This window comes from Rhodoblastus sp. 17X3 (assembly GCF_030056575.1).
Classification (GTDB): domain Bacteria; phylum Pseudomonadota; class Alphaproteobacteria; order Rhizobiales; family Beijerinckiaceae; genus Rhodoblastus.
This window is the reverse complement of sequence record NZ_JASHHX010000029.1, coordinates 1-41,435: the sequence shown is the minus strand read 5'-3', so window position 1 is coordinate 41,435 and position 41,435 is coordinate 1. Positions and strand designations below refer to the sequence as shown.

General features: G+C 64.0%; 34 protein-coding genes and 3 tRNA genes. 12 read left to right on the top strand and 25 right to left on the bottom strand.

The window, feature by feature from the left end:
- Nucleotides 1-66: 66 nt before the first annotated feature.
- The gene (locus QM467_RS18595) at nucleotides 67-1,440 is read right to left on the bottom strand and encodes an IS1182 family transposase (RefSeq protein WP_283367830.1); all 1,374 of its coding nucleotides are present in this window, start codon (nucleotides 1,438-1,440) and stop codon (nucleotides 67-69) included.
- A 281-nt stretch (nucleotides 1,441-1,721) separates the two neighbouring features.
- Nucleotides 1,722-1,793 (bottom strand) — tRNA-Arg (locus tag QM467_RS18590).
- Nucleotides 1,794-2,011: 218 nt separating this feature from the next.
- On the opposite strand from QM467_RS18590, the gene QM467_RS18585 reads away from it, so the two are divergent.
- From QM467_RS18585 to QM467_RS18575, 3 genes are read left to right on the top strand one after another with little or no spacing between them, the layout of a single operon-like run.
- Entirely contained in the window at nucleotides 2,012-2,602 is a 591-nt protein-coding gene (locus QM467_RS18585) for a DUF3489 domain-containing protein (protein ID WP_283367829.1), read from the top strand.
- A 2-nt stretch (nucleotides 2,603-2,604) separates the two neighbouring features.
- Nucleotides 2,605-3,168 (top strand): DUF2924 domain-containing protein, encoded by a 564-nt coding sequence (locus tag QM467_RS18580; protein WP_283367828.1) that lies wholly within the window; start codon nucleotides 2,605-2,607, stop codon nucleotides 3,166-3,168.
- Nucleotides 3,165-4,739 carry a recombinase family protein gene (locus QM467_RS18575; protein ID WP_283367827.1) on the top strand — a complete coding sequence of 525 codons (1,575 nt, stop codon included), beginning with the start codon at nucleotides 3,165-3,167 and terminating at the stop codon, nucleotides 4,737-4,739. The genes QM467_RS18580 and QM467_RS18575 overlap by 4 nt, the downstream gene beginning before the upstream one ends.
- A 285-nt stretch (nucleotides 4,740-5,024) precedes the next feature.
- Here the strand turns inward: QM467_RS18575 and QM467_RS18570 are convergent.
- A tRNA-Gln gene (locus tag QM467_RS18570) sits at nucleotides 5,025-5,099 on the bottom strand.
- A gap of 182 nt (nucleotides 5,100-5,281) precedes the next feature.
- Between QM467_RS18570 and QM467_RS18565 the strand changes: the two genes are divergently transcribed.
- Nucleotides 5,282-5,590, top strand: a complete 309-nt coding sequence (locus tag QM467_RS18565) for a ComEA family DNA-binding protein (RefSeq protein WP_283367826.1) — start codon at nucleotides 5,282-5,284, stop codon at nucleotides 5,588-5,590.
- 61 nt (nucleotides 5,591-5,651) lie between these two features.
- On the opposite strand, the gene serA is transcribed toward QM467_RS18565, so the two are convergent.
- The 3 genes from serA to msrB all read right to left on the bottom strand — a co-directional run bounded on the left by serA (nucleotide 5,652) and on the right by msrB (nucleotide 8,034).
- A complete protein-coding gene (gene serA, locus QM467_RS18560; protein WP_283367825.1) occupies nucleotides 5,652-6,896 on the bottom strand; it encodes a phosphoglycerate dehydrogenase in 1,245 nt (414 codons plus the stop codon).
- Between the two features lie 152 nt (nucleotides 6,897-7,048).
- Nucleotides 7,049-7,498, bottom strand: a complete 450-nt coding sequence (gene panD, locus QM467_RS18555; RefSeq protein WP_283367824.1) for an aspartate 1-decarboxylase — start codon at nucleotides 7,496-7,498, stop codon at nucleotides 7,049-7,051.
- Nucleotides 7,499-7,632: 134 nt separating this feature from the next.
- Nucleotides 7,633-8,034 carry a peptide-methionine (R)-S-oxide reductase MsrB gene (gene msrB, locus QM467_RS18550; protein WP_283367823.1) on the bottom strand — a complete coding sequence of 134 codons (402 nt, stop codon included), beginning with the start codon at nucleotides 8,032-8,034 and terminating at the stop codon, nucleotides 7,633-7,635.
- A 147-nt stretch (nucleotides 8,035-8,181) separates the two neighbouring features.
- Here msrB and QM467_RS18545 point away from each other — a divergent pair.
- From QM467_RS18545 to QM467_RS18535, 3 genes are all read left to right on the top strand, one after another.
- Nucleotides 8,182-8,257: transfer RNA gene (locus QM467_RS18545), tRNA-Ile, on the top strand.
- Between the two features lie 172 nt (nucleotides 8,258-8,429).
- On the top strand, nucleotides 8,430-8,864 hold the full coding sequence (locus tag QM467_RS18540; protein ID WP_283367822.1) for a hypothetical protein: 435 nt from the start codon (nucleotides 8,430-8,432) through the stop codon (nucleotides 8,862-8,864).
- A gap of 199 nt (nucleotides 8,865-9,063) precedes the next feature.
- Nucleotides 9,064-9,570 (top strand): hypothetical protein, encoded by a 507-nt coding sequence (locus QM467_RS18535; protein WP_283367821.1) that lies wholly within the window; start codon nucleotides 9,064-9,066, stop codon nucleotides 9,568-9,570.
- A gap of 133 nt (nucleotides 9,571-9,703) precedes the next feature.
- Here the strand turns inward: QM467_RS18535 and QM467_RS18530 are convergent, their stop codons facing one another.
- From QM467_RS18530 to QM467_RS18490, 9 genes are all read right to left on the bottom strand, one after another.
- A complete protein-coding gene (locus QM467_RS18530; protein ID WP_283367820.1) occupies nucleotides 9,704-10,237 on the bottom strand; it encodes an isochorismatase family protein in 534 nt (177 codons plus the stop codon).
- Between the two features lie 26 nt (nucleotides 10,238-10,263).
- Nucleotides 10,264-11,319, bottom strand: coding sequence for an NAD(P)-dependent alcohol dehydrogenase (locus QM467_RS18525; RefSeq protein WP_283367819.1), 1,056 nt, complete (start codon nucleotides 11,317-11,319; stop codon nucleotides 10,264-10,266).
- 136 nt (nucleotides 11,320-11,455) lie between these two features.
- Nucleotides 11,456-12,928, bottom strand: a complete 1,473-nt coding sequence (locus QM467_RS18520) for a pyruvate kinase (RefSeq protein ID WP_283367818.1) — start codon at nucleotides 12,926-12,928, stop codon at nucleotides 11,456-11,458.
- Nucleotides 12,929-12,992: 64 nt separating this feature from the next.
- Nucleotides 12,993-15,362 (bottom strand): glycosyltransferase family 2 protein, encoded by a 2,370-nt coding sequence (locus QM467_RS18515; protein ID WP_283367817.1) that lies wholly within the window; start codon nucleotides 15,360-15,362, stop codon nucleotides 12,993-12,995.
- Nucleotides 15,359-17,629, bottom strand: coding sequence for a glycosyltransferase family 2 protein (locus tag QM467_RS18510; protein WP_283367816.1), 2,271 nt, complete (start codon nucleotides 17,627-17,629; stop codon nucleotides 15,359-15,361). The genes QM467_RS18515 and QM467_RS18510 overlap by 4 nt, the downstream gene beginning before the upstream one ends.
- A gap of 62 nt (nucleotides 17,630-17,691) precedes the next feature.
- The gene (locus QM467_RS18505) at nucleotides 17,692-18,384 is read right to left on the bottom strand and encodes a class I SAM-dependent methyltransferase (RefSeq protein ID WP_283367815.1); all 693 of its coding nucleotides are present in this window, start codon (nucleotides 18,382-18,384) and stop codon (nucleotides 17,692-17,694) included.
- A gap of 74 nt (nucleotides 18,385-18,458) precedes the next feature.
- Nucleotides 18,459-19,718 carry a glycosyltransferase gene (locus QM467_RS18500; RefSeq protein ID WP_283367814.1) on the bottom strand — a complete coding sequence of 420 codons (1,260 nt, stop codon included), beginning with the start codon at nucleotides 19,716-19,718 and terminating at the stop codon, nucleotides 18,459-18,461.
- Between the two features lie 206 nt (nucleotides 19,719-19,924).
- Entirely contained in the window at nucleotides 19,925-21,589 is a 1,665-nt protein-coding gene (locus QM467_RS18495) for a beta strand repeat-containing protein (RefSeq protein ID WP_283367813.1), read from the bottom strand.
- Nucleotides 21,590-21,645: 56 nt separating this feature from the next.
- Nucleotides 21,646-22,545 (bottom strand): hypothetical protein, encoded by a 900-nt coding sequence (locus QM467_RS18490; protein ID WP_283367812.1) that lies wholly within the window; start codon nucleotides 22,543-22,545, stop codon nucleotides 21,646-21,648.
- Nucleotides 22,546-23,160: 615 nt separating this feature from the next.
- Here QM467_RS18490 and QM467_RS18485 point away from each other — a divergent pair.
- On the top strand, nucleotides 23,161-24,594 hold the full coding sequence (locus QM467_RS18485) for an MBOAT family O-acyltransferase (protein ID WP_283367811.1): 1,434 nt from the start codon (nucleotides 23,161-23,163) through the stop codon (nucleotides 24,592-24,594).
- A 1-nt stretch (nucleotide 24,595) separates the two neighbouring features.
- Nucleotides 24,596-26,152, top strand: coding sequence for an alginate O-acetyltransferase AlgX-related protein (locus QM467_RS18480; RefSeq protein ID WP_283367810.1), 1,557 nt, complete (start codon nucleotides 24,596-24,598; stop codon nucleotides 26,150-26,152).
- A 50-nt stretch (nucleotides 26,153-26,202) separates the two neighbouring features.
- On the opposite strand, the gene QM467_RS18475 is transcribed toward QM467_RS18480, so the two are convergent.
- From QM467_RS18475 to carB, 7 genes are all read right to left on the bottom strand, one after another.
- Entirely contained in the window at nucleotides 26,203-28,029 is a 1,827-nt protein-coding gene (locus QM467_RS18475) for a rhamnan synthesis F family protein (protein WP_283367809.1), read from the bottom strand.
- A gap of 134 nt (nucleotides 28,030-28,163) precedes the next feature.
- Entirely contained in the window at nucleotides 28,164-30,224 is a 2,061-nt protein-coding gene (locus QM467_RS18470; protein ID WP_283367808.1) for a methyltransferase domain-containing protein, read from the bottom strand.
- Complete coding sequence (locus QM467_RS18465; RefSeq protein ID WP_283367807.1) at nucleotides 30,221-31,186, bottom strand: glycosyltransferase family 2 protein; 966 nt, start codon at nucleotides 31,184-31,186, stop codon at nucleotides 30,221-30,223. The genes QM467_RS18470 and QM467_RS18465 overlap by 4 nt, the downstream gene beginning before the upstream one ends.
- Nucleotides 31,183-32,259 carry an NAD-dependent epimerase/dehydratase family protein gene (locus QM467_RS18460; RefSeq protein ID WP_283367806.1) on the bottom strand — a complete coding sequence of 359 codons (1,077 nt, stop codon included), beginning with the start codon at nucleotides 32,257-32,259 and terminating at the stop codon, nucleotides 31,183-31,185. Before QM467_RS18460 ends, QM467_RS18465 begins: the two co-directional genes overlap by 4 nt.
- A gap of 10 nt (nucleotides 32,260-32,269) precedes the next feature.
- The gene (locus tag QM467_RS18455) at nucleotides 32,270-33,397 is read right to left on the bottom strand and encodes an acyltransferase family protein (RefSeq protein ID WP_283367805.1); all 1,128 of its coding nucleotides are present in this window, start codon (nucleotides 33,395-33,397) and stop codon (nucleotides 32,270-32,272) included.
- Nucleotides 33,398-33,603: 206 nt separating this feature from the next.
- Nucleotides 33,604-34,077: a transcription elongation factor GreA gene (gene greA, locus QM467_RS18450; RefSeq protein WP_283367804.1), complete on the bottom strand. Its 474-nt coding sequence runs from the start codon at nucleotides 34,075-34,077 to the stop codon at nucleotides 33,604-33,606.
- Between the two features lie 232 nt (nucleotides 34,078-34,309).
- The gene (gene carB, locus QM467_RS18445) at nucleotides 34,310-37,633 is read right to left on the bottom strand and encodes a carbamoyl-phosphate synthase large subunit (RefSeq protein ID WP_283367803.1); all 3,324 of its coding nucleotides are present in this window, start codon (nucleotides 37,631-37,633) and stop codon (nucleotides 34,310-34,312) included.
- Nucleotides 37,634-38,073: 440 nt separating this feature from the next.
- Here carB and QM467_RS18440 point away from each other — a divergent pair, with 440 nt between their 5' ends.
- From QM467_RS18440 to QM467_RS18430, 3 genes are read left to right on the top strand one after another with little or no spacing between them, the layout of a single operon-like run.
- Complete coding sequence (locus tag QM467_RS18440) at nucleotides 38,074-38,406, top strand: c-type cytochrome (RefSeq protein WP_283367802.1); 333 nt, start codon at nucleotides 38,074-38,076, stop codon at nucleotides 38,404-38,406.
- Between the two features lie 15 nt (nucleotides 38,407-38,421).
- Nucleotides 38,422-38,811, top strand: coding sequence for a GtrA family protein (locus tag QM467_RS18435; RefSeq protein ID WP_283367801.1), 390 nt, complete (start codon nucleotides 38,422-38,424; stop codon nucleotides 38,809-38,811).
- 3 nt (nucleotides 38,812-38,814) lie between these two features.
- Nucleotides 38,815-39,378 carry a TspO/MBR family protein gene (locus QM467_RS18430; protein WP_283367800.1) on the top strand — a complete coding sequence of 188 codons (564 nt, stop codon included), beginning with the start codon at nucleotides 38,815-38,817 and terminating at the stop codon, nucleotides 39,376-39,378.
- A gap of 19 nt (nucleotides 39,379-39,397) precedes the next feature.
- Here the strand turns inward: QM467_RS18430 and QM467_RS18425 are convergent, their stop codons facing one another.
- From QM467_RS18425 to QM467_RS18415, 3 genes are all read right to left on the bottom strand, one after another.
- Nucleotides 39,398-40,066, bottom strand: a complete 669-nt coding sequence (locus QM467_RS18425) for an O-methyltransferase (protein WP_283367799.1) — start codon at nucleotides 40,064-40,066, stop codon at nucleotides 39,398-39,400.
- A gap of 101 nt (nucleotides 40,067-40,167) precedes the next feature.
- On the bottom strand, nucleotides 40,168-40,887 hold the full coding sequence (locus QM467_RS18420) for a cytochrome c biogenesis protein CcdA (RefSeq protein ID WP_283367798.1): 720 nt from the start codon (nucleotides 40,885-40,887) through the stop codon (nucleotides 40,168-40,170).
- The gene (locus QM467_RS18415; RefSeq protein ID WP_283367797.1) at nucleotides 40,887-41,276 is read right to left on the bottom strand and encodes a thioredoxin family protein; all 390 of its coding nucleotides are present in this window, start codon (nucleotides 41,274-41,276) and stop codon (nucleotides 40,887-40,889) included. The genes QM467_RS18420 and QM467_RS18415 overlap by 1 nt, the downstream gene beginning before the upstream one ends.
- Nucleotides 41,277-41,435: the final 159 nt, after the last annotated feature.

Sequence of the window (41,435 nt, the reverse complement as noted above, 5' to 3'; positions counted from 1 at the left end):
ACCTCTGTCTGGCGTTGGGAGCGATCAATGGCGATTGCTGCGAAGGTTGATGAGGCTCCTGGCGCCTCATGCGGCCATGATTGGCGCCTGTGCGGGGATCAGCTTGGCCATTTTCCGCAAATTCTGGGCGCTCGCTGCGAGTAGGAACTCATCGCGTGCGCGCCAGGGGCCGCGAAGCCGCAGTCGATCAAGGCGGAGGATGCGTTTGAGGTGTGCGAACAGCATCTCGACCTTCTTTCGCTCTCGGCGTGAGACGATGTAGGCCTCTGTCTTGGCGATGGCGCGCGCCACATCGCGAGCGGCTTCATGGATGGAGCGCGGGATTTTGCGCGCCGGAGTGTTCGGGCAGCATTTGGCTTTCAGCGCACAGGCGTCGCAGTCGAGCTTGCTGGCGCGGTAGCGGATCATGTTGTCCTTATCTACGCCGATCCGCGGCGTGGTGAACGCGCGCCGGTATTTTTGCAGCCGCTTTCCGGCCGGGCAGACATAGACATCGCTTTGTTTGTCGTACGCGAACTCGGCGCGTGAAAAGGTCCCGTCTGTGCGCTCCGATTTGTCGAACACCGGAATGTGCGGCTCGATCCCGCGCTCACCTACCAGCCAGGCGAGCATTTCGGCCGAGCCGTAGCCGGTATCCGCCGCCAAACGCGAAGGCGTAACTTCAAGCCGGTTTGCGGTTCGCTCAATCATCGTCTTGGCGGCCGCAACTTCCGCCTGACGCACGGCGGTGGTGGCCTCAACGTCCATGATCACCGCGTGTTTGAGGTCGATCAGATAATTGTCGGCATAGGCGTAAACGGCGGGCCCGCCGCGCGCCGCGGTCCAGCGCGCCGCCGGATCGGTGGGCGAGACGAACTTTGGCTCGACCGGCGTCGCGCCACCGAAGGCCGCGTCATCGAGGACGGACAGATATTCTGTGACCGCGCGGTTCGAGTCCGGCTCCAAGGCGCTGGAGTTCGCCACGCCGCGTTGACGGTGAGCGTCGGCGACGATGATGCTGCCGTCGACGGCGAAGGCTTCGCCGCCTACCACCCCCTCGCTCATGCAGCGCGCCACTACCGTTTCGAACAGGCGACGCAAAAGATCGCTGTCGCGGAAACGGCCATGACGGTTTTTGGAAAAGGTCGAGTGATCCGGAACGTCGCCGTCGAGGCCCAATCGGCAGAACCAGCGATAGGCCAGATTGAGGTGAACTTCGTCACACAGCCGCCGCTCGGAACGGACGCCGTAGCAATAGCCCACCAGCAGCATCCGGATCATCAACTCCGGATCGATCGAGGGACGGCCAACACTGCTGTAATAAGGCTCAAGCTCCGCTCGAAGGCCAGTTAGATCGACGAAGCGATCGATCTTGCGCAGCATATGTTCGCTCGGGACATGGCGCTCCAGGCTGAAGCCGTAAAACAGAGCCTCCTGCATCACTGTCCGCTCGCCCATCATCGACCGAATCCCCTGTCGCCAGAAGAAGTGAATCAGGATGCCGCGCCGCTCTCAAGCGGAGTTTTTCAACACAATCCCTTCCAAAGCGGCCCTTCGGACAATCGGATCCGGTGTCAATCAAAGCGGTTCAATGAATCCCCCCGAGGGGCAATGGTCATGTTAGAGAGGCGCTCCGGCTTTACGCGCATCCGGTGAGGCTCGAAAACCGCGCTGCTGCCAGCTATCTGCTAGCTAAGCCTCGGCACGGTCCCGCATTCTTTCAGCTAACTATTTGACTTTAATGGCGCACACGAAGGGATTCGAACCCCTGACCTCTGCCTTCGGAGGGCTGCTGTTACTTTTTCCCCATAGCCGGGTCATTAGCTGGCACGAAGTGATGACTCTATCGTTGTGGCTTTTCCCGCCGCAAAGCAGCCTTGAAACGCCCCGCAAGAGCCGACTGGACTTCGGCCGCGAACAGAGCGGTAGTGTGGGCGCGCGCCGCCATGAGGCGCTCCTGCCCCGCCGGCCTGAGGCCAATGCGGGGTCGTGCTGGTGACAACGGACGTTGTCGCTAGACGAGGAGAACATCATGGCCAAACTCACGGAAACCCAGCTGATCGTGCTGTCGGCGGCGGCCGCGCGTGACGACGGGATCGCAATCATGCCGGCGAAGATGAACAAGGCGGTCGCCTCGAAAGTCGGATCGAGCCTGGTCACTCGCAAGCTGATGCGGGAGGTCCGATCCAAATCCGGCATGCCTATCTGGCGCAAAGACGAGGACGATCGTCCGATCAGTCTAGTGATCACGCGCGCCGGCCGCAATGCAATCGGGGCGGATGTGGATGCAGCGTCGAAGGCGCCGCGTCCGACGGACCAGCGGCCGGCGGGGGAGAACGTCTCAACGGCGAAGGAGTGGCCGGTCGATCGCTCTCTCAAGGTGGCGGACGACCGGAACGCCCCCCGAGCTGGAAGCAAACAGGCGCAGCTGATCGAGATGCTCAGCGCCAGCACGGGCGTAACCCTGGACGCGTTGGTCGAAGCCACCGGTTGGCTTCCTCATACCACGCGCGCCGCGCTGACGGGACTTCGCAAGCGCGGCTTTTCGATCAAGCGGACACGCGAAGACGGATCGGCCTCGGTCTACCGGATCGTCGCCACGCTAGTTGCTGCGGCGGCCTGATCATGGCGCGCAAGACAAGTATGGTTCAGCCGACGCCCGCGTCGGCTGAACCGCTCGCGGGGACGCTCGCCAGCATCGGCGCCATGAACATCGAACAACTGCGAAGTTACTGGCGGAAGACGTTTGCTTCGGATCCGCCCGCCGCGTTTTCGAGGGACCTGCTGGCGCGGGCGATCTCGTACCGACTGCAGGCAGCAGCACTGAGCGACATGGGCGCATCGACGGCCCGGCTGCTTCGCTGTTTAGGCAGGCCGGGCGTCGAGGCGCCGCGGCAGGTCAAGGTAGGCTCGGTCATCATTCGGGAGTATCAGGGCGTCGTCCACGAGGTGCTTGTCGTCCCAGGCGGGTTCTGCTGGCAAGGGCACAACTTCGACAGTCTCTCGACCATCGCGAAAAAGATCACGGGCACGAGCTGGAACGGACCACGGTTTTTCGGTCTCCGGTCTAAGAAGGAGCCCACGCAGCCAGACGAGGGCGGATCGTCAGGCGTTCAGACGGCATCTGCCCGTGCAGGCGGGCGTCGTTCTTCTGTGCGGGCAGGTTCGACCTCGGAGCGCGCGCCATGAAGCAGGCCGCGCCAAAACACCAGCGCTGCGCGATCTACACGCGCAAGTCGACCGAGCATAATCTCGATCTGGCCTTCAATTCGCTCGACGCCCAGCGCGAAGCCTGTGAAGCCTATATCAAGAGCCAGGCGCATGAAGGCTGGATGTTGGTTCCCGCCCACTTTGACGACGGCGGCCTGTCCGGCGCCTCGCTAGACCGCCCTGCCCTGCAGTTCTTGCTCGACCAGGTTCGCGCCAGGAAAATCGACATCATCGTGGTGTATAAAGTCGACCGTCTCACCCGGTCTCTCGCCGACTTCGCAAAGCTGGTTGAACTGTTCGACGAGCACGATGTGTCGTTCGTCTCGGTCACCCAATCGTTTAACACGACATCGAGCATGGGCCGCCTGACCCTGAACGTGCTGCTGTCCTTCGCCCAGTTCGAGCGGGAGGTCATTGGCGAGCGCGTGCGGGACAAGATCGCGGCTTCCAAACGCAAGGGTATTTGGGTCGGAGGACCGGTCCCGCTCGGCTACCGCAGCGTCGACAAAAAGTTGCAGGTCGTGCCGGACGAAGCTGACCTCGTCCGCAAGATTTTCAAGAACTACCTTGCGATCGGGTCTCTCAGCGCGCTCGCCGCCTCACTCAATGCGGAAGGCCTCAAGCCGAAGCCGCGGCAATTGACCAACGGCCGAGCGGTCGCGGCGGATTGTTACCGAGTCGGCCCGCTCGCCCATCTCCTCAAGAACCGGTTCTATATCGGAGAGATCGTTTATCGCGGCGAAGTTCATCAAGGCGAGCATGAACCGATTCTCGAACGGGATTTGTTCGAGGCGGCGCAGACGCTGCTCATGGAAAAAACCGTCGAGCGATCGACGATAAGAGCGTCATCGCCTTCGTTGCTCACCGGCCGCATCTTCGATAATCGCAACAATCCCATGACGCCGACCCACGCCAACAAGAACGGCGTGCGTTACCGCTACTATGTCTCGCATGCATTGTTGCAGGGCCAGAAAGCGGAGGTAGGCTCCGTCGCCAGAGTTTCTGCCCCCGATGTCGAGTTGCTGATCGCCAATTTCATACGCGCAGCCAGCGCAGCGAACCACACCGCATCCGATCGCGAGCTTATCCGGGAGCACGTCGCTCGGGCCATCGTGGGCAAAGATCATATCGAAATCGTCCTGCGCCACTGCGATGCCGTGGGCGCGGCGCGCGATCCGGACGATACTCCTATGCTTTCGATCCCGTTCACGCCAAACCAGTCGTTGCAGAAAGGGGTCGCGCATGCGCCATCGGTCGGCGACGTGATGGATGAGGCGACCCGATCGGCGCTGCTGTCGGCGATCGCCCGGTCGCGGGCATGGGTCGATGCGATTAGCGCAGATCTAACGACCGACTTCAGGACGATCTCTGAACGCGAGAAGCTGGCCGAGCGTCATGTCCGGTTCCTGGCCCCGCTGGCCTATCTGTCGCCGCGCATCATCGAGGCGATCACTGAGGGTCGAGTGCCAGCCGATCTGACCGTCACCCGGCTCGCCCGGGGTCTGCCGATGGTCTGGGCCGAGCAAGAAAAGCAGCTCGGGTTCGCCTGACCCACCAATCCGCATTGACGTCCAGGCGCAGTCCGCCCTCGGGCGACCCGGGTCGTGGGCCCGATTGCGAACCGGTCTGCGCCAAATGCGAACCGCTCTCGACTTTGGCGACCGGCAAATTCCGGAGATTGGAAAATCGAGGTTAGAGACCGGGCGTCATTTTCCGCCGCCAAAGACACCAGTTTGCCGGTCTCTGGTCTCCAGGGCGATTCTCGCCCCGCAAACGGCCACGGAATGAGGGCGTCTACGGCTGGTACGCTGTCCGTCTCAGATCCAGGGAATGTGTGGCTGGGGCGGGAGGATTCGAACCTCCGTATGGCGGAATCAAAATCCGCTGCCTTACCGCTTGGCGACGCCCCAATGTCCGACTCGGCGGATATTGGGGGCGGACCATACTGGCCCCATGCCTCTCGGGCAAGCGCGCGGCGGAAAATTTTGCGCCTCGCCGTCAAAGTTGACGGCGGGCGACGAATGTTGAAGCTTCGGCGGGCGGCGCGTTGTTTTGTCGCCGCTGACTCGCCCTCACGGGAAGGTATATCGCCATGAAGAAGATTTTGCGCGCTTTCGCCGCCGCCGCCCTTTTCGCGCTGGCCGCGCCTGCATTGGCCGAGGCCCCGGCCAAGCCGGCGCCCGCCCCCGCGGCGGCCACGCCCGCCAAGCCCGCCCTGCTCGACATCAATTCCGCGAGCCTGGCCGATCTGCAGGCGCTCAAGGGCGTCGGCGACGTCCGCGCCAAGGCGATCGTCGCCGGCCGCCCCTATAAGGGCAAGGATGAGTTGGTCCAGAAGAAGATCATCCCGCAAGGCGTCTATGACGCCATCAAGGACCAGATCATCGCCAAGCAGAAATAAGTTTAGGAAATGAAAAAGCGCCGTCTCGCGACGGCGCTTTTGCCTTGTGGGCAGCGGCCGATCAGCGCTCGTAGATGATGCGGGCGCGGATGGTGCCTTCCAGCTCGCGGATCTCCTCCAGCACCTGTTCGCAATCCTCGCGGGTGCCGTCCGCCTCGATCACGACATAGCCGACCTCGCCATCCGTCTGCAGGAACTGCGACGCGATGTTCATGCCGCGCTTCGAGAAGATGTCGTTCAGCTTGCCCATCATGCCGGGCACGTTGCGGTGGACGTGCATGTAGCGCGTGCCGTTCGGACGCGGCGGCAATTGCACCTGCGGGAAATTCACCGCGCCCAGCGTCGAGCCAACGTCGGAATAATCGATCAGCTTGCGCGCGACTTCCGAACCGATCCGCTCCTGCGCCTCTTCGGTCGAGCCGCCGATATGCGGGGTGATGATGACATTCTCCAGCCCCTGCAGCGGGGAGACGAATTTCTCGCCATTGGCCGCCGGCTCCTTGGGGAACACGTCCACGGCCGCGCCGCGCAGGTGCTTGCTCTTCAGCGCCGCCGCCAGCGCGTCGATATCGACCACCGTGCCGCGGGCGTTGTTGATGAAATAGGCGCCCTTCTTCATGGCGGCGAACTGCGCCTCGCCCATCATGTTCTTGGTCTGCGGCGTCTCCGGCACATGCAGGCTCACCACGTCCGATTGCGCAAGCAACTCGTCCAGCGTGTCGCAGGACTCGGTGTTGCCGTGGCGCAATTTGTCGATGATGTCGAAATAGATCACCTTCATGCCCATGGCTTCAGCGAGCGTCGACAGCTGACTGCCGATATTGCCGTAGCCGACGATGCCGAGCGTCTTGCCGCGCACCTCGAGGCTGTCGGTGGCGCTCTTGTCCCAGCCGCCCTCATGCGCGGCGACCGCGCGCGAGAAGATCCGGCGCAACAGCATCACGATTTCGCCGATCACCAGTTCCGCCACCGAGCGGGTGTTGGAGAATGGCGCGTTGAAGACGGGGATGCCGCGCACCCGGGCGGACGGCAGCGACACCTGATTGGTGCCGACCGAGAAACAGCCCACCGCGATCAAGCGGTCGGCGGCTTCGAACACCTCTTCCTTCAGCTTGGTGCGCGAGCGGATGCCGACGATATGGACGCCTTGCAGCGCTTCGCGCAGCTCCGCGCCATCCAGCGCCTTGGTCAGCCGCGTGACATTGGTGTAGCCGGCGGCGTGGAACAGCTGGACGGCGCTCTCATGAATGCCTTCGAGCAGCAGAACCTTGATCTTTTCCTTGGGCAGCGACAGGCGTGCGTTCATCTTTCACTCCTCGGGCCCTTCCCGTCCAGGCGCGGCCTGCATGCGGAAGCGGGCGGTTCGATTCAAGGGCTGCCCGGAAAAGCCAAAAGCGGCGCTTGGCCGCTTTTTCGTTCCGGCGTCCTGTGCGATGCGCGAAGGTCAGATCTTGAGGGTCAGATCTTGGCCTTCAGCGGAATGGGCTGGGCCGCGCCGTTTTCGTCGCGGATGGAAAAGCGGTAACGGCCGGATTCGTCGAGATCGACCTGATAGGAAAGGCGGTCGATGACGCGGTTCTCGCGGTCGAAGGCCAGGACCTTGGGGCGCAGCGCGGGAATCTCGTCCGCGTCGATATAGATCGAGCTGCAGATGATGATCTGGTCGCCCGGCTGGCAGGTGCGCGCCGCGGCGCCGTTGAGGATGCAGCAGCGCGATCCCCGTTCGCCGAGGATGACATAGGTGGAGATCCGCGCTCCGGAATTCTTGTTCCAGATCTCGACGAATTCCAGCGGCAGAATTCCCGCTTCCTCGCAATGATCGGGGTCGAGCGTGATAGAGCCATGATAATCGATATTGGCGTCTGTCACGTGGATCCCGTGCAACTTGGCGCCGACAACCTTGCGCATAGAACGTCCCTGAAGCTGATGGGAGCCTCATCCCTTGCCGCGCTCATAAACGTTTTCACGCGAAATCGCCAGCGCCGGATTCGATTCGCGTCATTTTGCAAGACTCAATCTGGCAAGCCTCAAATCCGAAAGGCTCAATCCGGCTTGAAGTCCAGCGCGACGCCATTGATGCAGTAGCGCAGATGGGTCGGAGGCGGCCCGTCATCAAAGACATGGCCGAGGTGACCGCCGCACTGGCTGCAATGCACCTCTGTGCGAACCATGAAATGGCTGGCGTCGCGGCTGGTTTCGACCGCGCCCGGCAGCGGATCGAAAAAGCTCGGCCATCCTGTGCCGCTCTCGAATTTCTCGGCGGCGCGGAACAATTCCTGCCCGCAGCCCACGCAATAAAAGGCGCCGGCGCGCTTTTCGTGATTGAGCGCGCAGGAGCCCGGACGCTCGGTGCCGTGGCGGCGCAACACGTCATATTGCTCGGGCGTGAGCAGAGCGCGCCATTCCTCATCGGTGCGGGCGAATTTGAAGGTTTTCGAGGTCATCTGGGCCTCCTGACGGCGGATCGGCTATAAATAGGCGTCTTCCGCGCCGCAACAAGACTCCCCTGCCCCTGCGCGAACGCAAGCGCGGCGTTGCAAGAGGCGCGGAAATCGGTCTAAACAGGCGCGAAGCCCGCTCCGGGCTCGGTGGGGCCGGTAGCTCAATGGTTAGAGCCGGCCGCTCATAACGGTCTGGTTGCAGGTTCGAGTCCTGCCCGGCCCACCAAGCGCGGCGCGCTTCAACAATCCTGCGCTGGCGCATTGACCGAAACGCCGCCCCGGGCAATGATTCGATCCGCGACGAATCGCCTTTCATTCAAGGCTTTTCCGCGCGCCCGCCAATTTTCAGCTCTCGAAAACGCTTCTTTCAAAAACAGCGCCACGAGACGGAGGCCCATATGTTCAATCGTCGTCACATCATCAAGACCGCTTCCGCTGCTCTGGCCGCCGCTTTCCTGGCTGCGAGCGCCCCGGCTTTCGCCGGTTCCGGCAAGGTGCGCCTCCGCATGGCCAACGCCGGCTTCATCGTCGGCCTCGGCGGCGGCAGCGGCACTCTGACCTTCCAGGGTCACACCTATCCGCTGCGCATCGGCGGCATCACCGTCGGCACGATCGGCGCCTCCGGCGGCACGCTCGTCGGCACCGCCCGCAACATCAATCAGCCGTCCGACATCGTCGGGACCTTCACCGCCGTCGGCGCTGGCATCGCGGTCGCGGGCGGCGCGCGCGTCATGCGGATGCAGAATTCCAATGGCGTCATTCTCGAATTGCAGGGCATGCAGGCGGGCTTTGAGGCCAACGCCGGCCTGAGCGGCTTCAGCCTGTCCATGTGATCCTTTCCGCAAGGCTTGGATTTGCACGGGCGGCGTTTCCTAAACGCCGCCCGTTCTGTTTCAGCAGCCGCGAAGGGCCGCGCAGGCCTGGGAACCTTCGCCCACGCTGAACGGTTCAGCTTGTGATCGAGATCGCAAGCCGGCCGACGGCAAAAGGCGGCGGCCTCAATCACGGCGGCGCCGAACAAGGAGAAACAACATGATCCTGAGTCGAATTCGCTCGGTCGCCGCACTCGCCGGCACGCTCGCGATCCTGATCGACGCGACAGCGGCTTTCGCCATGACCATCGCCCCGCCGGTCGCTCCCACGCCGGTGACGCTCGCTTTCCGCGGCGGCGTCCACCGTGGGCCCGCCGGCGGCGTTCACCGCGCGCCCGGAGCCTATGGCCGGCCCGGCGCCTATGGTCGTCCCGGCGGCGTCTACGGCCGCCCCGGCGGAGTCTATGGTCGCCCTGGAGTTTACGGTCGTCCGGGCGGAGTCTATGGCCGCCCCGGCGTTTATGGTCGGCCCGGCTATTACGGCGCCTGGCGGCGTCCGGGTTATGGCTGGGCGCCCGGCGGCGCCATCGCGGCGGGCGCGGCCATCGGCGTGCTGTCGGCGGCGGCCGCAGCGGCCTATGTCTCCAGCCGCCCGCCGGGACCAGGCCTGTGCTGGTATTACACGGACCCGTCGCGCCGCGCCGGCTTCTGGGACGCCTGCCAGTAATATAAGGATCGGGCGACGCTCAGGCGCCGCGTTTTCATATTGTTCGCCTTTGTTTCCGACACGCCGGAAACAAAGGCGTCCGCCGGCGTCAGTCGGCGCGGATGTCATCGGTCCTTTGCAAAGGCCGATGGCATCATTTCACAAGGCGGGAAATATCGCGGAAATGCGGATGGTCGGCGGAGCCGAGCCATTCGAACAGCACCATTTCCGTTGTCACGATTTCCGCGCCGTAACGCTCCATGCGATGCAGCGCCGCCGCCTTGTTTTCGGCGCGGCGCGAGCCGACCGCGTCAGCGACCACAAAAACCTGAATCCCCTCGCCCAGCAAGGCCAGAACCGTCTGCAGCACGCAGACATGGGTTTCAAATCCCGTGACGATCACGGGCCTTCCGTCGAGCAAATGGTTCGGAAAGCCGGGCGCCGCCGAGGCGTCGAAACTCATCTTGCTCACGGTCTGCGAGGCGCGCCCGGCGAGTTCGGGCGCGGTCAGGCCAAGCTTCTCGGGATTTTGCTCGGTGGCGACAATCGTCGCGCCCAGCAGCGCCGCGCCTTCAGCCAGCCGCCGCGCATTGTCGATGGCCGCCGCCGCGCCCTCGATCGCCGGCGCGAGCCGGGTCTGGAAATCGATCAGCAGCAGCAGGTAGGACGAAGGCTCCAGCGACAGCATTTCATCCCCCTGCTTGTCCCGACGGTTCAGGCCGCCTTGAGCGAAGCCATATCTATGACGAAGCGATAACGCACGTCATTTTTCAGCATCCGCTCATAGGCCTCGTTGATCTCGTCGATGCGGATCATCTCGATATCGCTGACAATATTATGCTTGCCGCAGAAATCGAGCATTTCCTGCGTTTCCGGCATGCCGCCGATCAGCGAGCCGGCGACCGTCTTCCGCCCGCCGATCAGATTGATCCCCTGCAGCGGCGGCTCCAGCGCGGTCAGCGCGCCGACCAGCGCCATGGCGCCGTCGAGCTTCAGCAGGCCGAGATAGGGGTTGATGTCGTGGCCGACGGGAATGGTGTTAAGCAGGAAATCGAAGGTTCCACGGGCCTTTTTCATGGCGGCTTCGTCGCGCGACACCAGCACCTCGTCGGCGCCGAGGCGCAAGGCGTCCTTGCCCTTCTCCGGCGAGGTCGTGATCATGACCACATGCGCGCCCATGGCCTTGGCGAGTTTCACGCCCATATGGCCGAGGCCGCCCAGACCGACGATTCCAACCTTTTGCCCCGGCCCGACCTTCCAGTGGCGCAGCGGCGAGTAAGTCGTGATGCCCGCGCAAAGCAGCGGCGCGACGGCCTTGAGGTCGAGATTTTCCGGCACTCTGGCGACGAAGCGCTGCTCGACCACGACTTGCTCGGAATAGCCTCCGAAGGTGAGGTTCTTCGTGCCGCGCTCGCGCGAATTATAGGTCCCCGTGAAGCCTTCGGCGCAATATTGTTCCAGACCAGCCTCGCAGGGCGCGCAATGGCGGCAGGAATCGACCATGCAGCCCACAGCGGCGAGATCGCCGGCCTTGAACCGGCTCACATGAGCGCCGACCTTGACCACCCTCCCGACGATCTCATGTCCCGGCACCATCGGATAAAGCGAATTGCTCCAGTCGTTGCGCGCCTGATGCAGGTCGGAATGGCAGACGCCGCAATAAAGAATGTCAATCTGGACGTCATCGGGGCCGGGGTCGCGGCGCTCGAAGCTGAAAGGGGCGAGCGGAGCCGTGGCGGATTGCGCGGCGAAGCCTTTGACGGTGAACATGGCGGGGCGGTCCTGTCAGGAGGGAAAGTGAAAAAAGGAGCCCTTCCGAGGTAGGAGTCGAGCGACGCCGAAACAAGCTCTCCACGCGAAGCGTTTCAACAGGGCGTGCTTGCGCAAATGCACGCGAGCAGATGCCTCACCAACTCGTCAGGCGGCGCATCTGCGGCGTTTTCTTGTGGATATGCACGTCCATCCGGCCCAGCAGCCGGGTCAACTCGCCGAGCGCCTTCATCAGATGCGGGCCCTTGTTGAGCATCACGCATTCTGCACGCGCGGCCATGGCGGCGTCGGTCATTTCCCCGCGCGAAAAGGCTCCGGTCTTGACCAGGTTCTCCATCACCTGCGTCGCCCAGATCACCGGGATTCGCGCTGCTTCCGCGATCCACAGGATCTCTTCCTGCATCTCGGCCAGGCGGGTGAAGCCCATTTCGATGGCGAGGTCTCCGCGCGCGATCATCACAGCGGCGGGCTGGCGCGCGGCGGCGCGCACGATCAGTTCCGGCAGATTGCGCACGGCGCGCGGCGTCTCGATTTTCAGCACCAGAGGAATCTGGCTCCAGTCGCCGGGCCGGACCTCTTCCAGCGCGTCTTGCAGGCTTTCAATGTCGTCCACGCTCTGCACGAAGGAAAAATCGATGGCGTCGGCACGGGCCGCGACGAAGCGCAGATCCTCGCGGTCCTTGGCCGTGAGCGCCGGAATGGCGAGTTCCGCGTCGGGGAAATTCAGCCCTTTCTCGGACTTGAACTTATAGCCCTCCGCGTCGCACCGCACGACGCGGGCGATGAAGAAGCCGTCGTCGACGCGCTCGATCTTCGCTTCCAGCTTGCCATCGTCAATCGACAGGCGGTCGCCGGGCCGCGAGGCCTCGATGGCTTCCGGCAGGGTGCACTCGACCGCGAAACCGGCGTCCTTCTTGCCGACGCGGCGCAATTCGCCGGGCTCGGTCACTGCGATCAGATCGTCGAACGCGGCATGTTTGTCATGACGCAGCGCGGCGACGGCGCCGGTGCGCACCTTGGGGCCGGCGAGATCCATGAAGATGCGCATGCGACGGCCCGTGCGCTCGCCAGCCGAATGGACGTGCTCGATCATCCGCGCCCATTTGTCGGCGTCGTCATGGGCGCAATTGATCCGCACCGCCTCGACGCCCTTCTCCGCCAGACCGAGCATGAAGCTGCGATCATCGGCGGCGGTGGAGGGACAGGTGACCAGCAGCGAGGTCAACCTTTCGCCGGCAGGCTCGCCGAACAAATTGCGGCTGCGGCCAAGCAGCTCAAGCTCGCCGGCGAAAAACGCCGCCTCGTCCGGCCCGACAATCCGCTCCCGCCCGGCGAGCGCCGCCAGCGCCGCCGCGACGGAGTCGAGTGTAGGCAGCACGCGGCTTTCCAGACGCCCGAGCGAGGAAAGTCCCAGCGCCATCAGATCGCGCTGGACGGAGCGGAGATCGTAATGGCGCAAGGCGAGATAGGCGGCGAGATTCGTCGCGGAGGCGGCAAAATCGGGTTCGAGCCGCCACGCCTGCCATTTGTCCAGCTGACGCGCCGCATCGATGCGCAATTGCGCCCGAAGGCGGTCGATTTCATCAAAGAGCGCGGAAGGATCGGACAAGACGCAAACCCATTTTCCTTCCGCCTAACGCGACCGCATGACAATCGCGTGACAGCGGCGCGCGTCAGAAGCCCGGCGGAATTGGATGCGGCGGCTTGATGGAAGGCTGGCGCGGCTCCGCCAGGCGCGGCGGCCAGGCCAGAGCGGAAAAAGGCGTGCTGCCCAGCGAAAGCATGGGGTTATAGGCAGGATCGGCCAGCAGCGCGTCGCGCCAGGCTGCGCGCAGATGGCGGGTTTCGCGCGGAAACCGCTCGGTCGCGTCGGCGCGCAGGCCGCGCGCGCCGGATTCCCGATGCAGCAGACGCGCATGGGGCGTCATGACGACCCGCAGCCCTTTCGCCCGCAATTTCAGGCAATAGTCGACCTCATTATAGGCAAGCGGAAAATGCGCGTCGTCGAACCCCCCGGATTGCTGGAAAAGCCATTTGTCCGTGAGCAGGCAGGCCCCTGTGACGGCGCTGCATTCATGCGCCGCAGCGAGCCAATCGGCATAGCCAGTATCGCTTTCGACACAGTCGCCGAACGCAGTGGCGGCGGCGAAATTCGATCCGAGCACGACGCCGCCATGCTGAACGATTCCGCTCGGCCGGATCAGCATCCCGCCCACGGCGCCGACGTCCGGCTCGGCGATGCGGCCGAGCATCTCGTCGAGCCAGCCGGGCTCCCGCGCCTCGACGTCATTGTCGAGCAGAAGAAGGAATTCCCCGTGTGCCGCCGAGGCGCCCTTGTTGATCATGCGGGAATGGTTGAATGGGCCAGGAACGTGAATGATCCGCCCGCCGCGCGCCGCGATCCGCTCGAACAGGGCCAGAAACTCCGCCTCGACCGAATCATTGTCGAGGATGATCAGCTCGTGGCGGGCCAGATTGACGGTGCGCGCGAGCGCATCGAAACAGCCCGCCAGCAGGTCGGCGCGGTCGCGGGTCGGAACGAGAATCGAAACCTGCCCGCGCGGCGGCGCGCGCGCCACCCGCACCGAGGGCAGCAGCGCGCCGAACCCGGGCGTGAGTCGCGCCGACATTCCGCGCGCCGAAAGATGCGCTTCGACGGCGCGCTTCAGCGGCTCGGACAGAGCGGCGAAGTCGAAATCCGGCAGGCGCGCCAGAAAGCCCGGCTGATGGACCGGCGCCTCCCCTTGCGGCCTGCCGCCGCGCAAGCCGAGGCTTCTGCGCCGCTCCTGACCGTGGAAAAACAGCTGGAACAGGTCCGCCGCGCCCGCCTTGGCCGCCGCGCGGACATGATCCGCGCGCGCCGCGAAGAACAGCGCGCCGCAGCCCTGTTCGAGCATTGCTTCATAATCGAAGGCCGGCAGGGCCAAAGGCCATTCCGAGCCGTCTGACTGAGGGATCGTGACATCCGCATAGGCCAGCGACGCCGCCGGAAAGGCGTCAAGCGCCGCCGCCAGCAGGGCGAGCGCCCGCGGCTGCAGGACGGAGCCGGAGGGGGCGAAGACCACGACCGGACAATCCCTGGCCTCGCCGTCGAGGAATTGCTGCAGGAGACGAGAGTCGAAACCGGCCGGCTCCGCGCCGCCTTCCAACGCGCCGGCGACCCAGTCGCAGTCCTGCTGCGCTTCGAGGCTGGCGACGCTTGCCTCGATCCCGGCGTCGCCGATCAGGGCGACGGCGACTTTCGGCCGTTTGGTGGCTGCAGGCGCCGGCGGCGGAAAGGCGCGGCGCCAGTCCTCGAACAGGACGAAAGGCAGGGATTGCGGCGCCAGACGATCGAGAAGCGCGCCGCGCGGGCGTTCCGATTCGATCTCGGCGCGCGTTTCGAAAAAGCGCGCCAGTCCGTCCGGAAAGGCGGCGAAGGCGCAGGGGCTGCCGGACAGCTCCATGCCCTCTTCATTCACGATGGTCGCGGCATGGGCGCGGCCATCGGCGAAGCGCAAAGGCAAATGCAGGTCGAAGCGGCGAAAGGCGCGAACATTCGCGCCGTCGCCGACATGGGTCCAGCGCGTCGCCAGTCCTTCGGCCGCCAATTCGCCGTCCACCAAGGCGCGAACGCGCGGCGCGCACGCCGGATCGCCAGCAACCCAGCCGGTGAAACGCAGGCCGCTCTCCCAGCGCGCCTCGCCCGGCAGGAGATTGCCGTCCGCCTGCGGCGAAGATTTCACGAACAAAGGCTCGCCGACGATCTCGCCGCTATTGGCGAGGCGGATTTCGACCCGCCGCGCGCATTGCAGGGCTGCTGGCGCGATGGAAAAGACGAAGCCGTAGCAGCCGTCCCCAAAGCCTTCACGCGCAAGATCGGGATCGTAATGATCGGCGCGGCCCAGGGCGGCCGGATAGCCGTCGAGCAGCAACTCCACCACGAAGCGGCGCTCAGGCGCGTGAGGATCGACGATATGGCCCGCGACCTGACCCTCGCCCGTCCTCACCGTCCGGGAGCGGAGGGCGGCGCCCGTCCCGCTGACACGCGCGGTCCCGCTCATGATGAAGCCGATCCAGCCGCGCGCGCGCAAAACCAGTCGGCGATTTGGGCGGCGGCCTTGGCGTCGCAAAAGCGCGGATCGAGCGCGAGATCGCCGGCGCCCCGAGGCAGTTCGCCCATGGAGAGGTCGAAAAACGCCTGCGGCAGCCCGAAACGGCGCGAGAGCCGGTCGGCCCGGCCAAAAAGACGCGTGCGATAGGGAGTCATCACGGCGGAAACTTCATATTGGCGCAACAGGCGCTCATATTCGCCTGTCTCGACCGCGCCGGCAACGAAGACATTGCCGGACGCCATGACGGCGAAATCATCGACACAGGAGCCCAGCGCCACGACTCGCGCGGTCGAGTCGCGCCTGGCCAAGGCGCGGCCAAGCGCGACCAGAAGCCGGTCCGCCTGCGCGTCCGGCAAGGGCAGGATTACGGCCAGAACGCCGGGAACATGGCGCGCATGGGGCGCCGGGACGACGTCCGGCGCGGCCTCCACCGCGACGCAGGACACGCCAAACATGCGCCGAGCCCAGGATTCGGCCATGCGATCCAGCGGGCGGATCGCCCGCGCTTGCGCAAGAAGCTTTCGCTGCGGGCTCGGACGCTTGCTCAGTGTTTCGTCTTCGCCCCCCGCCAGAAAGGCGCCATCGGCGCAGGTCGGACAGGGACTGGCCTCGTCCGGCGTCCGGCAGGGGCCGCCGAAGGGCGTTGCCGGCGCGACGGCCCATTCAAGGTCGCCGCCGGCCAGATCGACCGGCGCGCCAAGACGAAACAAGGCCCGCAGCAGCGGAAGCGGCAGGGCCAGCGGATCAAACAATTCGATCCGCACGATCCCGCTCGCGCGCAGATAGCCTGACAGCGCCCGGAGCCCTGCCGGGACGTCGATTTTGAAGCCGAGCGACTGCGGCGCTTCTTCGCCAGCGCCGCGCAAGGCGACGCGGCCGCCCGGCGCCCAGGCGCAGAGCAGAGGCCCCGCTCCGGTCTCGCCCGCCAGCTCTCTCGCGCGCTCCCGCGCCATAAAATGCGAGGCGCCCTCCGCGCAGACAAGCAGGACCGTCTCGCCCGCAACGGGCGACAGGGTTTCGATGGCGGCGCGCGCGGCGCGCAGCGGATCGGCCTCGAGAAAGCTCGCCGATTCCAGCCGATAGCCCGGAAAGCGCCGCTCCAGCAGCGCAAGATTGCGCATCACCAGCCTGCGCTTTTCCGGGCCGAAAGAGCGCCCACCGGCGTGGCCGACATAGATTCCGGTCGCGCAGACATTGCGAAAACCCTGTTCCCGCGCGCGCAGGCAAAACTCGATGTCTTCGCCATAGCCGCGCCCGTAAATCTCCGGCAAGGCGCCGACGGCGTCGAGACAGGCGCGCGTGATATAGAGGCAGAAGCCGATCCCGTTCGGCAGATCGACGAAATCCGAGCCATTGGCTTTTTGCGCGAGACGGTCGAGGCGGGCGACCTCCGCCGCCGTCGGGAGCGGATTGACGACATTCGGCGCGGGAAAGCTGGCGTATTCGCCATTGTTCGAGAGCGGCGTGATGGTTCCGATCCCGGGCGCCGAATGCGCGACCTCCGACAGGCGCGCGAGGCTGGCCGGCGGCGGCAGTGCGTCGGCATTGAGCAGGATAACGTCGCCAGCGGGACAGAGCGCCAGCGCGCGATTGACCGAGGCCGCGAAGCCCCGGTTGGCCTCGTTGCGAAGCAGGATGATCCGCCCGGCGGCGGCCTGCTGATCCAGCCATGCGCGCAGCGGCGCGTTGGGGCTGGCGTCGTCGACGGCGACGATCCGCAGGGGCGCCTTCTGGCCCTTTGCGAACAGAGCCTCGAAACAGGCGCGCGTCGCGTCGTAGCCTTCAAAGACCGGCACAATGACCGATAATTCTGCCGGATTTCCTCGGCCCAAAGCAGCTGGAGCCGCGCGCAAAGCCTCGGCGCGCCGCCGGGGCGCCGACAGAAGATCATACTCCTCGGCCTCAATCAGACGCGCCGCCGCGCGCTTCTGCTCGGCGCTTCCCCAGTTCAGCGCGACGTGAAGGACAGCGCTATCGGTCGGATCACGTTCGAGCGCGCGGGCGAGATCGAGGACGGCCTCGTCGGCAAAACCCATGCGCCGGGACGCCTCAGAGCGCAGGAGATAATCGCGCGCCGCCGGCTGCGGCCGCCGGCAAAGGCGGTCCGCGTATCGGAAGGCGGCAGCGTCATCGCCCCGTTCCAGGTTTTCGGCAGCCAGCAAGGCCAGAGCCCCGAAATGGCGATCCGGATCGGCGAGCATGGCGTCTCGGTTCAATGATTCCCTCGCGGCGGAAGCTCATGCATCGCCGCGGCGAACGCCGAAGCGCCTCGGCTGCGTCAATAACCTGCGCCGGCGGGCGCGCCCGCGAACGCCGGAGCGTCGGTGGAATGCGACGCCGAGCGCGGCGCGCACAATCCCTCGAGGCGCGAACCCGCGAACATGGGCCTGATCTGCTCGATCGACGCCAACGGCCCGAGAAGCAGCGCCCAGAGGTCGAAGCAATCGCCCTCGATCATGCGCACCTCGGCGAAGCCCGCCGAAATCGCGATGCGGCCCAGTCGTTGCGGGTCGAAGCCCGTCCGGTGCGCCATGTAATGATGGCCCTGCGCGATCGATTCGCTATGGCCGAACAAGATGTCGATGGGCCGGATCGGCCCCGCCGGAGAAATATAGGCGACCGCTTCCGCCCCATGTTCCAGCATGAAGCGCGCCGCCGAAACGAGGTTCGGACAGGTCAGCAAGGCGAAGCCGTCCGGCCGGATGACGCGCCGGAACTCATGAAAGGCGGGGATCACCTCATGCGCGTAAAGATGCTCGATGGTGTGCGAGGAATAGAGCGCGTCGAATGCGCCATCGGCGACCTGGGACCGCATGTCGACAACCGACCCGACGATATCGGGCCGGGACGAGGGCTCGATGTCGAGGCGCGTTTCCGCCCAATCCCGCATGTCGAAAACCGGATGAATCGCCGCCCCATCCGGGGCGCCGGCGCCGGCGTTCAAAACGCGCTTTCTGGTGTTTCCGCTCATTCCTCGCCCTTCAGCTTTCTCCAACGCGCAGCCAGCCGGAAATCATTCTCGACCGGAACGGCACGAAATTCAAATCACCCGCGCGCCGAGCGCGGCGCGATGGCTTCCGCCCCCGACCCCGTCGTGACGCCCAGCAGTTCAAGCGCGCGCTCCAGACACACGCGCTTGTCGTATCGCGACAAGGCCGTGGCGCGGGCGGCTTCGCCGAGCGCGGCCAGACGCGCCCGCTTGGACGCCAGCAGTTCGCTCAGCCTGTCCGCCAATGCGTCGGAATCGAGGAAGGGCGTCAGGACGCCGCTCACGCCATGCGCGATCGCCTCGCGCACCGGCTCTGTGTCGGACGCAACGATGGCGCAGCCCAAAGCCATCGCCTCCACGAGCGACCAGGACAGCACGAAGGGCACGGTGAGATAGGTATGGACCCGCGAGACCTGAAGCAGACGCACGAAATCGTCGTAGGGCTGCGGAGGCAGGAAATGCACCCGGGTCAAATCCGCGGACGAGGCGATTTCTTCCATACAGATCGCCTTCCAGGTCCGGCCTGCGGGGGCGGACTCGCCATAGGATACGCCCTCGCCGCCGACGATCACGACCTGGGCGTTGGGCCGGGCGGCCAGGAGGCGAGGAAGTGACCGCATGAAAACGTGAAACCCGCGCATGGGCTCGAGGTTGCGGGCCACGTATGTCACGATTTCCCCGCCTTTGCGCAGAACTGGGCCACCCGGTATCGCGAATTGCGCCTTCGGATCGGGCCTCAGGCGCTCGCCATCGACGCCCTCGTGCACGACGTGGATCTTGCCCTGGAATTCTGGCGGGTAGGTCTGGCGCTGCCATTCCGTCGGCGACAGCCCGATATCTGATTCGGCCAGAGCGAGCAGCGTCGAGGCGTTCTTGCAATGAAGGCCGACGAGCCCGTCGAGGCCAAGTTCAGGACCCTCCGGGTCGAAATGAACATCCTGTCCCTCGGGCCGGTAGTAATACTCGCAATAGGTCGCGATTTTCGCCCGCGGAAACATGGTTCGCAACGGCAGCGTCTCGCCCCAGCCGCAATGGCCGACGATCAGATCCGGCTCGAAACCCGACGAGCGCAATTCGCTGAGGGCGTAAAGAACTTCTGTGGCCCGGCGGCACTCGACGTCGAAGCGGCGGGCGAAGGGATGGGTAGGCATGACGTCGAAGGCCGGCATGCGGTAGCGGAGCAAATTGACGTTCGGCAAGGGCTGCGCCGTCTGCGCGCCGATCGCCGCAACGCGATTGTCCGGGCGGCTTGCCAGCTCGCTCGCCAGATTGCGGAACTGCGCCGGAAAATTGTTATGGACAAAAAGGATGTTCATATCCGGCCATGATCAAGCCCCGGAAATCGGCGCCGCAATTGTCCCGGATAACACAGACGCTTTCGAAGTGAAAAGAATTCGTCCGCGGCGGAACGCCGCCGCCGGCGCCCGCCGGCGCGGCCGCGGCCCCGAAGCAGGCTTCGGGGCCGCGAAATGCTTGTCGATCGAAACGCAGCGTGCCTGTTCCGCTGCGCCGAGCAGGCGGATCAGGTCGTGATCGTGCCGCCGTTGGAGAAGGTGATCGTCGTATGAGCGGAGGTCAGGGTCTGACCATTGTTGAAGGTGATCGTCGTGACGCCGCCCGAGACATTCTGGGAGGCGATGTTCGCCTGCGAATTCGACTCGAGAACCTTGGTCGAATTGCCGCCGTAGACGGTCGAATTGCCCGTGCCGGTGTAGACCGTGTCGGAGCCCGATCCGCCCTGGAAGAAGGCGTTGCCGCTGCCGAGGCGGACAACTTCGTTGCCCGTGCCGCCATAGATCGTGTCATTGCCCGCGCCCGAATAGAGCGTGTCGTTGCCCGCGCTCCCGACGAGGAGGTTATTGCCCTGGAAGACCTGCACCAGATCCGAACCTGAGCCGCCCACCAGGGTATCGTGCGCGCCGGCCGTAAAGCCGCCCTGGATCGTGGTGTTGCCGCTGCCGGCGGCCACATAGGACTGACCGCCACCCCAGAGCGTGTCGGAACCAGCGCCGCCATAGACCGTGTCCACGCCCGAACCGCCGATGATCAGGTTGGAGCCATAATAGGACGTCAGCAGATCGTGGCCCGAACCGCCGATGATCGTGTCATGCGAAGTGGTGGAAATGCCGCCCTGGATCGTCGAATTGCCGTTGGTCGCAGCCATATAGGAATGACTATTGACCGAACTGCCCCAAAGCGTATCGGCGCCGGAGCCGCCGTAAAGGGTGTTGGCGCCCGTATTGGCGGCGAGCAGATTGTCGCCGGAATAGACAGCGAGCAGATCAGGACCCGAGCCGCCGACCAAAGTGTCATGCGAAGTCGAGGAGAAGCCGCCCTGGATCGTCGTATTGCCGCTCGTCGCCAGCATATAGGACTGACCGCCGCCCCACAGCGTGTCGTTGCCGGCGCCGCCAAAGAGAACGCTCGCGCCCGAACCGCCGGCGAGGAGGTTGTCGCCAGAAGAAACCAGCAGCACGTCGGCGCCCGAACCGCCAGCCAAAGTATCGTGCGATGTCGATGAGAAGCCGCCCTGAAGCGTCGTATTGCCGGTCGTCGCGAGCATATAGCTGTTGCCGCCGCCCCAGAGCGTATCATTGCCGGAACCGCCGTAAAGCGTATTCGCGCCGGAACCGCCGATGAGGAGGTTGTCGCCATAATAAACCGACAGCACGTCGGCGCCCGAACCGCCAGCGAGAGTTTCGTGCGCGCCGGCGGAACGGCCGCCCTGAAGCGTCGCATTGCCGGTCGTCGCGATCAGGTAAGACTGGCCGCCGCCCAAAAGCTGGTCATTGCCGGAGCCGCCGATCAGGGTGTTCGCGCCGGAGCCGGCTTCCAGAAGATTGTTTCCCTGCGCGACGGACAAGGTCAGGGCGCCATCGCCGCCAACGAGCGTGTCATTGCCAGAACCGATGTAATTGATGGAACCAGGATCGGCCAGAAGATTGCCGCCGGCGTCGTCGACGGTCGCCGTAGTGCCGTCAGCGCCCGCGTAAAGGAACAGGCCCCCGGTATAATTCAGGGTGTAGGTCCCGGGCGCTGTCTCGATCGTCGTGTGAATCGTGCCGGCCCCGCTCGGCAAAAGCCCGGCGCGCGTCAAGGAATCGATGACCCGCGCGCTTTCGGCCGGCGTCTTGAGCGAACCCAAAGTAGCCGTAAGCTGCGCATTGGTCAGGTCATAAGTCGCCATATCAAAAGCCCCATAATTCCGAATGCAAGACGGGATTCAGCAAGAGACCGAACCCACTAAGCGTGTGACGACGACCGGAAAACTCTGACCCGGGACGCCGCTTGTTTTTCCGTGACAGCGCTATTCGCCGCGCCTGCCGACAGCGGCGGGGCGCTGTCGGCGACGACGGGCGACGCCGGTTCGATATCCAGACGGAAGCCGACGAGCGGATCCGCCGCGCCGGAGCCGACGAGTTCGACTTCCCGCCCCCGCCTGGTGACGATCGCAGATCCCAGGAAGAGCGCATCCGCGCGAAGGACGTATCGCGACGCGGCCTCCCCTGCCAGCCTGAGGCGAAGTCCGGCGAGCGGCATCGCGCGCCCGCGCGTGCCGGCGAATGCGCCGGCCGACGCCCAGTCAAGCCAGCGCGGAGGATTGGTGGCGACAAGCGCCTGCGTCTCGATTCGCACGCCCGCCGGGAACGCGCCGCGAATTTCGATTCCCTCGATCGCAGCGGGAGCGCCCGGACCGGCGACCCATTGCGCGGCGGAAACCTCGACATCGCCCCTACGCGCGACATGGCCGCAAAGGCGAAGCTGAATCCCGCTCTCAGCCTCCCGCCGCAAAGGCGCGGGCTCCACGGCGCGCGCCGGAGTCGGGGCAACGGAGGCGTCAACAGCGATGGGCTCGAGACGAAGGGTGGCGTCGATTGATTCGCCGGAGTTTTGCCGAATCAGCTTCACCGAAAGGCTGCCCGGCTGCTCCGCGCGCACGACCAGGCAATCCCCGGGGCGAGCAAGAAATCCGGAAACGACGCCCGGCGCGGAGATGACCTCGATAAAAGGCTCGCTTCCCGGCGCAGGGCGCACAATGGCGACGGGAGAGCGACCGGAAACCGCGCCGGAAACATACCGCAGAAGATATAACCCGCGACCGACCGAAGTCGTCGTCGCGCTTTCCAGCGCTTCGTCGTTCAACAGCACCGCCCCCACTTGCCGCACTTCCCCTGCGTCAGCACATTGGCATCAGCGTGCTAAAATTGGGTGGATCACACCACGCAATTTTACAATGCTTAGCGAACGACTGATTAACGTTAGGTAAGCATCAGCCGCAACGCCAGGCAAGGAAAATTGAGCAGTCGCAGCAAGTTTTCCCCCGGCGACAGAGGCTCCATTCTACTGAAGTCTAGTCGTCCCGGCCGTCCATCCGACGACGCCCGCTGAGGTCAAGCGAATCGTCGCTACACCAAGTCATTGGGCAGGAAGACATTTTCAGGGAAACGCCCTAGCGAAAACGGCCGCGGCGAAAGCATTCTAATGTTCCATTGGGAGCGCCGGAGCCATTCGTACGCCCAGGGCGTGGGGGGCGCCATTTTACGCCCCATCCGTCGGCGGGACCATTCGCGCTTCGCCCTATGAAGAGAAATCGTTGCATCGAGTGATTCGCACGGTCTTCAGCTTGACAAACGGCGCCGCCACAGTCAGCACGTTTTCGCTCGTTCGCTTTTGCGTCAGATTGCAGCCGGGAGAAATCTGCGGCCGCCCCGGGGAAGAGCCCTGCGCTTATTCCCTGGGACCAACCAAAATGTGGCCATGGTCTTTTCAGATCCCCTTTTCATTTTCGGCTTCCTGCCGCTTTTCCTTTTATTTTATGGGATCATCGCGCCCACATTTAAGAATTTGTTCATCTTCCTTGCGAGCCTGGGATTCTATTACTACGGCGAGCCAGATTACGTATGGGTCCTGCTGCTTTCGATCGTTTGCAATTACTCCTTCGCCGTGGCCATCGATTTGCTGGCTCGGGGCAAGGACGGCGACCGGCCGACGCGCCATCCGCTCACCGTTCCGGTGCTGACGCTTGGCGTCCTGTTCAATCTCGGCGTCCTTCTCTATTTCAAATATGTAGATTTCTTCATTGCAAATCTGAACTCGCTGTTTAAGGCGGTCCATTATGACCATCCGATCGACCTTCTGAAACAGGTCCTGCCGCTCGGGGTCAGCTTTTTCACGTTCCAGGGCATTTCCTATCTGGTCGATGTCTATCGCGGCGACGTCCGCGCGACCCGAAGTCTGCTCAAGTTCGGGACATACAAGATCCTGTTCCCCCAACTCATCGCCGGACCGATCGTGCGCTATGCCGAAGTCTCGGGCGAAATGGGGCAGCGCAAGGTCGGCTCCCAGCTCGCGCTCGAAGGTGTCAGGCGTTTCGTCGTCGGTTTCGTCAAGAAGGTCCTTATCGCCGACACGCTGGCGGCCTGCGCCGACGCCATTTTCTCGACCGACACTTCGACCCTGACGTCCGGCTCGGCCTGGTTCGGCGCCGTCTGCTATTCGCTGCAGATCTATTTCGATTTTTCCGCCTATTCGGACATGGCCATCGGCCTCGGCCTGGTGATGGGCTTCCACTATCCGGAAAATTTCGCGCATCCCTATGTTTCGAGCTCGATTCGCGAGTTCTGGCGGCGCTGGCACATGACGCTGTCGCGCTGGTTCCGCGATTACGTCTACCTGCCCCTCGGCGGCAATCGCGCGGGCAGCATTCGCACCTATGTCAATCTCTTCGCCGTTTTCGTCCTGACTGGCTTCTGGCATGGCGCGTCATGGACCTTCATGGCCTGGGGCGTGTGGCACGGCCTCTTCATGATCCTGGAACGGCGATTCCCGCCCGAGGAATGGCGCGTCCCCTACTTCATGCGGCGCGTCTATGCGCTGCTGGTCGTCCTGTTCGGCTGGGTCCTGTTTCGCGCCGATAATTTCGGCATCGCCGCTGGCATGTTCAAGCGCATGCTCCTGCTGGGGAAGACATCGGCGGAGCATGTCGTCGGCGAGTTCGCGTCGCCCGTGGCCTGGATCACCCTGGCGGTCGCCGTCGTTCTCAGCACGCCGATCCATGGCGCGATCCGCGAGCGCCTTTCGGAGCGCGGCGCGCTCGCCCTTGGCGTGCCGGTCATCGGGGGGCTCTTCATCATCGCATGCATGAAGGTTCTATCCGGCGCCTACAGCCCGTTCCTCTATTTCCGGTTCTGACATGTCGATCAGCATTCAGCCCATGCCGAACGCCGATTCGGCGCCCATCATGAACATCCTGCGCTCCGGCGTCGTGGCCGCCTTTCTTCTGGCCTGTTTCGCGCCGATGGCGGCGGTCTCGATGTCGCCGAAGCTCAGCTTTGAGCTGGTCGAGAAACTGACCAATCGGGACACGCGCGCCGCAGCGCTCGAGACGTTGAGGAAGTCGACGCCGCTTTGGAACGGAGGCGTCTCAATTTATAATACCGCGCTCTATCGCTTGCGGACCTCGGCCAATCAAAGCATCGGCGTCGTCGGGCGCAACGGCTGGATCTTCCTGGGCGACAGCCAGGACAACAGCTTCTCCCAGACAATACGCAGAAAGGTGCTCAACACCCAGGAGACGGACTATTGGGCGATGACGCTCGACGCGCAGAGCCGTTGGCTCGCCGCCCGCGGCATACCCATGGTCTTCATTGTTGCGCCGTCGCAAGGCAGCATCTATCCCGAAAACCTGCCGCGCTGGTCGCAGCGTGGCCTGTCCACGCCGAGCAGCTTCGACCGCGTGCTGGCGGTTCCGCGCCAACTGCCGCTGGTCGACGTGCGACCGCAACTGCGTGACGCCAAGGCGACCGGGCGCGTCTATTCGCCAATGAACAGCCACTGGACCGATTATGGCGCCTGGATCGCCTGGCGGAAGGTCGCTGCGGAACTGCAAAACAAACTTCCCGGCTTCCAGCCCTTCGGCGCCGACGACCTCAAGGGCATCGAGCATCTTGCTGATTATTCCAGCGAATACCGGTCGATGCTCGGCATCGACGCGCCCAATCCCTGGGATCGCTATATCCTCGACAAGCCCTTCCCGGATTTCGAAATCATTGATGCGAATGGCGCCGCGACGGTTGTCGCGGGCGCGACCCGGACAGGCCTCCTCGACCTGCCCCGCATCACCCGCAATCCGGCCGCGACGTCGGGGCTCAAGGCCCTGGTCCTGCGCGACTCGATGGGCGACGCGCTTTCGCCTTTCCTGCAGGCCTCGTTCAGCCAAACGGTCCAGCTCAACCATCACCGGACCCAATATTCGAGCGACCAGATCAATTTCATTCCGGCTGTTGAGAAATATCGTCCCGACGTCGTGATCTACATCATGACTGAGCGCTACTTCAACGTTCCGCTCGGCAACACCTACTACTGGGCGAGCATCGACCGTTACGAGAACCTGCGCGTCCTCGATGAGGCGTCCTGGACTCCCGACACGGCCGCCGCGAGCGGATTGCGCGTCAGCGGCGGCGGCAAGCCGATTCGCGGCGGCGACGCGCAATGGACGAAGGATATCGGCCCGGGCGCCAGCGATCGCGTGCTGCGCCTGCAAGGCGAGGCGACCGCCTATGGCTATGTGCGCGTCGACTATCGGGTCGGCGGCAAGACGTTCCAGGTCTATGAAGAGCTTTATAAAGGCGCGAACGACCTTTATTATATGCTGCCTGCGAAGGTCGACGATGACCGGATCGACTTCACGGTCGGCGGCGAGGGAACGCTCAGCCTCAAGCGCGTCAATCTGAAAAGCGCCAGGCCCTGACGGGCGGGCGTCCCAGCAAGGGGGACGCAAGCCCTTACCGAGGCGTCGGCTCAGCTCAGCCCGACCTCACGCTTCAGGGCAAGGAAGAACTGGTAGCAGGCTTCGCGCAACGACATCTGCCGCATTACGGGCAGATAGCCACTCTGCTTCCATAGGGAGAGCATCTGGGAGGATACACGGAGATCCCCCCATGGCATATACGACATGATCTGCGCATATTTGAATTCAAGCCAGTTGTAATTCTCTTCTGCCTGTTTGACGCACATGATCGGCTGCGTCGTATAGCCCTCGTTCTGCGCGACATAACAAATAGTGCGCTCCAGAACATGGGCGAGGCCGCCATCGACATGGTGCGGCTCGGCGTTGAACTCCGAGAATTTCCATTTGCGCGCGAACAGCGGACGGAGCGCCTTCGGCCGGAACCAGAACATGGTGCCATAAACCGCGACGGGCGTGTGATCGTCGAGCTGGACTTTCAGGCCCAGGTCTTGAGCCAGTTTTGCCACTTTCGGCTTGTTCACGAACCAGGAATGCCCCAGCGTCGGGAACGAAATATGCACGACCGGCGGCGTCGCCACGCCGACCGTTGGATGACGCAGGAACATGTCGATGACATTGCCGACATATCCCGGGCTGTTGAGGACATTCTCGAACATATGAAGCTTGAACAATTGCCCGCGCGCGGCGTCGACCTGCGGCGTCTTCTTGGTGTGCAGGCGGCAAACGATCTCATATTCGTCAGTCAGGAAAATGTCGCGGAAGCAGATGAACAGAGCGGACATGTCGCGCCCGCGATTCTCATCCATGACCCGCACGACGGTCTTGCCGATGCGCGGATGGCCGGCAAGCGCGGCTTCGATCTCGTTCTTTTTCTTCTCCGTGTCGGTGGTGGCGAGAAAATCGAAAGGCAGCGGAATATTCGAGGCCAGATCGAGGATCTCGTCGAGCATGTCGACATAATACATATGAACGCAGACCGCGATCTTGCCGATGGCGGCGAGCTCCGACGCCGGCCGGTCGCAATGATCGGGAAAGATGCGGAGAAGATTGGCGTTGGTGCTATAGGTTCGCGCCTGGCCGATCCGCGTCATGGTCTTCCAGACCAGTCCGGTATCGAACTCGCCCTCCTTCTCGGCGAGGCGCAGCGCGCCGCGGACGTCGATAGCCTCGGCCTCGAGCGCGCTCGGCGGCATGGTGAACAGTTCTCGAACCAGAATCGGGCAGCGCCGCGCGACGAGATCGCTGGCGTATCCGATCAGCGGATCGTGGGAATCATATCCTGAACCGTCAAGATAGGTGTCTGACTTGAAGCCTGCCCCGGTGAAATGGTCTGTGAACCTGAATTCGCAGAATTGAATATAGTCGTCGTAGGTCCTCAAGGCGGGCAGATCGCGCCAAAAGTCCTCGAAGGTCGAACTCGCGAGCATCTTGCGGCGGACGCCGAGGAATTGCAGGCGCAGATGCGGAGGCACCTTCTGGCTCGGGTCGAAGGGGTTGTCATTGCCGCCGTTGCGCGCGACGAGGCCCCAGAAATCGCTGCCCCGCTTGTCCATCTCGCCGAAGAGCTCGGCGAAGGGATAAAGCGGCCCGAAGAAAGAGTCGTCCAGAAACAACACTTCGTCCTGACGTCGGATTTCCTCCCAGCCGACAGCCTCAAGGCCGGCGGCATAGCCATTGACGACAAAGCCGCCATGCTCGCAACGGACCAGGTCGTCGACCAGTTTTTCGACGGAGGCGAGGCCGGCGTCGGAAAGCTTATACAGCGCGACGAAGACGATCCGATCCACAAAAGGGCGCAATTTGGCGAGCATATTCGGGATGAAAGCATCCACAATGCCGTCGCTGTCGGAAAAATTGTAAATGGCGATGCGTTTCATGGCGCCCATTTCAATATGTCGTTTCGGTGGAATACAGAACGAAATTTGACCTTGATTTCCCGGCCAGACAGCCGGGCGTCATTCGAAGGGCGCCAGGTTGCTTCACGGCGATCGCTCGGTCGCGTTGCAAGCGACTAGGCTCCATCAGGCCTCGTCCGCTTGGATCGCGTAATGGCTCGCCCATCCTTGCAGCCCATCTCGATGTAATGGAGCAGTGGGTCCAGCCGCGCCGCCGCGACATCCCGATTGGCCTGGAGATAGGCCTGAGCATCGAAATAGGGCCCGGGATCGCGCCCTTCGCGCCCACCCCATGCCACATAATGAACCAGCGGATCAAGTCCCGCCTTCACTACGTCGGGATAGATGTAAGCGTACCAGGCCGAATTGAAAAAGGCTGATTTTGCTACCTTTTTCATCTTGCGGCGATACCGCAGGCGAAGCGCGACCCCGCGGAGGCAGGAGATCGCGAAACGAATCGGACCCGGAGCGAGCCTCCTACGGCCGCCATAGCGGGCGATATCCGCCTTGGCCGCCGCCAGCAGCGCGTCATTGCTTTCAACGCCTGTTTCGAGCGCTTCCTTGGCTTCAGGGCCCGTCTCAAAGAACCCGCCGGCCACGCCCACGGCCAAGGTCGACGCCATGCCCTTGGGGAGCAGGAAAATCGAATCGTCGAGTTTTTTCAGGACGCGGCGGCGATTTTGAAGCCATTCCTCCTGGGAATGGAGTGTGCGCGAACTTGCGGCGCGCGGCCACCAGCGATAGACCGACGTAATCTCGGGATTGGAGACGACGCCGGTCACGGCGGCGACCCGCATGAGATAGTCCCAGTCCTCCACAGTCGTCAGCGCATCGTCGAAACGAATGCCGAGATCATGGAAAGCGCCGCGGGGAAAGGCCAGACCGACAGGAGGGCTATGGTTCTCGTAGAGATGCCGGAGCAGGTCGAATTCGGAAGGATAGGCCTGCTCCAGAGGCCCTTCGGCGCGGAGTCCGGGGCTGCCTTCGACCTCGACATTGTCGACGTCCTGACGAACGACCGCCGACCGCAGGACGCGGCCTGGCGCCAATTCGGCAAGCTTGCGAAATTCCTCGACCCAATGGGCCATGGGAATGTCGTCGTCATCCAGAATTGCGATATAGCGCCCGCGCGCCTGTTCGAAGCCGACATTCAGCGGTTCGGTCCGATTTCCCGTCTCGACCCAGATCAGCCGGCTGCGCTGGCGCATCCATTCCGGCATATCCTCGATCGCCCGCTCGACCTTGCGGCGCAGTTCGAGCTGGACGCGATGGCCCAGCAGGATGACTTCGAAATCATCATCGGTCTGCCCCGTCAGGCAGAGCAGCGTTTCGGAAAGCGTGTGCAGGCGCTTGCCCTGCGTGCGAATCACGACGGAAAGAAAGGGCCGCGCCGGCTCCCGCTCGACGACATAAGTAATCGCGTTCAGCCGGGGGCCGGGAACGCAGATCCTGACGAATTCGAAGGTCGCCGCCCAGGGATCGGCCGACTGCCGCAATTCGCTCAGACGCTCGTTGAGCAGGGTTCCCGTGGCCAGAGCGGGATGATCCGCCGGGAAGGCCTGGTCGCTCACCACGCGCACCACGTCCAGCGCCGCGATCGGAATGAGACCGGCCTGCTTCAGGCTGGCGGTGAAAAGCCGCTCGTCATAAAGATGAACGTGGGTGCGGTCGAGGAGCCCGTGATCGGTGTAGTCCCAGCGTCCGAACGCCAGCTTGAACCCGATGTCGGCATGCGCCACGTTCGGCGTCGACACGACCACGAGCGCGCCATGCTCCGCCGCCAGCCGCGCGATGGCGCGGAGCGTCGCGGGACCGTCGACGAGATGTTCGATGACGTCAAGAAAGGTGATCGACGCCACACGGCGCCCGCCGACAACCGCATTCAGCCGTGCGAATGTCCGCTCCTCATCGTCGAGGATCATATTATGGGCTTCAAAACCGCGCTCCCGGAGGCTGGCGAGGCCAGCGCCCGCGCCGTCGAGGCCAACATAAGCCCGGCCGAGACGCTGGGTGAGCGGCTCCGCCATTCGGCCGAAGCCGCAGCCGATGTCGAGATGAAGTCCCTGGGGGGATTGATCAGTGCCATGCGCGGCCAGGAGATTCAGCGCATGATCATAGACGCTGCCGACGTAGAAGCCGAAATCATATAGCTTTTCTTCGTCAGGATTCGAACTCATAACGCAAACCTGTGTTTGGCGTATCTCTCGTTGATGAACTGGCCGATCTGATTTCCGGGATCGAGCGGAGTCGGCAAGGAGCCGTTCGCGCGCCGGTCGGCGAAGGTCTTCGCGGCCCGCAACATATCCGGATTGCTCGACGCCTCGAACATGGCCAGGCACTCCTCGACGATATCGAGACGCGACCATTTGTGAGCGAGAAACAGCGCGGCTTCGGCGGAATAATAGCGCTCGGACGCGGAAGGAGCCCAACTGGCGTCCGCCGCAAGCCGCTTGTCATGGAAAGCGGTCGCCGCCGGCTGAAAGATCACCGAATAGCCTTGAAGACGGGTCAGCCAGGAATAATCGACATCATCGCAATAAAGGAAAAAGGACTCGGCGTCGAAGCCGCCGATTTTTCGGAACAGGGACGCGGGAATCATCGCACAGGCGGTAGTGGCCCAGCTGCACTCGCCGGTAACGGGATCGTAATCCTTCGGATGCTCGATCGGCAATTGCTTGGCTTCCGCCATGCCGACGCCCGCCTTGCGGAAACAATCCAGCAGGCCGCCGAGCGCCCGGGGACCGATGAGGACGTCGGGGTTCTGGATCAGCAGCATATCCGCCTTGTTGCCTGCGGCCAGACGATTATGCCCGCCGGCGGAGCCGAGATTGCCGTCGAAAAAATCATATTCGACGCCAAGGATCTCCCGATGGCGCTGGAACTCCTCCTGCGCAAAATCGGCAGGCAGGCATGGCCGAGGGGAGCTGTCGCCCAGGCGCAGGGACACGCTCGTCGCCAGCCCTTCACCGATCGCCAACTCCGCCGCGCGGGCGAGACTGGCGATCGCCCGTCGCACCTGCGCTGCATTGTTGCCATAGAGCACCGACTGGACGCCGATCGAAACGGGACCGGCCACGAACGGGACGTCGCGGGAGCATTCCGCCACCGGCCGCGTCTCGGCTGGCGCCTCCGACGTCACGCGTCCTGCCTCACCGGTTCGAGCTGCGTCTCGATCCAGGCCTGCAGCTTGGACAGGCCGGCGTCGACGTCATTGACGGGCTGCCAGTCAAGGACGGCGACCGTCCCCTCGATCGTGCAGGACGCGTGGCGAACGTCGCCAAAGCGATATTTGGCGCAGACATGGGGCGCCGGCGCGCCATAGTTGCGGGCGATCTTGGCGGCGACTTCCGCGATGGTAGAGGCGACGCCAACGCCGACGTCCATCGGCAGCGGGGTCGGCGCCTCACAATCGACCGCGGCGAGAATGGCGCTCGCAACGTCGTCGATCAGGACAAAATCGCGCAGCATGAGCCCGTCCTCATAGATCGGGATCGACTTGCCTTCGCGGGCGAGACGGCAGAACAGCGAGACGATCCCGGTATAGGGATTGCTCAGCGACTGGCCGGGGCCATAGACGTTCTGCAGGCGCAGCACGGTGCTTTTCACGCCATAGGGAATGGCCCAGGAGGTCAGAATATGCTCCTGCGCCAGCTTGGTCGCGGCATAGACGCTGACCGGGCTGGGACGCGTGACGCGGCCGTCCATGGGTTTCGGGGCGAGGCCCGGAAAATCCCATTGCGAGGCGGCGAGCTGCTCGTTGGAGCGCTGGCCCGGATAGACGGTCTCCTTAGAGCCGGGGGCGGCCCAGGGTCCTTCGCCATAGACGGCGCGACTGCTGGTCAGGACGATCTTCTTCGGCAGGTTGCCGGAATGCGACAGGGCGTCGAGCATGACTGTGGTGCCGACAACATTGACGTGGCCGTGACGGGTCGATTCCGTCAGCGACTGCCCCGTTCCCGTCTCGGCGGCGAGGTGGATCACGACGTCAGGGGCGAAATCGGCGAGGACGGAGTCCCAGACCGAGCGGTCGGTGACGTCGCCGACGACCAGTTCGACTTTCTTGGCGAGGGCGGCGGGGCGGACCCGCTCCTTGTGAACCTGGGGATGCAGATTGTCGACGACGACGATGCGATCGAAACGTTCGGCGAGACCTTCAGAAATGGCGCAGCCGATAAATCCGGCGCCGCCGGTGACCAAAGCAGTTCGGGTCACAATTCACCTCCTAGAGGCCGCCCGACGAGCGGGTCGGCTTATGCATCAAAATAGGCTTTTCAACCCAGAACCACGAAATAATTGCGAATGCCAGCGTTAAGGGCAAGGAAATCAGAAAATTGCCGATCGGGTTGCGGCCCGGATCAAAAAGCGCGGCGATCGCCTGCTGGATCGGAAAACCATAGAGATAAAGGCCATAGGACACGTCGGCGCCACGGGTCAACCTGTCCCAGAGCGGAAAACGGAGCGAGCCGATCGCGATCACGGTGGCGGGGAGAAACAGCAGAAGGGCGATCTCGCCGTAAAGTCCGTCACGCGCCGCATAGGCCGCGCCCGACAGCAGGAGAAGCGCGGCAAGGGGCCGATTCTGCTTATGAAGGTCAAAAACCGCGAAAACGGCGCCGAGGTAGAAATAGACCGCAACGTCGAGAAGGGAGACGATATTGGTGCCATAGACGACAATCGGCGCAGCCGGAGGCGCGATCCGAACGAAATAGAGGCCGCCAACCAGCGTAAACGCGACGAACAGCGGCAGGAACAGCTTCTCCCGGCTGCGGTCGAAGCCGATCAAGATCGGGGTCACGATATACATCGCAACCTCGACCGGCAGGCTCCAGAGCGATCCATTGACCGCAACCGGATAGGGATTCGCGGCGAAAACGCCGGGAAGATCGTAAACCGGATAGAGCAGGACATTGCGGAAATAGCGCCATACGCCGCCGCTGGCCAGATATTGCCGCCAGGGCAGTTCGGTAAAGGCGAGGCCAAGCACGAGCGCGCACAGGGCCGTGACGACGAACAGGCCTGGAATGATGCGCAGGAAGCGGCGCAAGGCGTAGCGGACCACATGCGGATCCTTGCGCCAACTCGACGTGATCAGGAAGCCACTGATAATAAAGAATATTTTGACGCCGATCGTCTGGACGCCATTGCCCATGAGGCCCGGTGAGACGGCCTTGGTCAACGGAAAAGCGTGGCCGAATATGACAAGTGTGGCCGCAAAGACACGCAACACGTCAAAACCATTGCGCGAATGGCCCGGCAGGGCGTGCCGCGACAGATCGACCCCGGACTGCAGGGTGGTTGCTGCGGTTGGACGCCCGGACTGCGCCTGTCTTTCAGCGGCGTCGACGGCCATGGCTCGCTGCTCCCTGTCCTGCGTGCGCTGGATTCGGCTTCGCGCCGAAAAGGCCTCTTACACGAACCAGGGCCATCCGTGAACCTCCGGGGCGGAGGCGCGACGAGCGGATGGGCAAAAAGGGGCGCTCCGGACGCTGGACGCGCCTTTCGATGCGGCCAGGCCTGATCTTGACGTGTTGACGGCGATGGATCGAGGCCGGCGCCTCAGATGAAGTCGATCTTCACGATCTCGTAGCTCTTGCCGCCGCCGGGCGCGTTCACTTCCACGGTGTCGCCCACCCTCTTGCCGATCAGGGCGCGGGAAATCGGCGAGGAAATGGAGATCTTGCCCGATTTCACGTCCGCCTCCATGTCGCCGACGATCTGGTAGCGCTTCTCGGCCTCGGTGTCCTCGTCGATCAGCGTGACGGTCGCGCCGAATTTCACGGTGTTGCCCGACAGCTTGGTGACGTCGATGATGTCCGCGCGCGAAAGCTTGTCCTCCAGCTCGGCGATCCGGCCTTCATTGAGGGACTGCGATTCCTTGGCGGCGTGATATTCCGCGTTCTCGGACAGGTCGCCGTGCGACCGCGCTTCGGATATGGCCTGAATGATGCGCGGACGCTCCTCTTGCTGGCGGCGCTTCAGCTCCACCTCGAGAGCCGCATATCCGGCGACGGTCATTGGCAGCTTTTCCATCCTGCGACTCTTTCAAATTCTCTCTTGGGCGCGCACGGGCGGCGGCGCCGGGGGCAAAATTCGTGACGCGCCCCATTGAACGCGAAGGCCTGGTGCGCGAAGGGGCTAAAAGCGTGACGCGCCCCATGGGGCGCGTCATCGGCTGTCAGCCAGAACGGCGATGATGGTACAGGCGGACGCCCAGGTCAACGCCCAGGTCAACGTCCGGCTCCGCCGCCGCAAGTCGAATCGGTCAGTCGAAATAATCCTGGAGAGCCCGGACTTCGAGATCGCCCGAACGGAAGGCGCGCACGCCTTCGGCCGCCGCCAGCGCCCCGGCCAGAGTGGTGTAATAGGGCGCCTTGTGCAGCAAGGCGGCGCGACGCAGCGAGCGCGAATCCGCCAGCGCCTGGGCGCCCTCGGTGGTGTTGAACACCAGCTGGATTCCGCCGTTCTTAATGGCGTCCACCACATGGGGCCTCCCCTCGGAAACCTTGTTGATCCGCTGCGCGGGGATGCCTTTCTCGTTCAGGAAGCGCGCGGTGCCGCCGGTCGCAAGCACCTTGAAGCCGAAATCGGCCAGCATTTTCACCGCATCGAGCACGCGCAGCTTGTCGTCCTCGCGGACGGAGACGAACAGCGCGCCCAAGGTCGGGACCTTCGTTCCCGCGCCGAGCTGGCTCTTGGCGAAAGCGACGTCGAAGCTGCGGTCGAGACCGATGACCTCGCCGGTCGAGCGCATTTCCGGCCCCAGCACAGTGTCGACGCCGGGGAAGCGCGCGAAGGGGAAGACGGCCTCCTTCACCGCGACATGCCCGCCCTTCCAGGGCTTCAGGCCGAAACTGGCCAGGGTCTCTCCCGCCATGATGCGCGAGGCGATCTTGGCCAGCGGCGCGCCGATCACTTTCGCGACGAAGGGCACCGTGCGCGAGGCGCGCGGATTGACTTCGAGCACATAGATCTCGCCGTCCTTCAACGCGAATTGCACATTCATCAAGCCGCCGACATTCAGCGCCAGCGCCATCTTCCGCGTCTGTTCCTCCAGACGGGCGATCATGTCGGGCGACAGCGAGCGCGGCGGCAGCGAACAGGCCGAATCGCCCGAATGAATGCCCGCTTCCTCGATATGTTCCATGATGCCCGCGACGAAAACGCCCTCGCCGTCGCACAGGCAGTCGACGTCCACCTCGATGGCGTCCACCAGATAACGGTCGAACAGCAGCGGATTCTTGCCCAGCACGGTGTTGATCTGGCCGGTCTTGTCGTTGGGATAGCGCGCCTTGACGTCGGACGGCACCAGGCTCGGCAGCGTGCCGAGCAAATAATCGTCCAACTCGCTGGGGTCGCGGATGATCGCCATGGCCCGGCCGCCGAGCACATAGGACGGGCGCACCACCAGCGGCAGGCCGAGTTCCTGCGCCACGATGCGCGCCTGCTCCACCGAATAGGCGATGCCGTTCCTGGGCTGCTTCAGGCCAAGCTTGTCGAGCAGGCGCTTGAACTGGTCGCGGTCCTCGGCGAGGTCGATCGAATCGACCGAGGTGCCGAGGATCGGAATCCCTGCGTCCTGCAGCGCCTTGGCGAGCTTCAGCGGGGTCTGGCCGCCGAACTGCACGATCACGCCCTTGAGCGTTCCCGCCTCCTGCTCCTTGGCGAGGATTTCCAACACGTCCTCGCGGGTCAGCGGCTCGAAATAGAGCCGGTCCGAGGTATCGTAATCCGTTGAGACCGTCTCCGGATTGCAGTTGATCATGATGGTTTCATAGCCCGCGTCGCTCAGGGCGAAACAGGCGTGGCAGCAGCAATAGTCGAATTCGATGCCCTGCCCGATCCTGTTCGGGCCGCCGCCGAGAATCACGATCTTGTCGCGGCTGGTCGGGCGCGCCTCGCAGGCCGGGACCCCGGCGAAAGGCGTCTCATAGGCCGAGTACATATAGGCCGTGGGCGACGCGAACTCGGCCGCACAGGTGTCGATACGCTTGTAGACCGGGCGAACGCCGAGATTCCTGCGCAGAGCCTCGACCTCATATTCGCTCTTTCCGGTGAGCGAGGCCAGCCGCATGTCGGAGAAGCCCGCAGCCTTGAGCGCCCGCAGGTTTTCCGCGTCCGCGGGCAGGCCGAAGTCCTTGATCTTCTTTTCCAGCGCCACGATTTCCGCGATGCGGGCGATGAACCAGGGGTCGATCTTGCAGGCTTCGTGGATCGCCTCCTCGCTCATGCCCATGCGCAAGGCCTGGCCCACCATCAGCAGGCGGTCCGGCGTCGGCGTGCCGAGCGCGCCGCGCAGGACGTTCATGTCGTCGCCCTTGCCCAGGCCCTCGATCTCGATCTCGTCGAGACCGGACAGGCCGGTTTCCAGCGAGCGCAGGGCTTTCTGCAATGATTCCGCGAAATTGCGGCCGATGGCCATCGCCTCGCCGACCGATTTCATCGCCGTGGTGAGGGTCGGCTCGGCGCCGGGGAATTTTTCGAAGGCGAAACGCGGGATCTTCGTGACGACATAATCGATGGTCGGCTCGAAGGAGGCCGGCGTCGCGCCGCCGGTGATGTCATTGGCGATTTCGTCCAGCGTATAGCCGACCGCCAGCTTGGCCGCGACCTTGGCGATCGGGAAGCCTGTCGCCTTGGAGGCGAGCGCCGAGGAGCGCGACACGCGCGGATTCATCTCGATGACGATCATGCGGCCATTGGCCGGGTTGATCGCGAATTGCACATTGGAGCCGCCGGTCTCCACCCCGATCTCGCGCAGCACCGCCAGGGAGGCGTCGCGCATGATCTGATATTCCTTGTCCGTCAGCGTCAGCGCTGGGGCGACGGTGATGGAATCGCCGGTATGCACGCCCATCGGATCGATGTTCTCGATCGAGCAGATGATGATGCAATTGTCCGCCTTGTCGCGGACGACCTCCATTTCATATTCCTTCCAGCCGAGGACGCTTTCCTCGATCAGGACTTCGGAGGTCGGCGAGGCGTCGATGCCGCGCTCGACGATGTCGATGAATTCCGCCTTGTTATAGGCGATGCCGCCGCCGGTGCCGCCGAGCGTGAAGGACGGGCGGATGATGGCGGGAAGGCCGATGTCCTCCAGCGCCTCAAGCGCCTGGGTCAGGGTCTTGATGTGATGCGAGCGCGGCGTGTCCAGGCCGATCTTGGTCATGGCCTCGCGGAACAATTCGCGGTCCTCGGCCTTGTCGATCGCCTCGGCGGTCGCGCCGATCATCTCGATGTCGAACTTTTCCAGCACGCCCATTTTCTTGAGCGACAGCGCGCAGTTGAGCGCGGTCTGGCCGCCCATGGTCGGCAGCAGCGCGAAGCCGCCCGGAACCGCGTAGCGCTCCTTCTCGATGATCTTGGCGACAATTTCCGGGGTGATCGGCTCGACATAGGTGCGGTGGGCGAGATCCGGATCGGTCATGATCGTCGCCGGATTGGAATTGACCAGAACGATCCGATAGCCCTCCGCGCGCAGGGCCTTGCAGGCCTGGGCGCCGGAATAATCGAACTCGCAGGCCTGTCCGATGACGATGGGGCCGGCGCCGATGATCATGATCGTCTGGATGTCTGTCCGTTTCGGCATAGGAAAGCTCTTCTTTTCTTGCCTCGATCGCGGAGTGATCGAGGCGCCCCTCGCGTCAGCCAAAGGGCGTCAACTGACGCCCGTCTCTCGACGGCCTTTCGTCGAATTCGCTCCTGGCCAGCCCCGGCGGGGCTGGCTGAACCCCCATTCCTCAACCTCGGAGCGATCCAGGCGCCCGGAGGGTAGGCCCAGCCTGCGCTCGTATGCGCGGCCATTCGCCGCGCACAAAAAAAGGCCGCACTTTCGGCTGAAAAGCCGGAGCGCGTCCTCCGCTGGTCATCCCGCGAGGGGTGAGGGTTTCGGTCTGGAGACGTCCGGCCCGAATATGACGCTCCTGTTAGCCGAGTTTTTCGGCTCTGTGAACCCCCAGAAGGAATGTCGCCGCGCGTTCGGGCTGCTATTTTAAGAAATCCTAACCCGCGCCGCCTATGGATCGATCAATGCCGAAAAGAAAACCGTCCAAAGACGTCGCGCGGCTTTGCGTCTTGGCCGCAGGGTTCGCCGCCTGCGCGGGCGTTGCGGCGCGCGCGGAGCCCACCAATACGGTGGGACGGCAGGAATCCTGCGTCCCCTGCCACGGCCCCGACGGGATCAGCCGCGACTCGGAAGTCCCCAATCTGGCCGGGCAGAACGAACTTTACCTCTACAATCAGCTGAAGGCCTTCCATTCTGGCCGCCGCGGCCACAAGGAAATGCTCTATATCAGCCGGAAGATGACTGACGACGACATGCGCGAGCTTGCGGCCTATTACTCCAGCCTGCCCCCGCGCTGAAACGGACCCGCCTCAATGTCGCTGCGCCGGCAATTCTCCTCCTTCGTCCTCGTCGGCGTGATCGCCACGGCGGCGCATTATCTCGTCCTGATCGGCCTGAAGGAGCTGGCCCACTGGAGCGTCATTCCGGCGACCCTGTCCGGCTATTGCGTCGGCGGGACGATCTCCTACATCCTCACCCGCCGCCACGTGTTCGACAGCGACCGCTCCCATACCGAGGCCGGCTGGCGCTTCGCGACGGTCGCCAGCGTCGGCTTCTTCCTGACCTGGGGCCTGATGCGACTGTTCGTCGTCGCCTGGGGCGCGCCCTATCTTCCGGCGCAGGTCGTCACCACGGGACTCGTCATGTTCTGGAGCTTCGCCGCCAACCGCTACTGGACTTTTCGCGCCCATGCGGCAGGCTAGGGCATGAACGCATCAGCCCCCAACGCCATTCCCGCCTCGCCCGCACCCGGGCAGCCTGTTCCTGGCAGTCCTGTTCCTGGCAAGCCTGTTCCCGGAATGCCCCCGCGCCGCGCCGCGCTCATCGCCGTGGCGCTGGTCTTCTTCGATTCGCTGCTCGGCCAGCTCGCGACCTTTCCCAATCTCGTTCCCTGGTACCAGGACCTGGCCAAGCCATGGTTCACCTCGCCGAATTTCCTGTTCGGTCCGGCCTGGACCCTGCTCTATGCCCTGATGGCGCTGGCTTTCTGGCGCATCCTCATCCTGCCGCCGCAGCCGGGACGCGGCCTCGCCATCGGGCTTTTCCTCACCGAGCTCGCGCTCAATGTGGTCTGGAGCTTCGCCTTTTTCGCCGCGCACAGCCCCCTTCTCGGCCTGATCGACATCATCCCGCAGGAACTGCTGATCATCGCCACGGCGCTGGCCTGCTGGCGGCTGGACCGGCTCGCGGGCCTCTGCCTGCTGCCGCTCGCGCTTTGGGTCGCCTATGCGGCGGCCCTCAATTTCGAAATCTGGCGGCTGAACGGCTGAAGGCGTCGTGTCCGATCGCTCAGGCCTTTTCGACAAGGCCGAAGGCGAAACCGTCCCAGCCCTTCGAGCCGACCGTCTGAATCGCCGTGGCGCTCCACCTCTTCTCCTGGCTGGCGGCGTCGAACATCCGGCGCGTTCCGACAATATCGGGATCGGCGCTGGCGGCGTCGAGGATCGCGCCGCGGCGCACGACATTGTCGATCACGATGACCGCGCCGACGCGCGCGAGGCGCAGGGCCCATTGCAGATAATCCGGATTGCTGCGTTTGTCGGCGTCGACAAAAACGAAATCGAATATCGCGCCTTCCGTCGCCAGGATCGGCAGCGTCTCCAGCGCGGGACCGACGCGCAGATCGACCTTGTCGCCCTGCCCGGCGGCTCCGAGATTCTGGCGCGCGACCGCGGCATGGGCGGGAGAATATTCGAGCGTGACGATCTTGCCGCCGTCCGGCAAGGCGCGGGCGAGCCAGATCGTGGAATAGCCGCCAAGCGTTCCGATCTCGAGAATATTCTTCGCGCCGGCCAGACGCGCCAGCAGATGCAGGAATTTCCCCTGCGCCGCCGACACGTCGATCGCCGGAAGTCCTTCCGCGCGATTCCTTTCCAGCGCCGCATCGAGCGCAGCATCGGCGGGAAGCAGCTTACCGACGATATAGGCGTCAACCTCGGTCCATGACTCGTCCGCCATTTGCGCCTGCCCTGTTCGCCTGCCCTTCGGCCGTCGATTTAAGGGCGCCGCAGCGGTCTTTGTCGAGCCGGCATTTTCGGACGTCTCGCTGAAGCATCGGGTCAAAGGGAAATTGTCAGCCGGGTCAGCCAGTCGGGCGAATGCGCCAGGATGACGCTTTCGAGCCAGTGGTCGGCGCCGGTGAGGATCATCAGTCCGACCACGCCAAAGGCCGCCCCGAGCAGGGACCGCGCCGCCGCGCCTGTCGCCAATGCGGCGCCGCGCCGCGCCCCGGCGAGCCGCCCCACGCCATAGCCCAGCGCCAGCAGCGCGCCGGCCGCGCCAAGCGCGAAGACTCCCATCGACAGCATCGCGAAGGGCAGGCTCCCGCCCTTCGCGGCGAGGATGAAGGCGGCGGCGAGCGTCGGCCCGGCGCAGGGCGCCCAGACCAGCGCGAGCAAGGCCCCGGCCGCCGCCTGGCCAAGCAGGCCGGATTGCGGCAGGCGGCTCTGCAAGGCGCCGCCCAGCCGCTGCAACGGAGTCAGCGCCACTTCCATCCTGTCGGCGAATCGAGGAAACAGCAGCGCCAGTCCGACGAGCAGGATCAGCACGGCGACGATTTCACGCACATAAGGCGCGCCACCGAAATCAACGCCGAGCGAAGCGAGCGAGCCGCCGACGATTGCGAAAGTCGCGGCCAGCCCCGCCGCCAGCGCCAGCGGCGCACGCGGATCCTGCGCCCGCGCCCCGGCAACAACAACCGGAACCAGCGGCAGGACGCAGGGACTCAAAATGGTCAAGACCCCCGCGCCGAAGGAAAGAGGCAGGGTCCAGAGCGACATCATGGCGACGCCTTCATCAGGATCTTCATGACGTCTTCCTCGGTCGCGCCCCAGGACTGGCGCGCGACCTCCTTGCCGTCGCGATAGACGACGAAGGTCGCGCGCGGCGCATTGAGCGCCTTCACGACATCCTTTTGTGCGTCAAAATCGACCCGGTAATAGGCGATGTCGCGATAGGTCGGCTTGTCCTTGAGGGCTTCCACCACCGCCGCCTGCGCCTGGCAGATCGGACACCAGGAGGCGTAGACCTCGATCACCACGGGCTTGCCGGACGCGATCGCCTTTTGCGCGGCGGCCTGATCATAGGGCTGGACCTGGAAGGCGCGCGCGCCGGTCGCGGCGAGCGCCGCTATGCCGAGAAATGCGAAAAACAGGCGTCGATTTTTCATGGCGTCCTCCACAGAGATCCTTTCCGCTGATACGTGCGAGAAAGGCCCGTTGTTTCGGCCGCGATGAAAAATCAGTCGGAGAGGTCTCTTTCCGACGCCTCCTGCAGGATGGATTCCGAGTCGGACTGGCCCGACAGCACCGCCTTCATCTTGTCGCGG

What these genes read in the sequence shown, in the direction of transcription:
- QM467_RS18415 (WP_283367797.1), bottom strand. Translation starts at nt 41,276, where the DNA reads ATGAAAAATCGACGCCTGTTTTTCGCATTTCTCGGCATAGCGGCGCTC.
- QM467_RS18595 (WP_283367830.1), bottom strand. Translation starts at nt 1,440, where the DNA reads ATGATGGGCGAGCGGACAGTGATGCAGGAGGCTCTGTTTTACGGCTTC.
- QM467_RS18530 (WP_283367820.1), bottom strand. Translation starts at nt 10,237, where the DNA reads ATGCTGTCGCTGGAGCCTTCGTCCTACCTGCTGCTGCTGATCGATTTC.
- msrB (WP_283367823.1), bottom strand. Translation starts at nt 8,034, where the DNA reads ATGACCTCGAAAACCTTCAAATTCGCCCGCACCGATGAGGAATGGCGC.
- QM467_RS18420 (WP_283367798.1), bottom strand. Translation starts at nt 40,887, where the DNA reads ATGTCGCTCTGGACCCTGCCTCTTTCCTTCGGCGCGGGGGTCTTGACC.
- QM467_RS18475 (WP_283367809.1), bottom strand. Translation starts at nt 28,029, where the DNA reads ATGAAACGCATCGCCATTTACAATTTTTCCGACAGCGACGGCATTGTG.
- QM467_RS18435 (WP_283367801.1), top strand. Translation starts at nt 38,422, where the DNA reads ATGTCGCTGCGCCGGCAATTCTCCTCCTTCGTCCTCGTCGGCGTGATC.
- serA (WP_283367825.1), bottom strand. Translation starts at nt 6,896, where the DNA reads ATGAACGCACGCCTGTCGCTGCCCAAGGAAAAGATCAAGGTTCTGCTG.
- QM467_RS18500 (WP_283367814.1), bottom strand. Translation starts at nt 19,718, where the DNA reads ATGAACATCCTTTTTGTCCATAACAATTTTCCGGCGCAGTTCCGCAAT.
- QM467_RS18540 (WP_283367822.1), top strand. Translation starts at nt 8,430, where the DNA reads ATGTTCAATCGTCGTCACATCATCAAGACCGCTTCCGCTGCTCTGGCC.
- QM467_RS18565 (WP_283367826.1), top strand. Translation starts at nt 5,282, where the DNA reads ATGAAGAAGATTTTGCGCGCTTTCGCCGCCGCCGCCCTTTTCGCGCTG.
- QM467_RS18495 (WP_283367813.1), bottom strand. Translation starts at nt 21,589, where the DNA reads ATGGCGACTTATGACCTGACCAATGCGCAGCTTACGGCTACTTTGGGT.
- QM467_RS18480 (WP_283367810.1), top strand. Translation starts at nt 24,596, where the DNA reads ATGTCGATCAGCATTCAGCCCATGCCGAACGCCGATTCGGCGCCCATC.
- QM467_RS18440 (WP_283367802.1), top strand. Translation starts at nt 38,074, where the DNA reads ATGCCGAAAAGAAAACCGTCCAAAGACGTCGCGCGGCTTTGCGTCTTG.
- QM467_RS18515 (WP_283367817.1), bottom strand. Translation starts at nt 15,362, where the DNA reads ATGAGCGGGACCGCGCGTGTCAGCGGGACGGGCGCCGCCCTCCGCTCC.
- carB (WP_283367803.1), bottom strand. Translation starts at nt 37,633, where the DNA reads ATGCCGAAACGGACAGACATCCAGACGATCATGATCATCGGCGCCGGC.
- QM467_RS18575 (WP_283367827.1), top strand. Translation starts at nt 3,165, where the DNA reads ATGAAGCAGGCCGCGCCAAAACACCAGCGCTGCGCGATCTACACGCGC.
- QM467_RS18485 (WP_283367811.1), top strand. Translation starts at nt 23,161, where the DNA reads ATGGTCTTTTCAGATCCCCTTTTCATTTTCGGCTTCCTGCCGCTTTTC.
- greA (WP_283367804.1), bottom strand. Translation starts at nt 34,077, where the DNA reads ATGGAAAAGCTGCCAATGACCGTCGCCGGATATGCGGCTCTCGAGGTG.
- QM467_RS18505 (WP_283367815.1), bottom strand. Translation starts at nt 18,384, where the DNA reads ATGAGCGGAAACACCAGAAAGCGCGTTTTGAACGCCGGCGCCGGCGCC.
- QM467_RS18455 (WP_283367805.1), bottom strand. Translation starts at nt 33,397, where the DNA reads ATGGCCGTCGACGCCGCTGAAAGACAGGCGCAGTCCGGGCGTCCAACC.
- QM467_RS18535 (WP_283367821.1), top strand. Translation starts at nt 9,064, where the DNA reads ATGATCCTGAGTCGAATTCGCTCGGTCGCCGCACTCGCCGGCACGCTC.
- QM467_RS18430 (WP_283367800.1), top strand. Translation starts at nt 38,815, where the DNA reads ATGAACGCATCAGCCCCCAACGCCATTCCCGCCTCGCCCGCACCCGGG.
- QM467_RS18585 (WP_283367829.1), top strand. Translation starts at nt 2,012, where the DNA reads ATGGCCAAACTCACGGAAACCCAGCTGATCGTGCTGTCGGCGGCGGCC.
- QM467_RS18525 (WP_283367819.1), bottom strand. Translation starts at nt 11,319, where the DNA reads ATGTTCACCGTCAAAGGCTTCGCCGCGCAATCCGCCACGGCTCCGCTC.
- QM467_RS18580 (WP_283367828.1), top strand. Translation starts at nt 2,605, where the DNA reads ATGGCGCGCAAGACAAGTATGGTTCAGCCGACGCCCGCGTCGGCTGAA.
- panD (WP_283367824.1), bottom strand. Translation starts at nt 7,498, where the DNA reads ATGCGCAAGGTTGTCGGCGCCAAGTTGCACGGGATCCACGTGACAGAC.
- QM467_RS18425 (WP_283367799.1), bottom strand. Translation starts at nt 40,066, where the DNA reads ATGGCGGACGAGTCATGGACCGAGGTTGACGCCTATATCGTCGGTAAG.
- QM467_RS18470 (WP_283367808.1), bottom strand. Translation starts at nt 30,224, where the DNA reads ATGAGTTCGAATCCTGACGAAGAAAAGCTATATGATTTCGGCTTCTAC.